The organism is Streptomyces sp. NPDC006602 (assembly GCF_042870385.1).
GTDB lineage: Bacteria > Actinomycetota > Actinomycetes > Streptomycetales > Streptomycetaceae > Streptomyces.
Map to the genome: position 1 here is coordinate 1 of NZ_JBIAHG010000018.1, position 55,940 is coordinate 55,940.

Genomic DNA, 55,940 nt, shown 5'->3' on the forward strand with positions numbered 1-55,940 from the left:
GCTGTTGAGTTCTCAAGGAACGGACGCTTCCTTCGTACTCACCCTCTCGGGCTTTCCTCCGGGCGCTTCCCTTCGGTCTTGCGTTTCCGACTCTATCAGATCCTTTTCCGATCCGATTTCCTCGGTGCTTTCCAGGTTTCCGCTCTCGCGTTTCCCTTTCCGGCGCTTCCGACTCTACCAGACCCTTTCGGGCCTGACTCCCAGTCAGAGGGGCTTGTCCTCGCGGCCACTGGGGCCGTTCCGACGAGTGAGACTTTAGCGGATTCCCTGCTCCCGACGCTAATCGGGGGTCGCGTCCATTCGAACGCGGATTCCTCATTTCACGAATACGCATGCCAATGACGCGACGCCAGAAGACTGTCGTCGAGCTGTTGGTTGGTACTTGCGGAATGGCTGTCCGGGGACCGACCGGAGTCGGCGCTCACGTCGGACAACTCGGAGAACACTACGTAGCGGGCCGGGGTGTGTCAACTCCGGTCCGGACGGTGCCCTTGAGACGTACTCTGGACCGCATGACTACGCATGCGTGCACCCAACTGTGGTGGGCCGCCTGACGGCGGCCGTGCTCACGTATGCACTCAACGGCCGCCGCCTCGGCGGCCGTTCTTGTTTCTCCCTCCAGAGCTCCTGAGGGTCGGCCGGCCGGGACGGCGGCCTCGACCAGGAGGTGGAGTACAGATGACGCGGGTCTTCAGTGGGATCAAGCCGACCGGACATCTGACGCTGGGGAACTACCTGGGCGCCATGCGGCGGTGGGCCGACGTCGATCAGCACCAGGCCGACGCGCTGTTCTGCATCGTCGATCTGCACGCGCTGACCGTGGACCACGATCCGGCGCGGGTGCGTCGGCTGAGCCGGCAGGCGGCGACGTTGCTGCTGGCGACGGGGCTGGATCCGGAGCTGTGCACCGTGTTCGTACAGAGTCATGTGGATGAGCACGCGCGGCTGTCGTATCTGCTGGAGTGCGTGGCCACGGACGGCGAGATGCGGCGGATGATCCAGTACAAGGAGAAGGCCGGGCGCGAGCGGGAGCGGGGCGGGAGTGTGCGGCTGTCGTTGCTGACGTATCCCGTGCTGATGGCGGCGGACATCCTGGCGTACGGGACCGACCAGGTGCCCGTCGGGGACGATCAGGTCCAGCATGTTGAGCTGACGCGGGACCTGGCGGTGCGGTTCAACCAGCGGTACGGGCACACCTTCGTGGTGCCTCGGGCGACGCGTCCGGCGGTGGCGGCGCGGGTGATGAATCTGCAGGAGCCGACGTCGAAGATGGGGAAGACCGACGACGTCGGGCCGGGGGTCGTCTATCTGCTGGACGAGCCGGACGCCGTGCGGAGGAAGGTGCTGCGGGCCGTGACCGACAGTGGGCGGGAGGTCGTGTACGACCGGGAGGCTCGGCCGGGGGTGGCCAATCTGCTGGAGATCCTCGCGGCCTGCACGGGTGGGAACCCATCGGACCTGAGCGGTGTATATGAGTCGTACGGCGCCTTGAAGAAGGACACCGCGGAGGCGGTGGTCGAGCTCCTCAGGCCCGTGCAGGAGAGGCATACAGAGTTGTGCGCGGATCCTGGCTTTGTGGAGGGGGTGTTGCGAGATGGGGCGGAGAGGGCTCGGGCAATGGCTCGGCCGACGGTCGATGCCGCGTATCGGGCGATCGGACTGTTGCCGGCAGTCGCGGCTGCTGCGGAGACCGTGACGGGCGTGGCTGCCGCGCGGTGACCGGTGGCGGGGGGGGGCGCCCCCCCGGGGGGGCCCCCCCCCCCGCCGGGGGGGGGGGGCGGGGGTGGGGGGGGGGGGGGGGGGGGGGGGGGGGGGGGGGGGGGGGGCCGCCCCCCGCGCCGGCCCCCCCACGGCGTCAGCTGTTGCCGGAGGCCAGTTCGCGGCTGCGGTCGCGGGCGGCCTCGAGGGCGGCGATGAGGGCGGCTCGTACGCCGTGGTTCTCGAGTTCGCGGATGGCGCTGATGGTCGTGCCCGCGGGGGAGGTGACGTTCTCGCGGAGCTTGACGGGGTGTTCGCCGCTGTCGCGGAGCATGGTGGCGGCGCCGATCGCGGACTGGACGATCAGGTCGTGGGCCTTGTCGCGGGGCAGGCCGAGGAGGATGCCGGCGTCCGTCATGGCTTCTACGAGGTAGAAGAAGTATGCCGGGCCGGAGCCGGAGAGGGCGGTGCAGGCGTCCTGCTGGGATTCGGGGACGCGGAGTGTCTTGCCGACGGCGCCGAAGATCTCCTCGGTGTGGGCGAGGTGGTCGGCGGTGGCGTGGGTGCCGGCGGAGATGACGGACATGGCCTCGTCAACGAGGGCGGGTGTGTTCGTCATGACGCGGACGACCGGGGTGCCGGGGGCCAGGCGGTCCTCGAAGAAGGAGGTGGGGATGCCTGCCGCGCCGCTGATGATCAGGCGGTCGGCGGGGACGTGCGGGGCGAGTTCGTCGAGGAGGGTGCCCATGTCCTGCGGTTTGACCGTGAGGATCAGGGTGTCGGCGGTCTTGGCGGCTTCCGGGTTGGTGACCGGCGTGACTCCGTAGCGGGTGCGGAGCTCTTCGGCTCGGTCGGGGCGGCGGGCGGTGACCAGGAGGTCGGCCGGGGCCCAGCCGGCGCGGATCATTCCGCTGAGCAGGGCTTCGCCGATCTTGCCGGTGCCGAGGACTGCGACTTTCTGGGTCATGGCTGGGGTGCCCTCCGGGGGTGCGTCGTCCGGGGTTCATCCTCGCACCGGGGGTGGGGGTGTGGCTCGGCTGTCCGGAAGGCGGACGCGCCGGCGGCCTCCCCTTCTTCCCAGGTGCCGGAGGCTCGGGTCTTTGTACGCCGGAGGCTCTGGGGCGGTCATGGGGTTCGGCGTCGCAGGGTCGCCGCGCCCAGGCCCAGGACCAGCAGTGCGCAGCCCGCCACGATCAGTGCGTCGCGGACGAAGTCGGCTGTCATGTCGGTGTGGTGGAGGACCTCCGTCATGCCGTCGACCGCGTAGGACATGGGCAGGACGTCGGAGATGGTCTTCAGGACGGGGTGCATGTTGTCGCGGGCTGTGAAGAGACCGCAGAGAAGGAGTTGGGGGAAGATCACCGCCGGCATGAACTGGACGGCCTGGAATTCGGTGGCGGCGAAGGCCGAGACGAAGAGGCCGAGGGCGGTGCCGAGCAGGGCGTCGAGCAGGGCCACGAGGAGGAGGAGCCAGGGGCTGCCGGTGACGTCCAGGTCGAGGAACCAGAGGGCGAGGCCGGTCGCGAGGGCGGACTGGATGATCGCGAGGGTGCCGAAGGCGAGGGCGTAGCCGGCGATGAGGTCGCCTTTGCCGAGGGGCATGGCGAGCAGGCGTTCGAGGGTGCCGGAGGTGCGCTCGCGCAGGGTGGCGATGGAGGTGACCAGGAACATCGTGATCAGCGGGAAGATCCCGAGGAGGGAGGCGCCGATGCTGTCGAAGGTGCGTGGGCTGCCGTCGAAGACGTAGCGCAGCAGGAACAGCATCACGCAGGGGATGAGGATCATCATCGCGATCGAGCGCCGGTCGTGGCGGAGCTGGCGCAGGACCCGGGCCGCGGTGGAGATGGTGCGGGAGGCGTTGAGGGCGCTGGTGGGTGCGGGGGCGTTCGGGTGCGTCGTGGTGGTCGTCGTACTCATCGGGTCGTCTCCTTCCGGCGGGCGGCTGCGGCGGCCTCGTCGACGAGGTGTAGGAAGGCGGCCTCGACCGTGTCGGAGTGGGTGCGGGAGCGGAGGGCGTCCGGGGTGTCGTCGGCGAGGATCTCGCCCTCACGCATCAGGAGGAGGCGGTGGCAGCGCTCAGCCTCGTCCATGACGTGGGAGGAGATCAGCAGCGTGGCGTCTCGCTGTGCCGTGATGTCGTGGAAGAGGTTCCACAGCTCGCGGCGGAGAACGGGGTCGAGGCCGACGGTGGGCTCGTCGAGGACAAGGAGTTCGGGGGTGCCGAGGAGGGCGACCGCGAGGGAGACGCGGCTTCGTTGGCCGCCGGAGAGGTTGCCCGCGAGGGTGTCGGCGTGGGTGGTGAGGTCGACGTCGTCGATCGCGCGGGTGACGTCCTGGTGGCGTCGGTCGGCTGATGCGCGGCCGGGGGCGAGGATCGCGGCGAAGTAGTCGAGGTTCTGGCGGACGGTCAGGTCGTCGTATACGGAGGGGGCTTGGGTGACGTAGCCGATGCGGGTGCGGAGGGTGGGGTGGCCGGCGGGGCTGCCGAGGACGTCGAGGGTGCCGGTGACCTTGGCCTGGGTACCGACGATCGCACGCATGAGCGTGGACTTGCCGCATCCCGAGGGGCCGAGCAGGCCGGTGATCTGGCCGCGCGGGACGGTGAAGTCGAGGCCGCGCAGGACGGTGCGAGGGCCGCGGACGACGGTGAGGTTTTCGGCATGGACGGCGGAGGTGGCGGGGGCGGCATTCCCGGAGGCCGCTCCCCCGTCGACGGAGCCGGAATTTATAATCATCATATGCTGAATATTCCTCCGGTCGGCGGACGCCGTCAAGCGGTGTGCGCTCTGTGGCGCAGGCGCGCGGCCCCGTCTGGCGCAGGCGCGCGGCCCCGCGTGGGACATCAGCCATGTGCGGCTGGAGACCGGGGAGGGGGGACGCGGGGATCCTCGTACGGGTGCCGGGGCAGGCGCCGTTGCTGCGGCTGCCGAAGCTGCTCGACGCGTTGGAGGCGCTGCCGCGGGGTCGGCGGGTGCGGCTGGAGTGGGGCGAGCTGCGGCACATGGACCACGCGTGCGCGGCGGCCCTGGAGGAGTGGGCCGCCGGGCCGGGGGGGGGAGGCGTGGATCGTGCGCGGCAAGGGGGCGTCGTAGGGGTTGTGGTGTGGTCCTGAGGCTGTCGGTTGTGCTGCCGCGTGTGGGTGTGCGGTCAGGCGGTGTTGGTGGCCACGAGCAGGATCACGTCGTAGACCTCCTCGACGATCCCGTCCGGGAAGGTCCTTGCCAGGTGGTCCCGTTCCTCGGCGAGGAAGGCTGCGGTGGCCTCCTCGCCGTGGACCAGGAGGATCGAGTGGCTGCCGATGTTGGCGAGGTGGGTGTCGATGGGGACGCGGCGGCTCCAGCGGACCTCGCGGCGGGCGAAGACCAGGCGGCCGCTGGGGTCGGCGACACGGGCGTTGGCGCCTCGCTTCTCGGCGGGGACGTTCACCCCGAAGTAGCGCCCGGTGCGGTCGGCGGCCTCGGCGATCCACGGCACGTCGAGGGCGTCGGTGTTCCACCACAGCGCGAGCGCGCCGCCCGGCCGCAGGACACGGACGGCCTCCGGGACGGCCTGGGCGGGGTCGGTCCAGTGCCAGGACTGGGCGTAGGTGAGGAAGTCGGCGGAGGAGCCGGCCAGGGGGAGGGTGTTGCCGTCGCCCCGGATGATCGGGATGCCGGGGCGGGTGCGGCGGAACTCGGCAGCCATGCCGTCGCCGGGCTCCACGGCGACCACGTCGGCACCCCGCGCGTGGAGGAGGGCGGTCGCGATGCCGGTGCCGGCGCCGACGTCCGCCACCGTGGCGCCGGAGAGGGGCCGGCCGGCCAGGTCCTCGATCGCGTCGAAGAGGGCGGGCGGGTAGGAGGGGCGGTTGGCGGCGTACTGGGCTGCGGCGGCGTTGAAGGACTGCGCTCGGATGGTGTGGGAGGAGGCCGTCATAGGGCCATGGTCCCCGGGGCCCGCCCGGAGCGCGGTGAGTTTTTGGTGAGAGGGGGCACCGCCTACGCGCGGCGGCGTTTCTTCGACGGGTTGCCGGTGCGGCGGTCGGTGCGCTTCGCGTGCCGTTCGAGGGCCCCCTCGTACTCCTCGCGGTGCAGTTTCTCGCCGGGAGCCTCGGTGAGGGAGCGGAAGAAGTAGGCGAGGAGGGAGCCGACGAAGCCGATGGCCAGGAGGCCGCGGAGGGAGGCCTGGCGGTCGGGGTCGGGGCGCTTGGCGAAGCCGTCCCAGGTGTGGCGGAAGGCGAGGGCGCTGCAGATGGCGAACATCGCGACGACGAGGACGGTCACGAAGCTGCCGGTGTCGGCGATCTGGATGCCTTCGTAGGCGAAGCGGAGGACCAGGCAGGAGACGACTGCGGCGGCCAGGGAGCCGACGGAGGCGGCGATGCGACGGAGGGTGTAGCCGTGGTCGTGGTTGACCCAGGTGGTGCCGAAGAGGCGGAGGGAGTCGGGGTGCGGGGTGCCTGGGGAGCCCGCGGACGGGGTGCCTTGTTCGTCGCTCACGCGTCGATTATGGCGCTGGGCGTCCGCGGGCTTCCTGGCGGCTCAGGAGCAGCGCGGGCGGATGTAGCCGTCGCTGCCGGTGTTCACGTACGCGTCCGAGACGTACTGGCCGTTGTCGATGTTGTCCCAGATGTTCGACGTGCCGTACGGGCCCGTGATCGTCGTACCCGGCGACTGGCAGAAGATCGGGACCTTGGCGCCCTCCGCCAGGATGCGGACGATGGCGTAGTTGGTGCCGGGGCCGTTGCGGACGTTCAGGCGGACGCCCGGCGCGACCGAGTAGTACTGCAGGGCTGTGGTCGCAGCCGCCGTTGTGACGGCTTCCGCACCGTCTTTGCCCTCTGCCACTTCGATGCCGTCAACAGACATGAAAGACCTCCCCCGTTCGACCCCATGACCGCCATGGGGTCCCGTTGATTCCCCTGAATCACGCCATGAAACACACGTACGCGACTCACACAGAGAAGCTAGCAAGTCGCCTCTGTCTCGCACGAGTCATCGACTAGGCTCCGTGCGTCGCGCGCGCGAACGAACAGCACGGGGGTGGTCGCATGGCGCCACAGCGCAACACTGGAGCGGGCGCGGAAGCGGAACTTCCCGAGTACGCCGGTCACTATCAGCTTGAGTCATGCCTGGGCTCCGGGGGCATGGGCGTCGTGCATCTCGCGCGGAGCACCTCGGGGATGAAGCTCGCGGTGAAGGTCGTCCATGCCGAGTTCGCCAAGGATGCCGAGTTCAGGGGGCGGTTCAGGCAGGAGGTGGCGGCCGCGCGGAAGGTCAGCGGGGCCTTCACCGCGTCCGTCGTCGACGCCGACTCGGAGGCCGAGCGGCCATGGATGGCCACCCTGTTCATCCCGGGGCCCACGCTGTCCGACCATGTGAAGCGGAACGGGGCCATGAGTCCTGCCGAGTTGCGCCGTCTGATGGCCGGGCTGGCCGAGGCGCTGCGCGACATCCATCGGGTCGGCGTGGTGCACCGGGATCTCAAGCCGAGCAACGTGCTGCTCGCCGAGGACGGTCCGAAGGTCATCGACTTCGGCATTTCTCGGCCAAAGGACAGCGAACTGCGGACCGAGACCGGGAAGTTGATCGGAACGCCGCCGTTCATGGCGCCCGAGCAGTTCCGGCGGCCGCGGGAGGTGGGGCCCGCCGCCGACATCTTCGCGCTGGGGTCCGTGATGGTGCACGCTGCCACGGGTCGGGGGCCGTTCGACTCCGACAGTCCGTATGTCGTCGCCTATCAGGTGGTTCATGACGAACCGGACCTGACCGGTGTACCGGAGAATCTCGCACCGCTGGTGCTGCGGTGTCTGGCCAAGGAGCCCGAGGACCGGCCCACGCCGGACGAGTTGATGCGGGAACTGCGGTCGGTGGCGGCCTCGTACGACACGCAGACGTTCATTCCGGCCCAGCGGACGGCGGGCACGCCCGGGCCGGAGCCGCGCGTCGAGAAATCCGAACCGCGGCCTGCGAAGCGCCGGGCCAGGTGGGCGGCGCTCGGAGCCGGGGCGCTGGGCCTCGCGGCGGTCGTAGCGCTGACCTCGGTTCAGCTGCTCGACGGCGGCAGCGCGGCACCGCGGAACAGCAGCCCTCCGCGCACCACGTCCGCGGGGTTCGGCCCGTGGGAGGCATCGGTGTCGCCCGGGAAGGGCACGCCCCAGTGCTCCTACGGAGAAGACAAGTTGCTCTGCGGGCAGAGCGGTCTGGTCTTCGCCCTCGATCCGTCCGACGGCCATCTGCTGTGGCGTCACGCCGTCGCAGGGGCACGTGCCGGGCAGCCGGTCCTGTCGGGTGGGCTGGTACGGCCCGCGCTGGATCTGAGCGGGCACCTGGAGGCGCTCGATCCCGCTTCGGGCAAGACACGTTGGCGGCAGACCATGCCCTCGTACAGCGGGCTGGTGCCCGCGGGCGGCATGCTTCTGCTCACCGGCGCCGACGGCACGGTCACGGGCCTCGACGGCGCTTCGGGCGACACGAAGTGGAGCCGCCGGATCCCCGGGCACAAGGTGCCGTTCTTCGTCTCCTTCGCCGGGGATCCGCTGGCGTACGCCACGAGCACGTCCGACGACGGGACAAGCACACGGGTCACCGCGGTGGACCCGGACACGGGTGACGTGCGGTGGGACAAGCGGCTGGAGGGGGCCCTCAAGCCCGTCGGCACCGCGGACGGGTCGGTTTTCTTCGTCGCCGCCGACGCGGTGTACGACGATACGAGAGCCGTGGTCCGCTACGACCCGGCCGACGGGACCTCACGGCGAGTGACACTCGCCTTGCCACAGGCCCAGGGCACCGTACGCGGAAACCTCGTGTACCTGATGGGGACGGGCGGCTCCTTGGTGGCCGTCGACCTGGCCGCCGGCAAGCAGCGGTGGAGCCTGGAAACAGGCGTGAGCCGAGGCTCCGCGCCGGTGGCCGACGGTCGGCATGTTTACTTCACCGCCCCCGATGGGCGGCTGCTCGCGGTGGATGCAGTGAGCGGCACGCTTCTCGGGCAGACGCCCCCGCGGCTCGACACGAACTCGGACCGGATCACTGGCGCGCTGCCCGTCCCTGTGCTCGCACACGACCACGTCTACGCCACCGCCCCCGACGGCACCGTCTTCGCCGTCCCGGCGAAGAACCCGTCCGCCTGGTAGAGCACGGCACAAAAAGGGGCCGCCCCCGAAGAGGCGGCCCCTTGCAGCGAACTCTCAGCCGCCCAGCATGCTCACGTCCCGCACCGCGCCCTTGTCCGCGCTCGTGGCCATGGCCGCGTACGCCCGCAGCGCGGCCGAGACCTTGCGCTCGCGGTTCTTCGGGGCGTAGACGCCGTTCAGGGCCTGCTCGCGGCGGGCCAGTTCGTTGTCGTCCACCAGGAGCTCGATCGTGCGGTTCGGGATGTCGATGCGGATGCGGTCGCCGTCCTCGACCAACGCGATGGTGCCGCCGGACGCCGCCTCCGGGGAGGCGTGGCCGATCGACAGACCCGAGGTGCCGCCGGAGAAGCGGCCGTCGGTGACCAGGGCGCAGGCTTTGCCGAGGCCGCGGCCCTTCAGGTACGAGGTCGGGTAGAGCATCTCCTGCATGCCGGGGCCGCCCTTGGGGCCCTCGTAGCGGATGACGACGACGTCGCCCTCCTTGACCTGCTGCGTGAGGATCTTCTGCACGGCTTCTTCCTGGGACTCGCAGACCACCGCCGGGCCCTCGAACGTCCAGATCGACTCGTCGACGCCGGCCGTCTTCACCACGCAGCCGTCCACGGCCAGGTTGCCCTTGAGGACCGCCAGTCCGCCGTCCTTGGAGTACGCGTGCTCGGCGCTGCGGATGCAGCCGCCCTCGGCGTCCTCGTCCAGCGCCTCCCAGCGCTCGGACTGGGAGAAGGCCTCGGCGGAACGGACGCAGCCGGGCGCCGCGTGCCACAGTTCCAGGGCCTCGGGGGACGGCGAGCCGCCGCGGACGTCCCACGTCTTCAGCCAGTCCGACAGGGACGGGCTGTGGACGGAGTGCACGTCCTCCCTCAGCAGGCCGGCGCGGTGCAGTTCGCCGAGGAGGGCGGGGATGCCGCCGGCGCGGTGCACGTCCTCCATGTAGTACGTGCGGTCCTTGGCGACGTTCGGAGCGACCTTGGCGAGGCAGGGGACGCGGCGCGAGACCTCGTTGATCTCCTCCAGGCCGAAGGGGACCTCCGCTTCCTGGGCCGCGGCCAGCAGGTGCAGGATAGTGTTCGTGGAGCCGCCCATGGCGATGTCCAGGGCCATCGCGTTCTCGAAGGCCGCGACGGTGGCGATGCTGCGGGGCAGGACCGTCTCGTCGTCCTGCTCGTAGTAGCGCCGGGTGATGTCCATGACCGTGCGCGCGGCATCGACGTACAACTGCTTGCGGGCCGTGTGGGTGGCCAGGACCGAGCCGTTGCCGGGCAGGGAGAGGCCGATGGCCTCGGTGAGGCAGTTCATCGAGTTGGCGGTGAACATGCCGGAACAGCTGCCGCAGGTCGGGCAGGCGTTCTCCTCGATACGGAGGATGTCCTCGTCCGAGATCTTTTCGTTCACGGCCTCGGACATCGCGTCGACCAGGTCGAGCGTGCGGACCGTGCCGTCGACCAGGGTCGCGCGGCCGGACTCCATCGGGCCGCCGGAGACGAAGACCGTCGGGATGTTGAGGCGGAGGGCCGCGTTCAGCATGCCCGGGGTGATCTTGTCGCAGTTGGAGATGCAGACCATGGCGTCGGCGCAGTGCGCCTCGACCATGTACTCCACGCTGTCCGCGATCAGGTCACGGGAGGGGAGGGAGTAGAGCATTCCGCCGTGTCCCATGGCGATGCCGTCGTCCACCGCGATCGTGTTGAACTCGCGCGGGATGCCGCCGGCCGCCGTGATGGCCTCGCTGACGATCCGGCCGACCGGCTGCAGGTGGGTGTGGCCCGGGACGAACTCCGTGAAGCTGTTCGCGACCGCGATGATCGGCTTGCGGCCGATGTCCGCACCGGGTACACCGGAGGCGCGCATAAGGGCGCGGGCGCCCGCCATGTTGCGTCCGTGGGTGACTGTGCGGGACCTCAGCTCGGGCATCGTCGCTCGCTCCTTCAGGGACTGCAGAGACTGCGATCAGAGACTTCTGACTGCTAACGAGCGTACGCCGGTCATCCAGAGGGCGGACAGGTTGTCCGGAATGCGGGATGCGCGTCTCACACTCACCGGTGTTCGCGCTACGGGTTCGTCAGGTGCCCCTGCACCACGGGTGCCAGGCGGGCGATGATCTCCTCCACGTCCGCCGACGCCAGCGGCTCCACCTTGATCACGTACCGGAGCATGGCGGTGCCGACCAGCTGCGCGGCCGCGAGGTCGGCGCGCAGTTCCGCGTCCGGGGCGTCGAGTTCGCCGGCGATGCGGTGCAGCAGCTGCGAGGAGACCAGGCGGCGGAAGACGGTGGCCGCGGTGTCGTTGTTCATCGCCGAGCGGACGATCGCGAGCAGCGGGGTACGGGTCACCGGGTTCTCCCAGAGACCGAAGATCATGCGGGTCAGACGCTCGCCGACGGTGTCCAGGGGTCCGTCGAGGACCACGTCGCGCCCCTTGAGGGCGGGGGCGATGGCAACCTCGATGGCCGCCTCGAAGACCTGTTCCTTGGTGCCGAAGTAGTGGTGGACCAGGGCCGAGTCGACGCCGGCCGCCTTGGCGATGCCGCGCACGGACGTCTGCTCGTAGCCCCGCTCGGAGAACTCCTCGCGGGCCACGGCCAGGATGCGGTCGCGGGTGTCGGCCGATTCCGTACGACGGCGGCGGCCCCGTCTGCGTGCGGTGACGTCGCTCATGGGCGGGGCACCTTCACCGCCGAGGCGAGGTGCAGGCGGGTGAAGGCCAGTGCCTCGGCGAGGTCGGCCTCCCGTTCGACGCCGGACATGGCCCGCCGGGTGTTGACCTCGATGACGACGTGGCCGTCGAAACCGCTCAGGGCGAGACGTTCCAGCACCTCGGCGCAGGGCTGGGTGCCGCGGCCCGGGACGAGGTGCTCGTCCTTCGCCGAACCCCGGCCGTCGGCGAGGTGGACATGGCCGAGCCGGTCGGACATTCGGTCGATCATCTGGATGGCGTCCGAACGGGCCGTGGCCGCATGGCTGAGATCGATCGTGAAGTGGCGGTAGTCCTCCTTCGTCACGTCCCAGTCGGGCGCGTAGGCGAGCATCTCGCGGTCGCGGTAGCGCCAGGGGTACATGTTCTCGACGGCGAACCGTACGTCCGTCTCGTTCGCCATACGCCAGATCCCCGTCACGAAGTCACGGGCGTACTGACGCTGCCAGCGGAAGGGCGGGTGCACGACGACGGTGCTCGCGCCGAGCTTCTCGGCGGCCGCCTGGGCGCGCTGGAGCTTGGTCCAGGGGTCGGTGGACCACACGCGCTGCGTGATGAGCAGGCAGGGGGCGTGCACCGCGAGGATCGGCATGCGGTGATAGTCGCTGAGTCTGCGCAGCGCCTCGATGTCCTGGCTGACGGGGTCGGTCCACACCATGACCTCGACGCCGTCGTACCCGAGGCGCGCGGCGATCTCGAAGGCGGTCGCCGTCGACTCCGGGTATACGGAGGCCGTGGACAGGGCGACCTTCGCATCCGGGATGCGTGCGACTGGCTCTGCCATGGGGGACAGATTACGGGGTGCGGTCGGGTGGGTGTGGGGGGCCTCTTCGCCGTTGTGGTGTTCGCCATACGGCGAGTGCGGTTTCGTCGCGGCTCGGCACGCCCACGCGACGGATCCGCACATCGATACAGCCCCACGCCCCTTCGGGGCGCTACACGGACCCCATGTGATCCAGCCGCCGCAGGATGACGCCCTCCCGCAGCGCCCACGGGCAGATCTCCACGCTCTCCACCCCGAACAGGTCCATCGCCCCCTCCGCCACCAACGCGCCCGCGAGCAGCTGGCTCGCGCGGCCCTCGGAGACTCCGGGGAGGTCGGCGCGCTCGGCGGTCGTCATGCCGGCGAGCCGGGGGACCCATGCCTCCAGGGACTCGCGCTTCAGTTCGCGCTGGACGTAGAGGCCCTCCGCGGAGCGGGCGGCGCCGGCCAGGCGGGCCAGTTGCTTGAAGGTCTTGGACGTGGCGACGACGTGGTCGGGGGCGCCGAGGCGGGTGAACTCGCCGACCGTGCGGGCGATCTGGGCGCGGACGTGGCGTCGTAGGGCCCTTATCGCCCCGGGGTCCGGGGGGTCGCCGGGGAGCCAGCCCGCGGTGAGGCGGCCCGCGCCGAGGGGCAGCGAGACGGCGGCGTCGGGCTCCTCGTCCATGCCGTAGGCGATCTCCAGGGAGCCGCCGCCGATGTCGAGGACGAGCAGCTTGCCCGCGGACCAGCCGAACCAGCGGCGGGCGGCGAGGAACGTGAGCCGGGCCTCGTCCGCGCCGGTGAGGACCTGGAGGTCGACGCCGGTTTCGGCCTGCACGCGCGCGAGGACGTCGTCGGCGTTGCTGGCCTCGCGCACGGCGGAGGTCGCGAACGGCAGCACGTCCTCGGCGCCCTTGTCCTCGGCGGCCTGGAGCGCCTCGCGGATGACCCCGATGAGTTTGTCGACCCCTTCGGGGCCGATCGCCCCGTCCCCATCGAGGAGTTCAGCCAGGCGCAGCTCTGCCTTGTGCGAGTGCGCGGGCAGCGGATGCGCGCCTGGGTGCGCGTCCACCACCAGCAGATGCACCGTGTTGGATCCCACGTCGAGGACACCGAGTCTCATGTACGGAACGCTACTGCCAACGGAGCCGTGCGCGGCCCCCGGAGCTGTCCTTCGAGCTGTCTCCGGGGCTGTGCTGCGGACCGGCCTCCGGGCTGTCCCTGGAGCGGCCTCGGGCGACTTACCCTGGACGCGTGCCAAAGACGAAAAAGGCGAAGAGCGACAAGACGGCCAAAACAGCCAAGGGTTCTTCGCAGGCGAAAGCACCGAAGAAGTCGAAGCAGGCCCCGGCAGGCGACGAGAAGGGGCTCGACTTCGCGCGCGCATGGGTGGAATTCCCTGATCCGGCGGACGACGAGCAGGTCTTCCGCTGCGATCTGACATGGCTGACCTCTCGGTGGAACTGCATCTTCGGCAGTGGCTGCCAGGGCATCCAGGCGGGCCGCGCGGACGACGGGTGCTGCACTTTGGGTGCCCACTTCTCCGACGAGGACGACGAGAAGCGGGTCGCCGGGCATGTGGCCAGGCTCACTCCGGACATCTGGCAACACCACGACGAGGGCGTGGCGCGCGGCTGGGTGTCTCAGGACGAGGACGGGGACCGGCAGACCCGCCCCTTCCAGGGCTCGTGCATCTTCCAGAACCGGCCCGGGTTCGCCGGCGGCGCGGGCTGCTCGCTGCACATCCTCGCCCTGAAGGAGGGCCGCGAGCCGCTGGAGACCAAGCCGGACGTCTGCTGGCAGCTGCCGGTGCGGCGGACGTACGAGTGGATCGACCGGCCCGACGACACACGGGTGCTCCAGGTGTCGATCGGTGAGTACGACCGCCGGGGCTGGGGTCCGGGCGGCCACGACCTGCACTGGTGGTGCACGTCGGCGACCTCGGCGCACGGCGCGGGCGACCCGGTGTACGTCTCCTACCGGCCGGAGCTGGTCGAGCTGATGGGCAAGGCGGGCTACGACCGTCTGGTCGAGCTGTGTGAGGAGCGGCTGGCCTCGCAGCTGCCTTTGCTGGCACCCCATCCGGCCGATCCGGTCGGCTAACCGCACGGCCGCACCCGAGGCCTCTGCGGCCTACGGCGTGGGCGAGCTCGGGTCGTCGCCGTCGTCGGTGGGCGGTGGCGTCGAGTCCCCGGGGTCGGGCGGGCTGGGGTCGGTGGGCGCGGGATCCGGGTCGGGCGACGAGGACGGGTCGCTCGACGCGGGGTCGGAGGGGCCCGGGGCCGACGGGGTGGGATCGGGGTCGGGGTCGGACGGGGGCGGGTCGCTGGGGTGGCCGGGACCTGGGTCGTGGCCGGGGTCCGGGTCGGAAGGGCGGGGCGCGGCGCCGTAGCCCTCGATGGAGACGAGGGCGCCGGCCGGTGAGACGGCCACGCGCGCGCTCCAGTACCCGGACGGCTCGCGCAGATGGTCGACGTACACCTTGATCGTCAACGATTCGCCCGCTTCGAGCGTTCCCGACGACTGGCTTAGGTAGAGCCAGGAGGCTCCCGTCGTCGCGGACCAGCGCACCGGCGCGGTGCCGGTCGCGGTGAGGGTGATCAGCGTGGTGTCGCCACTGTTGTCGGCGGACACCTCCAGGTGCCGGGCGCCCTTCTTGCCGACACCGGCGACGCTGATGACCGCCACGGACACATCGGGTTTGTCGCGCTTGGTGAAGCGGCCGCCGGGGCGGGTGCTGGCGTTGCCGGCGTTCTCATAGCCGCCGGTCGCCGACTCGCCGTCCAGGAAGTCGGAGCCGTGCGCCTCGCTGGCCCGGACGGCGCCGCCGTCCGGGCCGTCGCCGGTCGGGGTGCCCCGGTAGGCGGCCCAGAAGGCGAAAACGGGGGCGGCGACGACGGTGGCGACGACGGTCGTCGTGACGGCACGCGCGCGTAGGCGGTCCCTTCGGGCGGCCCGGTCCTTGGGATCCATCGGGAAGCCGCGCCGGTCGAAGCGCGGCGCGGCGGCGCCCCGCGCGCGCGGGAGGTGTGCCATGGCCGCATGCAGGGCCGCGCGGGGCGCCTCCAGGACGGGCAGCTCGGCGGGGGTGACGGCGGCGCCGGGCCAGCGGCCGGGGACCGCGCGCTCGGCCGTACGGCGGCAGCGCGGACAGTCGTCGACGTGCCGGACGAGTTCGCGGCGCACGGCGGCGCTGAGCACCAGCTGGTTGTCGCCGGTGAGGCGGGCCACTCCCGGGCAGCCGCCGGTCTCGACGACGGCGAGGGCCGCGCGCGTGCGCTCGACCTCGCAGGCGGCGGAGGCGAGCAGTTCGCGGGCGGCGGCCGGGTCCATGCCGAGGACGGCGGCGACCTCGTGGGCGGCGAGATGGTGGCGCACGGCGAGTTCGAGCGCCTCGCGCTGCTCCGGGGTGGTGCCGGCGGCCTCCGGCCAGGCGAGCAGGGCCAGTTCGCGCCGGCGCTGCTCCTGGGCCTCCTCGGAGACCGGTGGGGTGGCGGACTGGTGGCGCTCGGCGCCGACGCGACCCGCCGCGTGGGTGGCCTGACGTTTCTGCTTGGCCTCGGTCAGCTTGCGCAGGCAGGCCCAGCGGGCCAGCGCGTACAGCCAGGCCCTGCGGTCGTCGGCCGCGTCCGGGCCTCGGCGCTTGTCGGCGAGCGCGAGGACGTCGCCCAGGGCGGCGGTCGCGGTGTCGTGGTCGCACAGCACGGACAGGCAGTAGGTGAACAGGCCGTCCACATAGGGCTCGTAGCGCGCGGGCGGGCGCTGCGCCAGCGTGCCCGCCGCCGCGCGGTCGCGCCCCTCCCGGTGCGCCCGGTGTGCGCCGGTGGTGCGGGTCGAGGTCTCCGGACTGCTGCTCATCACCCGTGGACCGTAGGCGGCGGGAGTTGGGCCCTTCGGCCCACTTGAGCACATTTAATCCGTACGGGTGAAACGATCCCTCAATAGGGGACAGCAACGACTGATTCGGTGGCTCGTTCCCGACGGGGGTGGCCGGTTCCAGCAGGTACACGGTGGTGAGGGACGGGGCGTCCCGGGCGCCTGCGGCGGTCGCCGCCCGGGTTGTCAGTGGCGGCGGTTACGGTTCGTGCATGGCTGCCCGTACGAAGTCCGCCAAGGAGCGTCCGTCCTACCGCTGCACCGAGTGTGGCTGGCAGACGGCCAAGTGGCTCGGTCGCTGCCCCGAGTGCCAGGCCTGGGGGACGATCGAGGAGTACGGCGCGCCCGCGGTCCGTACGACGGCACCGGGCCGCGTCACCACCTCCGCCGTGCCCATCGGCCAGGTCGACGGCCGGCAGGCCACCGCCCGCTCCACCGGCGTGCCCGAGCTGGACCGGGTGCTCGGCGGCGGTCTGGTGCCCGGCGCGGTGGTCCTGGTCGCGGGCGAACCCGGCGTCGGCAAGTCGACACTGCTGCTGGACGTGGCGGCCAAGTCGGCGAGCGACGAGCACCGCACTCTCTATGTGACCGGCGAGGAGTCGGCGAGCCAGGTCCGGCTGCGCGCCGACCGCATCAAGGCCATCGACGACCATCTGTACCTCGCCGCCGAGACCGACCTGGCCGCCGTGCTCGGCCACTTGGACGCGGTGAAGCCGTCCCTGCTGATCCTCGACTCGGTGCAGACCATCGCCTCCCCGGAGATCGACGGCGCCCCCGGCGGCATGTCCCAGGTGCGCGAGGTGGCGGGCGCCCTGATCCGCGTCTCCAAGGAGCGTGGCATGGCCACGCTCCTTGTGGGCCATGTCACCAAGGACGGCGCCATCGCGGGCCCGCGCCTGCTGGAGCACCTCGTGGACGTCGTGCTGAGCTTCGAGGGCGACCGGCACGCGCGCCTGCGTCTCGTGCGAGGCGTCAAGAACCGCTACGGCACCACGGACGAGGTCGGCTGCTTCGAGCTGCACGACGAGGGGATCACGGGCCTCGCCGACCCGAGCGGCCTGTTCCTGACCCGCCGGGCCGAGCCGGTGCCCGGCACCTGCCTGACCGTCACCCTGGAGGGCCGCCGCCCGCTGGTCGCCGAGGTCCAGGCGCTCACCGTCGACTCCCAGATCCCCTCCCCCAGGCGGACCACGTCCGGCCTGGAGACCTCCCGCGTCTCGATGATGCTGGCCGTCCTGGAACAGCGCGGCCGGATCAGCGCTCTGGGCAAAAGGGACATCTACTCCGCGACGGTCGGCGGTGTGAAGTTGTCGGAGCCCGCCGCGGACCTCGCCATCGCCCTCGCCCTGGCTTCGGCGGCCAGCGACACCCCCCTCCCGAAGAACCTCGTCGCGATCGGCGAAGTCGGCCTCGCGGGCGAGGTCAGACGGGTCACGGGCGTCCAGCGCCGGCTCTTCGAGGCACACCGCCTGGGCTTCACGCACGCGCTCGTTCCGGGCGATCCCGGCAAGATCCCGTCCGGCATGAAGGTACTGGAGGTAGCGGACATAGGGGACGCCCTGAGAGTCCTTCCGCGCTCGCGTCGGCGAGAGGCCCCACGGGACGACGAGGACCGCCGGTAGACTTTGCCCAGGTCTCGCCCGTCCGTACGAACCACGTGTGCGAAACGGGAGCGCCCCAGAACCTGCGACCGGAGGAGTGCAGTGGCAGCCAACGACCGGGCGTCAGCTCCCGGAAAGGCCGGCGGTAGTTCCGGTGCCGATGGCCTCATGCGCGCCTCACTGAGCGCCGTGGCTCCCGGCACGGCGCTGCGCGACGGCCTTGAGCGGGTCCTGCGCGGCAACACCGGCGGCCTCATCCTGCTCGGCTCCGACAAGACCGTCGAATCGATGTGTACGGGCGGTTTCGTCCTGGATGTCGAGTTCACGGCGACGCGACTGCGGGAGCTGTGCAAGCTCGACGGCGGCATCGTGCTGTCCTCCGACCTGTCGAAGATCCTCCGGGCGGGCGTCCAACTGCTCCCGGACCCGACGATCCCGACGGAGGAGACGGGCACCCGGCACCGCACCGCGGACCGCGTGAGCAAGCAGGTCGGCTTCCCGGTCGTCTCGGTCTCCCAGTCGATGCGGCTGATCGCCCTGTACGTCGACGGCCAGCGCCGCGTCCTGGAGGACTCGGCGGCGATCCTCTCCCGCGCCAACCAGGCCCTCGCGACCCTGGAGCGCTACAAGCTCCGCCTCGACGAGGTCGCGGGCACGCTGTCCGCGCTGGAGATCGAGGACCTGGTGACCGTCCGGGACGTCTCGGCGGTCGCCCAGCGCCTCGAGATGGTCCGCCGCATCGCCACCGAGATCGCCGAGTACGTGGTCGAGCTCGGCACGGACGGGCGTCTCCTCGCCCTGCAGCTGGACGAGTTGATCGCCGGCGTGGAACCCGAGCGCGAGCTGGTCGTCCGCGACTACGTCCCCGAGCCCACCGCGAAACGCTCCCGCACGGTCGACGAGGCGCTGTACGAACTCGACGCCCTCAGCCATGCCGAGCTCCTCGAACTGACCACCGTGGCAAGGGCGTTGGGTTACACCGGTTCTCCGGAGGCGCTGGACTCCGCGGTGTCGCCGCGCGGCTTCCGACTGCTGGCCAAGGTGCCGAGGCTGCCGGGGGCGATCATCGACCGGCTGGTGGAGCACTTCGGCGGCCTGCAGAAGCTGCTCGCCGCGAGCGTGGACGACCTGCAGACGGTGGACGGGGTCGGCGAGGCGCGGGCGCGGAGCGTGCGGGAGGGGCTGTCGCGACTGGCGGAGTCTTCGATCCTGGAGCGGTACGTCTAGGTCGGCTCGCCCTCAGCCGGGCAGCCCTAGTCGTTCTCCAGCACGAACGACGCCTGCGCCGTCCCGAACCCCGGTGTCTTCGCCTCCACCAGATACGTCCCGGCCGCGGCCGACCCCGCAGGAGGCGTCGCACACTGCGGAGCACTCGGCTTGCGGTCCCACTTCACGGTGTACGTGATGCCGGCGCCGGCGGGCGCCCGGAAGACGAGGCTGCCGGAGACCTTGGGGCAGTCGGCGGAGGACCAGTACGCGTCCTCGCTGCCCGCCTGAGTGATCGTCAACACCGCGTTCTTCGGGCCGAGATCGACCTTGCAGTCGCCGGCGGAGGAGTTCGTGGCGGTCAGCAACAGGGTGGGCGTCTGACCGGGCTCGTACGCGTTGTGCAGGCTGTGCACGCTCAACTTCACGGCGCTCGCAGTGCAGTTGGGGAGCGCGGAGCTCGCCGGGAGCGCGTCGTCCTGGCCCACGCCGGTGCCCGCACCGCCACCGGTCGTACCGCCGACGGAGCCCTCCGACCCACCGCTGCCGGAGCCGGAACCAGCGCCCGCAGCCGACCCGGAACCGTCCCCCGAGCCGTCACCGGATCCGCCGTCCGACCCCGACCCGCCGGAGCCACCGCCGCTCGACTCGTCCCGCCCGCCCGGCGCCTGACTGATCGCGGGCCCGGAGCCGGACGGCCCCGGTGTGATCGTCGAGGGCGAGGGATTCTTGTCGTTGGGTCCGTCGGCACCGTTGTTGCCGCCTCCGCCGCCCGAGGAGACGATCCAGGCGATCAACAGCGCCAACAGGGCCATCACAGACAGCAGTACAACCCTCCGTCGCCAGTAGATGGAGGAGGGAAGCGGCCCGACCGGATTGCGCAGAGATCCCACGGCGCAAACTGTACGAGAGATCGGAGCCTGCGCTGGCCCCACCCGCCGCCCGGGGTCACAACTTTTCCGGATCATCATCCCGGAACCGGCTGCTCGCCCCTGTCCTTCGTCAGGTGCGGCTCCCGACGATCGCAAGCTGTGACGGTACCGGCCCGCCGCATACCGTCCGTGACCATGGGCTTCGAGGACACCGAGCCCTACCGCGACATCACCGACGCCGGGGTGAGGTGCTCAAGTCCGGCTTCGCGGAGGAGCGTCCGTGTCATGCGGTCACCGACACGGCCCCTCCCTCACCGCCTGTCCGCCGCCCGGCGACTGGTCCTTCCCCAAGGCCGTCGTTGACGTATCGGGCGACCTTGGGCGACAGGAACGCGCCGCCGCCCGCCACCGCCCGTACCCCCGCGATCAGTTGGTACGGGTCGCCGGACTTGAGCGCGAGGGCCGCCCACAGGAGGCAGGCCCGCACGACAAGAGGGCGTTCCATCCGCCCGACGCTACAAGGGACAGGCGGGGCGGCACTGCTGTCGATCGTCAGGTCCTGTCGCTCCCAGGGGTGGCGGTACGCCCGAGGCACCGCCTCCGCATGGCAGGATCGGTAGGCCATGACTGTTCCCACGAAGTCCCCGCACCCCGCGAACAGCCCCGTCGACGACGCCCTCGGCGAGCCGCTCCACGCCCCCGTCATCGACTGGTTCGACGAGCATGCCCGCGACCTGCCTTGGCGGCGGCCCGAAGCCGGTCCGTGGGGGGTGATGGTCAGCGAGTTCATGCTGCAGCAGACGCCGGTGAACCGCGTCCTGCCCGTCTACGAGCAGTGGCTGGCCCGCTGGCCGCGCCCCGCCGACCTGGCCGCGGACGCCCCGGGCGAGGCGGTGCGCGCCTGGGGCCGGCTCGGTTATCCACGCCGCGCCCTGCGGCTGCACGGAGCGGCGGTCGCCATAAAGGAACGACACGGCGGCGACGTACCGACGCAGCACGGACAGCTGCTCGCGCTGCCCGGCATCGGCGAGTACACGGCCGCGGCCGTCGCCTCGTTCGCGTACGGGCAGCGGCACGCGGTCCTGGACACCAATGTCCGCCGGGTCTTCGCGCGGGCCGTCACCGGTGTGCAGTACCCGCCGAACGCCACCACCGCCGCCGAACGCAAGCTGGCCCGCGCGCTGCTGCCCGAGGACGAGCGGACCGCCGCCCGCTGGGCCGCCGCCTCCATGGAGCTCGGCGCGCTGGTGTGCACGGCCAAGAACGAGACCTGTCACCGCTGCCCGATCACCGCGCAGTGCGCCTGGCGGCTCGCGGGCAAGCCGGAGCACGACGGCCCGCCGCGCCGCGGACAGACCTACGCCGGTACGGACCGCCAGGTGCGCGGCAAGCTGCTGGCCGTGCTGCGGGAGGCACACGCTCCCGTCCCTCAGGCGGCGCTCGACCGGGTGTGGCACGAGCCGGTGCAGCGCGCCCGGGCGCTCGACGGTCTGGTCGCGGACGGTCTGGTGGAGCCACTCCAGGGTGGTTTGTATCGGCTGCCGTTGACGTAACGGCGAGGGCAAGGCGGTGACAAATCGCCCTGCACCACCTCCTTTTGGTACAACACCCGGCGCTGCGCTCACTGTTGTTACACAACCGACGGACAGCCGAGCGCTAGCCGCAGGCTGCTTCGGACAGCCCCGTGACAACGCCTCCGTAGCTTCATTTCCGTGCCCGACAGGCACCACAGGCAATGAATCCGACGGCGAACAGGCCGGCCGGGAACGGGGAGCGGGAGGCGGTCACCATGGCGCAGGGCGAGGTGCTCGAGTTCGAGGAGTACGTACGCACCCGGCAGGACGCGCTGTTGCGCAGCGCCCGCCGACTGGTCCCGGACCCTCTCGACGCGCAGGACCTGCTCCAGACCGCGCTCGTGCGGACGTACGGCCGTTGGGAGGGCATAGCCGACAAGCGGCTCGCCGACGCGTACCTGCGCCGGGTGATGATCAACACGCGTACCGAGTGGTGGCGGGCCCGCAAGCTGGAGGAGGTGCCGACCGAGCAGCTCCCGGACGCCTCGGTCGACGACGCCACCGAGCAGCACGCGGACCGTGCGCTGCTGATGGACGTCATGAAGGTGCTCGCCCCCAAGCAGCGCAGCGTCGTCGTGCTGCGACACTGGGAGCAGATGTCCACGGAGGAGACGGCCGCCGCCCTCGGCATGTCGGCCGGAACGGTCAAGAGCACGCTGCACCGGGCGCTCGCCCGGCTCCGCGAGGAGCTGGAGAGCAGGGACAACGAAGAGCGCGCCGCACGCGCGCTGGAGCGTGAGGAGCGGGAGTGCTGCGCGGCCTAGGCGCGAGGGCCGGTGACATCGGGCGCCGGGCCGGTGGGGGTTCCGACGGCAGTGGACCCCCCCGGCCCGGATCCGTACCACCGGCGCGCGGGACCTTCCAGGCGGCGATCACGGCAGTGGCCGTGCTCGCCGCCCTCACCCTTTTCGTGTCCGCCTGCGGCACCGGAGGCACCGGCGCCCGTGACGAGGGCCCGGCCCGCACCGACTCGGTGGCGGGCGCGGCCTCCTCGCCCTCTCCCGCTTCCTCCGCGACGGCCGCGCGCGTGGACGCGGTGCGGCTCGTCAAGGACGATCCGCACGTGTCCGCGGACGTCAAGCGCGAGCTGAAGCCGTGCACGGGCGACGAGTACCCGGTCGACGTGTCGTACGGCGAGCTGACCTCAGGAGCGTCCGACGACATCGTCGTCAACGTGCTGACCTGCGGTGACGCGGTTGGAATCGGCTCGTACGTGTACCGCGAGGAGGGCAGGTCCTACCAGAATGTCTTCAAGGCCGAGGAGCCCCCGCTCTACGCGGAGATCGACCGTGGCGCCCTGGTGGTGACGAGGCAGGTGTACGCGAAGGGCGACCCGGTGTCGAGTCCGTCCGGCGAGGAGGTCAGTACGTACGTCTGGACCACGGACCGCTTCGTCCGGAAGTACAAGACGCGTACGGAGTACAGCAACGCCGTGGGCGGCGGCGAACCGACGCCGGTTCCGGACAGCTGACCCGCCTGCCCGCCTGTCGAAGACGGTGTGAACCGATCGGGGCACCTGAACCGATCACTTGGTAGCGACACGGCACGGGCAGTCAGTCACGACCGCACCAGCCACGACGGCACAAGTCACGACAGCACAAGTCACGACAGCACAAGTCACGACACAAGGACGAGAGCAGAGAGCGATCCGGATGGCAGACCAGACCCACGTTCTGTTCGTCGAGGACGACGACGTCATCCGCGAGGCCACCCAGCTCGCCCTGGAGCGGGACGGCTTCGCGGTCAGCGCCATGCCCGACGGGCTGTCGGGCCTGGAGGCGTTCCGCGCGGATCGCCCCGACATCGCCCTGCTGGACGTCATGGTCCCGGGCCTCGACGGGGTCTCGCTGTGCCGCCGGATCCGTGACGAGTCGACCGTCCCGGTGATCATGCTGTCCGCGCGCGCCGACTCGATCGATGTCGTGCTGGGCCTGGAGGCCGGCGCCGACGACTACGTGACCAAGCCCTTCGACGGCGCGGTCCTGGTCGCCCGGATCCGCGCGGTGCTGCGCCGCTTCGGACACGCGAGCGGCGGCGACCGTACGGACGACTCCGCCGCCCCGGCGGCCGGCGGCGGGCTGCTGACCTTCGGCGAACTGGAGATCGACACCGAGGGCATGGAGGTTCGCCGGGCCGGAGAGCCGGTGGGGCTCACCCCCACCGAGATGCGGCTCCTCCTCGAGTTCTCCTCCGCACCGGGCACGGTGCTCTCGCGCGACAAGCTTCTCGAGCGCGTGTGGGACTACGGCTGGGGCGGTGACACACGGGTCGTCGACGTCCATGTGCAGCGGCTGCGTACGAAGATCGGCCAGGACCGGATCGAGACGGTTCGCGGCTTCGGCTACAAGTTGAAGGCCTGAGCAGGGGTATGCGGGGGAAACTTCGGCGCCCGAGCAGCGCGATTCCGGGCATTCGTACGGGACTGAGATGGAAGCTGAGCGCGGCCATCGCGCTGGTCGGCGCGCTGGTGGCGATCACGCTCAGCCTCGTCGTGCACAACGCGGCCCGGGTCTCGATGCTGGACAACGCGCGCGACCTCGCCGACGAGCGCGTCCAGATCGCGCAGCGCAACTACGAGGTGGCCCAGCGGCCGAACTTCCCCAACATCAAGATCGACGACCCGGAACTGCCGATGGCACTGCGGGCGAAGGTCGAACACGGTCGCCGGGCCACCTACGTCTCCGACCGGCCGGACGGCGTGCCGGACATCTGGGCCGCCGTGCCGGTCAAGGGCGGGCACGTGCTGTCACTGCACACCGGGTTCACCGACCGCAGCACCGACATCCTCAACGACCTGGACCAGGCCCTGGTGATCGGCTCCATCGCGGTCGTTCTCGGTGGCAGCGCGCTCGGCGTGCTCATCGGCGGGCAGCTGTCGCGCCGGCTGCGCAAGGCCGCCGCCGCGGCGAACCAGGTCGCGGGGGGCGAGTCGAACGTGCGGGTGCGGGACGCCATCGGCGGGGTCGTACGGGACGAGACCGACGATCTGGCGAGCGCGGTGGACGCGATGGCGGACGCGTTGCAGCAGCGGCTGGAGGCGGAGCGCCGGGTCACCGCGGACATCGCGCATGAGCTGCGTACGCCGGTGACCGGGCTGCTTACGGCCGCCGAACTGCTGCCGCCCGGCCGGCCGACGGAGCTGGTCCTCGACCGGGCGAAGGCCATGCGCACGCTCGTCGAGGACGTGCTGGAGGTGGCCCGCCTCGACGGTGCCTCCGAGCGGGCCGAGCTGCAGGACATCATGCTGGGCGAGTTCGTCAGCCGGCGGGTCGCGGCGAAGGACCCCGCGATCGAGGTCCGCGTGGTCCACGAGTCCGAGGTGACGACCGACCCGCGACGCCTGGAGCGCGTGCTGTTCAACCTGCTCGCCAACGCCGCCCGGCACGGCAAGCCGCCGATCGAGGTCACCGTCGAGGGCCGGGTCATCCGGGTTCGCGACCACGGCCCCGGCTTCCCCGAGGACCTCCTGGCCGAGGGCCCGAGCCGCTTCCGCACCGGCAGCGCCGACCGGGCCGGCCACGGCCACGGCCTGGGCCTGACCATCGCGGCCGGGCAGGCCAGGGTGCTCGGCGCCCGGCTGACCTTCCGCAACGTACGGCTCGCGGGCGCGCCGGACGAGGTCCCGGCGGAGGGGGCCGTGGCGGTGCTGTGGCTGCCGGAGCACGCGCCGACTAACACGGGGAGCTATCCGATGATGCCGGGATCGGGGAGATGAGCTAGCAGGACCAGTCCTTCTCCGTGTCGAGGCCGCCCTCACGGGGCTGGGTGAAGGAGAACCAGTTGCCGGAGTCGTCCCGGAACAGAGCCTCCGTGCCGTAGGGACGCTCCTGCGGCTCCTGCAGGAACTCCACGCCGCGGTCCTTGAGCTTCTGGTAGTCGCCGTGGATGTCGTCGGTGGTCAACACGCCCGCGCCGAGCGCCCCCTTGGCCACCAGCTTCTTGATCATTTCGGCGGACTCCGGGTCCATCGCGCCCCCGCCCGGGACCATCAGCGTCAGTTCGACGTCGGGCTGGTTCGGGGAGCCGACGGTGAGCCAGCGCATGCCGCCCTCGCCCATCGTCATGTCCGTACGTACCTCGAGGCCCAGCTTCTCCGTGTAGAACTCCTTGGCCCGGTCCTGGTCGAGGACCCAGACGGTCGAGATGGCGAGACCCTTGATCATGATGTGCTCCTCGTGGCGGTGTCGGTGCCTTGTTGCCCGTGCCGGTGTCTTGTCCCTCACGGTAGGCACCGGCGCCCTCAGACCGCTTCTCCAGAATTGCGCTCTGCCCGGCCCGGGGCCGATCGGAATCCTCCGACCCAGAGCATGGCGTAACAGCCCGGTATGAGGGCGGCCCCGCGACCCACGTGCTTCCTGCGGTACTCAGTGGGTGTCAGCCCGGTCCACGCCTTGAAGCGGGCCGAGAACGTGCCGAGGCTGCTGAAGCCGACGAGGTGGCAGACCTCCGTGACCGTCAGGTTGGCGGTGCGCAGCAGGTCTTCGGCGCGGTCGATGCGGCGGTGCGTGAGGTACTGGCCCGGTGTCTCGCCGTACGCCTCCTTGAAGGAGCGTATGAAGTGGTAGCGCGAGTACCCGGCGTGCGCGGCCACCGCGTCCAGGTCGAGCTCCGGGTCCGCCCAGTCCCGGTCCATGGCATCCTTGGCCAGCCGCACCTGCCGCAACTTGTCCATGCGACCGATGGTGACACGTGGGTCCGACAACGGTCCCGGTCGTGCCCGGGCATGACGCCGGGGCCGTCTTGCCCAGACATACGGAAGCCCCCGGGGGCCGTCTTGCCCCCGGGGGTCGTCATTCCCGGATACGACGGAAGTCCCGGGGGGTCGTCGCGCCCGGACATGACGAAGGCCCCCCGGGGGCGGACACCGCCTGGAGGGCCTTCGGCTCACGCGGGGGGGTCAGAGGGCCTCGGCCATCGGCGCGGGCGCCGACGAACCGTCCGCTTCGTCCTCCGCCGCCTTCGGTCCCGCTCCCTTGAGCGGAACCTCCTTCACGAACCACGCCGCCACCATCGCGACCACCGCCACCGCCGCCCCCAGCAGGAACGCCGAGTGCGTGCCGGCCGACACCGCGTGCTTGTAGGCCTCCTGCGCCGCCTCCGGCAGCTTCGCCATGCTGGCCGCGTCGAGCTGCGCGGACTTCTCGGTCACCTTCGACCCCAGCGCACCGGCCCGCTCGGACATGACGTCCTGGACGCGGTTGTTGAACAGCGCGCCCATGATCGCGACGCCGAACGAGGAGCCGAGCGTACGGAAGAGGGTCGTGGACGAGGACGCGACGCCCATGTCCTTCATCTCCACGCTGTTCTGCGCGACAAGCATGGTGATCTGCATCAGACAGCCCATGCCGAGACCGACCACGGCCATGTACACGCCGGACGTGAACCTCGAGGTGTCCGTGTCCATCAGGGACAGCAGGTACAGCCCGACGGCCATGAGGACGCTGCCGACGATCGGGAAGACCTTGTACTTGCCGGTGTTCGTGGTGACCCGCCCCGCGACCATCGACGTGACGAGCATCGCGCCGAGCATCGGCAGGAGCAGCAGCCCGGAGTTGGTCGCGGAGGCGCCCTGCACCGACTGCTGGTACAGCGGCAGGAAGAGGGTGGCGCCGAACATCACGAAGCCGGTGATGAAGCCGATGACCGACATCAGCGAGAAGTTGCGGCTGCGGAAGATGTGCAGCGGTACGACCGGCTCGGCGGCCTTGGTCTGCCAGAACACGAACCCGATGAGCGAGGCGACACCGATCCCGATGAGCTCCATGATCCGCGCGGACGTCCAGGCGTACTGCGAACCGCCCCAGGTGGTGACGAGCACGATGGCGGTGATGCCCACGGTCAGCAGCCCGGCGCCCAGGTAGTCGATCCGCGCCTGCGCCCGCTTCTTGGGCAGGTGCAGTACGACGCTGATCGCGGCGAGCGCGACCACACCGAGCGGCAGGTTGATGTAGAAGGACCAGCGCCAGCCCCAGTTGTCGGTGATGGTGCCGCCGACCAGCGGACCGCCGATCATCGCGAGTGCCATGACGCCGGCCATCATTCCCTGGTACTTGCCGCGCTCCCGCGGCGGAATCAGGTCACCGATGATCGCCATGACGCCGACCATCAGACCGCCCGCGCCGAGACCCTGCACGGCGCGGAAGCCGATCAGCTGCCCCATGTCCTGGGCCATGCCGCTGAGCGCGGACCCGACCAGGAAGAGCACGATGGAGCTCATGAAGACGCCCTTGCGCCCGTACATGTCGCCGAGCTTGCCCCACAGCGGGGTGGAGGCGGCGGTCGCAAGCGTGTACGCGGTGACGACCCACGAGAGGTGTTCGAGTCCGCCGAGCTCGCCGACGATCGTCGGCATCGCGGTGCCCACGATCATGTTGTCGAGCATCGCGAGCATCATGGTGATCATGAGCGCGAGCAGGACGACCCGCACGCTCTTCGGTTGCTTCTCCGGCTCCGTCTCGACCGTCTGTGTGTCCGCCATCGTTTCCCACTCCCCTGGTACTGCTCCCGGCGGACTACTTACTTGCCGCCCGGCTAGTTGACTACACTCGGGAAAGTAGACCCGTAACTAGCCGGGCGTCAAGTAAGTTCTTGGAAAAGCGAGGAGTGCGACGATGGGCGGCACCATGGACGGCACCAGGCAGCGGCGCCGCGGGAACACCCGTCAGCGCATCCAGGACATCGCCCTCGAACTCTTCGCCGAGCAGGGCTACGAGAAGACCTCGCTGCGCGAGATCGCCGAGCGCCTGGACGTCACCAAGGCGGCGCTCTATTACCACTTCAAGACCAAGGAAGAGATCCTGGTCAGCATCTTCGAGGACCTGGCCAAGCCCATCGAGGACCTGATCGAGTGGGGCAAGGGCCAGCCGCACACCTTGGAGACGAAGCAGGAGATCGTACGGCGCTACAGCGACGCTCTGGTCGCCGCCGCGCCCCTGTTCCGCTTCATGCAGGAGAACCAGGCGACCGTACGCGAACTGCGCATCGGCGAGACGTTCAAGAACCGCATGCTCGGCATGCGGGACATCCTCATCGACCCGTCGGCGGACCTGGTCGACCAGGTCCGCTGCGTCAGCGCGATGTTCACGATGCACGCCGGGATGTTCGTCCTCCAGGACCTCGAGGGCGACCCCGAGGCCAAGCGCAGGGCGGTCCTGGAGGTCGCGACGGACCTGATCACACAGGCCCACCGCGGCACCGGCGGGTCCTCCGAGAGGTCTTAGAACTCCGCAGGCGGTCTCAGGACCCGTCAGGAGGTCTGGGACTCCGTCAGGAGGCTCAGACCTTCACACCCTTGGAGCGCAGGAAGGCGACCGGGTCGATGGCCGACCCGTAGTTGGCGGTCGTACGGATCTCGAAGTGCAGGTGCGGACCGCTGGAGTTGCCGGTGTTGCCGGACCGGGCGATGTGCTGACCGGTCTTGACGACCTGGCCGACCCTCACGTCGATCCGGGACAGGTGGGCGTACTGGGAGTACGTCCCGTTGCCGTGCTTGATGACGATGGCATTGCCGTACGCGGGACCGTCACCGGCGCCGTTGCCGCCGGCCTTGACGACGGTGCCGCCGTGCGCGGCCATGACGTTGGTGCCGCTCGCCACGGCGAAGTCCTGCCCGCTGTGGGTGGACTGCCACATGCCGCCGGCCTGGGCGAAGCTCGCGGACAGCGTGTACTTCTTCACCGGGTCCACCCAGGAGACGGCCTTCTTGCCCGTGGCGGTCCTGGTCGTGGTCTTGGCGACGGCGACGGTGGCCGCGCCCGTGTCGGCGGCTGCCGCGACCCCGGCCCCCAGGACGACCGACACTCCCAGGCCGGTGGCGAGCACGGCCGCACGGGTGCGGAGGACGGACGTACGGGAAGAACGGGACGAGACGCGCTGGGACATCGAAAACCTCATGGGGACGGGGACAGAGAAACCACCCGGCGCACAGACATCCGCCGGATGGGGCATCCCTTGGTAACCCGAAGCGCCATGGACTCCCAAAACGGTGATCTACGACGAAAGCTAGTACCTGACCCCAAAACTCCCTGCTTCTTGACAGAACCCCCATCGGAACTGAATCCGCCCAGAAGGGTAAATGTCGCGCGGGAGTTACGGGACGAAAGTTCTTTTTAGCCACCTTTCGCCCGTCTCATGATTTCCACTATTCCGCGTAGTAACGGACAAATCGCCTGTGCGGCATGTCACCGGGCCGCGAGATCCTCGATCTTTGAATTACCACGCCATGTGACGTACGTCTCTGGCCACTTACCGCCCAGTAACCCTACGGTTCCCCTCGCGCCACCCTCACCAACGAGCATGCACCCGACAACTGCAGAACGTCCGGACGTGAGAGGAACCCCCACATGACACGACGACGCCCCTGGGCGCGCCGCGCAGCCGTCACCGCCGTCTCCGCAGTCGCCCTCGCGGCGCTGGCCGTCCCCGCCGAGGCCGCGACGACGACCACAAGTACCGCCACGACCGCCACGGCCGCCGCCGCGGACGTCGACTACGCGACCTGGCAGAAGGACTGCCAGACCCTGATGGACCAGGCCCTGCCCTACCTGACGCAGCGCATCGCGAACATCAAGCCGGGCGAGAAGCAGGCCATCGTCTTCGACATCGACAACACCACCCTGGAGACGGACTTCGGCTTCAGCTACCCCCAGCCGGCCAACCGGCCGGTCCTGGACGTCGCCGAGTACGCCCAGGAGCACGGCGTCGCCCTGTTCTTCGTGACGGCACGGCCCGGCATCATCTACTCGGTGACCGACTACAACCTCGAGCACGTCGGCTACGAGGTCTCCGGTCTCTACGTCCGCAGCCTCGTCGACCTCTTCAAGGACGTCGCCGCCTACAAGACCGCCCAGCGCGTCGACATCGAGTCCAAGGGCTACACGATCATCGCGAACATCGGGAACAGCGCAACCGACCTCTCCGGCGGCCACGCCGAGAAGACCTACAAGCTGCCGGACTACGACGGCCAGCTCTCCTGATCCCCACGAACGCAAGCAGAAGGGGCCGGTGCTCGAAAGCACCGGCCCCTTCTGCTTGCCTCTGCGGACGTGAGGCTTACTTACACGTCCTTGCTCAGGTTGGGACCAGCCCCACCGGCCGCCTGCTCGATCGGCGGAACGTCCGGCAGTGCCGACTTCTCCTCACCCCGGAAGGTGAAGGTCTTGGCCTCGCCCTCGCCCTCGGTGTCCACGACCACGATGTGACCGGGACGCAGCTCGCCGAAGAGGATCTTCTCGGAGAGCGAGTCCTCGATCTCGCGCTGGATCGTCCGGCGCAGCGGCCGGGCGCCCAGGACGGGGTCGTAACCCTTCTGGGACAGCAGCTCCTTGGCGGACTGGGAGAGCTCGATGCCCATGTCCCGGTCCTTCAGGCGCTCGTCCACCTTGCCGACCATGAGGTCGACGATCCGCAGGATGTCGGCCTGGGTCAGCTGCGGGAAGACGACCACATCGTCGACGCGGTTGAGGAACTCGGGCCGGAAGTGCTGCTTGAGCTCGTCCGAGACCTTGTTCTTCATGCGCTCGTAGTTCGACTTCTTGTCGCCCGAGGCCGCGAAGCCCAGGTTGAAGCCCTTGGAGATGTCCCGGGTGCCGAGGTTGGTCGTCATGATGATGACCGTGTTCTTGAAGTCCACGACCCGGCCCTGGGAGTCGGTCAGGCGACCGTCCTCCAGGATCTGCAGCAGCGAGTTGAAGATGTCCGGGTGGGCCTTCTCGACCTCGTCGAAGAGGACGACGGAGAACGGCTTGCGGCGGACCTTCTCGGTCAGCTGGCCGCCCTCTTCGTAGCCCACGTATCCAGGGGGCGAACCGAAGAGACGCGACACCGTGTGCTTCTCGCTGAACTCCGACATGTCGAGGGAGATCAGCGCGTCCTCGTCGCCGAAGAGGAACTCGGCGAGCGCCTTGGACAGCTCGGTCTTACCGACACCGGACGGGCCGGCGAAGATGAACGAACCACCGGGACGCTTCGGGTCCTTGAGGCCCGCACGCGTACGACGGATCGCCTTCGACAGCGCCTTGACGGCGTCGACCTGGCCGATGACCCGCTTGTGGAGCTCGTCCTCCATCCGCAGCAGACGCGAGGACTCCTCCTCGGTCAGCTTGAAGACCGGGATGCCGGTGGCGGTCGCGAGGACCTCGGCGATCAGCTCGCCGTCGACCTCGGCCACGACGTCCATGTCGCCGGCCTTCCACTCCTTCTCCCGCTTGGCCTTCGCGGCGAGGAGCTGCTTCTCCTTGTCGCGCAGGGAGGCGGCCTTCTCGAAGTCCTGCGAGTCGATCGCGGACTCCTTGTCGCGGCGGACGCCGGCGATCTTCTCGTCGAACTCGCGCAGGTCCGGCGGCGCGGTCATCCGGCGGATGCGCATCCTCGAGCCGGCCTCGTCGATCAGGTCGATCGCCTTGTCCGGCAGGAAGCGGTCCGAGATGTACCGGTCGGCCAAAGTGGCGGCCTGGACCAGCGCCTCGTCCGTGATGGAGACCCGGTGGTGGGCCTCGTACCGGTCGCGCAGACCCTTGAGGATCTCGATGGTGTGCGGCAGGGACGGCTCCGCGACCTGGATGGGCTGGAAGCGGCGCTCGAGGGCCGCGTCCTTCTCCAGGTGCTTGCGGTACTCGTCCAGCGTGGTCGCACCGATGGTCTGCAGCTCACCGCGGGCCAGCATCGGCTTCAGGATCGAAGCGGCGTCGATGGCGCCCTCGGCGGCACCCGCACCGACCAGCGTGTGCAGCTCGTCGATGAACAGGATGATGTCGCCGCGGGTGCGGATCTCCTTGAGGACCTTCTTCAGGCGCTCCTCGAAGTCACCGCGGTAGCGGGAGCCGGCGACCAGCGCGCCGAGGTCCAGGGTGTAGAGGTGCTTGTCCTTGAGGGTCTCGGGCACCTCGCCCTTGACGATGGCCTGGGCGAGGCCCTCCACGACGGCGGTCTTGCCGACGCCGGGCTCACCGATCAGGACCGGGTTGTTCTTCGTACGGCGGGACAGCACCTGCATGACCCGCTCGATCTCCTTCTCGCGCCCGATGACCGGGTCGAGCTTGGACTCACGAGCGGCCTGGGTGAGGTTCCGGCCGAACTGGTCGAGGACCAGGGACGTCGAGGGGGTGCCCTCGGCAGGCCCGCCGGCGGCGGCGGTCTCCTTGCCCTGGTAACCGGAGAGCAGCTGGATGACCTGCTGCCGCACCCGGTTGAGATCTGCGCCCAGCTTGACCAGGACCTGGGCGGCGACACCCTCGCCCTCACGGATCAGGCCGAGCAGGATGTGCTCCGTGCCGATGTAGTTGTGGCCGAGCTGAAGGGCCTCGCGGAGCGACAGCTCCAGGACCTTCTTGGCACGGGGGGTGAAGGGAATGTGCCCGGACGGGGCCTGCTGGCCCTGGCCGATGATCTCCTCCACCTGCTGGCGGACCGCCTCGAGCGAAATCCCGAGGCTCTCAAGGGCCTTGGCGGCGACACCCTCACCCTCGTGGATCAGGCCCAGGAGGATGTGCTCGGTGCCGATGTAGTTGTGGTTGAGCATCCGGGCTTCTTCCTGAGCCAGGACGACAACCCGCCGCGCGCGGTCGGTGAACCTCTCGAACATCGTTAATCGCTCCTCAGAGCGGTCAGGCAGTGGGGGGAACTTCCCCTCCCTGTCCTTCCGCAGCTTAGTCCCGCAAGCGGGGACCGCTCATTCCAACTGCCGACACCGTCCTTGGCCTCCTGACCCCGAACGCCGACATCTGCTCCAACCTGATGGTGCGAGACGATGTTCCCGCAGGCCAAGCAGTTACCCCTACCATCAATACGCCGATGGCGAACGTGAGACGGCCCGTTCTGCGTGTCGACCCCTCCCACTAGGGATGTCTTACCCGCTGCGACCGACAGTCCATGCCAGGCGCCCCGGATCCCTCCGCTATGGGCGAACAACCTTGCGCCTCCCCACGCTCCCGAAGGCTCCCTCTTCGGGCACTCTGTGCATTCGACTGCACACCCAACGTAACTTCCGGCCTCTTCCGACGGTTGCGCTTGGCATGGTTGGCACCCTCCCCCCGGTCACCACCGAACTCACCACGGTTCCTCATCCTCGACGGCCGCTCGATCCGAGCGATCAGGTCCGCCGCTGGTACGAGAACGAACTGGGCTGGCCGACGGTGCCCACGAGCGCGGAAAACCCCGAATCTCCGGTACGGCTCCGCGTGGGCCCGCGCTTCGATGTCCTGGACGTGCCGGTGGAGGCGGGCCGGCCGGCGCTGAGGCACCTCGCGCCGGGCTCTCCGGTGGCCGTGCGGGGTGACCGGATGCGGCTGCTGGTGGCGGCGGGCAGCGCGGAGGAAGTGCCGGGGGTCCTGGACTGGCTGGAGTGGGGAGCGCTGACGCTCGACCTCACGGCGATCGGCGAGGGCGGCGTCATGGACGCGCCGCCACCCCCGGAGCCGGGCCGGGCCGGGGTACGTCCGCTGCTGCCGGGCCTGGGCTGCCCGGGAGCCGAGCAGGGGGCCGCCGTGTGGCTGCGGCCCCCCGTGCCCGGGTGCGAGGCCGAGGCCTCGCTGCCGACGTTGTCGGCCGTGGGGGGCGGTGGGGGCGCCCCCGATCTGGTGCGAGTTGTGGCCACGGTGGCAACGCAGTGCCACCGCCTGTGGCTGCGGCGCGCGTGCGCGCGGCAGCTCACCTGCCCGTAGCGGCAGCTCACCTGCCCGTAAGTGCCGTGAGCCGTGATCAGCCGTTGGCCTTCTCGTATGCCTCACGAATGGTCGCGGGAACACGGCCGCGGTCATTGACCTCGTAACCGTTCTCCTTGGCCCACGCGCGGATCTGCGCGGTGTCCTGGCTGCCACCGGAAGCGGCACGCGCCTTTCCGCGTCCACCCGAAGTACGGCCTCCGGTACGACGACCGCCCTTCACGTAAGGGTCAAGAAGGCCGCGCAGCTTGTCCGCATTGGCGGTCGTGAGATCGATCTCGTACGTCTTGCCGTCCAACGCGAACGTGACGGTCTCGTCCGCCTCGCCGCCGTCGAGGTCATCGACAAGAAGGACCTGAACCTTCTGTGCCACCGGATTTCCTTTCATCCCATACTTGAGGGCCGGGGGCCTGCGGCGTCCGCCGTTTCGCCGTCCCCTGATATATGCAGTACTGCAGTACGTCGGAAAGCAAACCGCTTTTGCCGGGAAAACACAAACCCCCGGCAGAGACTGCCGGGCCCGCTCCAGTCCGGAAACGTGCGCGTTTCGGACATAGGGCACCTGGGCAGGGTGAGCCCCGTCGGAATAGGCCTCGCTCGCGGGCCTTGTCATCCCTTCGCGCCTTGTCACCGCCGGGCGATCACAGATGCAGAAGCATCCGACTGTTGCCCAAGGTGTTCGGTTTCACTCGTTCGAGACCGAGGAACTCCGCCACGCCTTCGTCATAGGAACGCAGTAGCTCCGCGTAGACATCGGTGTCAACGGGCGTCTCACCGATCTCGACGAAGCCGTGCTTGCCGAAGAAGTCCACTTCGAAGGTCAGACAGAAAACTCGACGAACGCCGAGCCAGCGCGCGGTGTGCAGCAACTTCTCCAGCAACTGATGGCCGACACCGGCGCCCTTCAGTCCGGGCTTCACGGCGAGAGTGCGGACTTCCGCGAGGTCTTCCCACATCACATGCAGGGCACCACAGCCGACGACCTCGGCGTTGTCGTCCCGTTCGGCGACCCAGAACTCCTGGATGTCCTCGTAAAGGGTCACCGTCGCTTTGTCGAGCAGGATGCCGCCGCGGACGTACGCGTCAAGGAGTCGTCGTACGGCCGGGACATCGCCGGTGCGGGCCCTCCGGACGGTGATGGCTTTTGCGGTGACTTCGGGACTCTCCGCGGAGCCACTCTCCGCTGAGCTCTCTGCTGACATGTGCGGACGCTATCGCCCGCCGCCCTCCGCCGCCGAGCCGGGGTTCTCCTCAGCGGTATCAGAGGCGGCCGGCGGAGCGGCTTCGGGTGTTTCCGGGCCCTGCACCATCCGGACGGCGTCCCTCAGGGCGTGGCGCTGTTCCTCGCTCATCATGCCGAAGAAGGCGACGAGAGCGGCCGCTGGGTTGTCGCTCTGCGACCAGGCGTCGTTCATCAGGGCGGCGGCGTAGGCGGCCCGGGTCGAGACCGCCTCATATCGATAGGCCCGGCCTTCCGCCTCACGGCGCACCCAGCCCTTCTGGTGGAGATTGTCCAAAACGGTCATCACCGTGGTGTACGCGATGGACCGTTCCTGCTGAAGGTCTTCCAGGACTTCTCGAACGGTCACCGGGCGGTTCCACTTCCACACCCGCGTCATGACCGCGTCTTCGAGTTCTCCCAATGGGCGAGGCACAGCTCAGCACATTAGTGGGAGTTCCCGGCATTCGCTCGGTGGACGTGCGCTTTCGTCGACAAACAGCACAAAAAGGGCGTACGACTCGTGGATTTTTCGAGTCGTACGCCGGTGAGGTCGGCAGGCTCTCGGCCGGCCTCAGGCCTCGGTCTTGCCGGAGGCAGAGGCCTGACGAGCCCTCTCCGCGCGCGCGAGGGCGGCGTCCACGGCCGCGTCCTCCTTGGCCTTGTTGGCCCCACCCTGGGTCTTCACGATCACCCGGATCAGGCCGATGAAGAACACAGCCATGACGACCGGGGGCACGAGGGCGGAGACGTAGTCCATACGTCCAGAGTAGCCACGCACCGGACGCCGACCGGGCCGGGGTGGGGCGCAACGGGCCGCGCGCCGTCAGCCGGCGGCGAGCTGCTGAGGAGGCTCGGAAGGCGGTGGGGCGGCGGGCTTGCGGCGCGGGAACACCTCGCCGGGGGTGGGAATGGGCCGCGACGGCTTGGGAGTGTCGGGCACCGGGGACTTGGGCGCGGGCCGCTCGGCGGGCTTCTGCGCGGGCTTCTTGGCCGGGCCGGGGGCGGGATCCTTGGCGAGCCCGCCGGCAAGCTCCCCGACGGCCCATTTCTCCGCACGCCGCTCCTCCTCCGGTTCGGGGAGCTCCTCAGGTGACGCGGAGAGCCCTCCTGGCAGCGCCAGAAGGCGCGTACGGGAGGCGGGCACCGTCGGGGTGGGTCTCGGGGTGGGCGGGGCCGTGGCGCGAGCCCCACGGCGGGCCAGGCGGGCGCGTACGTCCTTCTCGGCCAGGCTCTGACAGCGGTGCAGGAGGGCGGCCGCGACCGGGTTTCCGCGCAGGGCGCGCAGAGCGGCGAGGTCGTCGGGGTCCGGGTGGTACCCGGCGCTCAGCGCCTCCTCGAGGAGCGTGAGGTAACCGGCGGCGGTACCGGGCAGGGCGGCGCGGTACCGGGCGAGGTCGGCCACCAGGAAGGCACGCAGCCGGGCGCCCTCGCGCATCGCCTCATCAAGGGACTCGGAGAGGCTGAGGCAGTCCTGGACATCCTCTGCCGAGGCGGGCGTGGGGTGCAGGGCGAGGGCGAGAGCGCGGCGGAGCACACGCAGCTCCTCCACACCGAACGCCATGCCGCCGCGGGATCCGTATGGCGTGGGCATGCGGCGACGATACGCGCTAATCAGACAAACTCGACATAACTCAGCCGGGTGTGGCGCCCGAAGCCACCCGGCCGGCCTCCTCCAGCCCGTCCGGCGCTTGAGAAGGAGGCCCTTCGTGCCTGCCGGCGAGGGGGCTCAGGCGCAGCCCCAGCGGGGGGGAGGCGCGTAGCCCCGGGAGGCGTGCAGGGAGGCACCTCCCGCCAGGGACCTGGCACCGAACCCCGCGAGCGGTGCAGGAGACGCAGTCCCCGGCAGGGTCCTGGGACGGAGCCGCGGGAAAGGTGCAGGGGCGCAGCCCAGCTCGGGTAGGGGGCGCAGCCGGGAGGGGTGCAGGGGACCCAGTCCCCGCCCGGGCAGAGGGGCGCAGCCCCTGGGGATGGGACGGGTAGGGGCGGCGGGGGCGAGAAACATGCGACGCACGCCGACCACCGCCCCGCCTCACATACGCGACATGTTCCGCTCGTACACCAAGCGCAGCCCGATCAGCGTCAGCCACGGCTCATGCTCATCGATCACGGACGACTCGCCCAGCACCATCGGCGCCAGTCCCCCCGTAGCGATCACGGTCACATCCTCCGGATCCTCCGCCAGCTCCCGGGCCATACGGTTCACCACCCCGTCCACCTGGCCCGCGAACCCGTAGATGATCCCCGACTGCATCGCCTCGACCGTGTTCTTCCCGATCACACTCCGCGGCCGGGCCACCTCGATCTTCCGGAGCTGCGCCCCCCTGACCCCCAACGCCTCGACGGAGATCTCGATACCGGGCGCGATGACACCACCGACGTACTCCCCGCGCGCGGACACCGCGTCGAACGTCGTGGCCGTACCGAAGTCGACGACGATCGCGGGCCCCCCATACAGCTCGACCGCGGCCACCGCGTTGATGATCCGGTCCGCGCCGACCTCCTTGGGGTTGTCGGTCAGGATCGGCACGCCCGTCTTGACGCCCGGCTCGACGAGCACGGCAGGCACGTCGCCGTAGTACCGCCGCGTCACCTCGCGCAGCTCGTGCAGCACCGACGGAACGGTCGCGCAGATCGCGATGCCGTCGATGCCGTCGCCCAGCTCGTCCCCGAGGAGCGGATGCATGCCCATCAGCCCCTGAAGGAGCACCGCCAGCTCGTCGGCCGTACGGCGTGCGTCCGTCGAGATCCGCCAGTGCTCGACGATGTCCTCGCCGTCGAACAGGCCCAGAACCGTGTGCGTGTTGCCTACGTCGATCGTGAGGAGCATCGCTACTACTCCGCCTCGCGCAGGTCCAGGCCGATGTCCAGGATCGGCGAGGAGTGGGTCAGGGCCCCCACGGCGAGGTAGTCGACACAGGTGTCCGCGTACGCCTTGGCGTTCTCGAGGGTGAGCCGCCCCGACGCCTCAAGGGCGGCACGGCCGTGGACGACGGCGACCGCCTCCTCGCACTCCCCCGGCGTGAAGTTGTCCAGCAGGATCAGGTCCGCACCGGCGTCCACGACCTCCCGCAGCTGGTGCAGGGTGTCGACCTCGACCTCGATCGGCACGTCCGGGAAGGCCTCCCGTACGGCCTTGAAGGCCTGCGCCACGCCACCCGCGGCGACCACGTGGTTGTCCTTGACCAGGGCCGCGTCGGACAGCGACATGCGGTGGTTGACGCCGCCGCCGCAGCGGACCGCGTACTTCTCCAGCGACCTGAGCCCCGGCGTCGTCTTGCGGGTGTCCCGCACGCGCGCCTTGGTGCCCTCCAAGGCGTCCGCCCACGCGCGCGTGGCGGTAGCGATGCCCGACATGCGGCACAGGAGGTTGAGCGCGCTGCGTTCGGCGGTGAGCAGGTCACGCGTGCGCGTGGTGACCGACAGGAGCTTCTGTCCGGCCTCCACGCGGTCGCCGTCCTCCACGTGTCGCTCGACCTCGAACTGGTCCGTGCAGACCACCGAGACGACCGCTTCGGCGACCCTCAGGCCCGCCACGACGCCCGCCTCGCGCGCGGTGAAGTCGGCGGTGGCCACGGCCTCTTCCGGGATGGTCGCGACGGTCGTCACGTCCACGCCGTGGTCGAGGTCCTCCTGGATGGCGACGTTGGCGATGTCCTCGACCTCCACGGGGTCGAGTCCTGCGTCGGCCAGGAGCTGCGCGAGCGCGGGGTCGAGCCCGCACTCCAGATACTCCTCGCCTGCGATGTCGGAGGCAGCGCCACAGGCACAGCCGTCGCCGCAGCCGCCGCTCCGGGCGAGGGGAAGGTCGGGGGTGCTCACTTCTGTCACTGCTCCTGGGGACGGTGGGGCTGCGGTTGCCTGGTCGGGGGGAAGTCTGGCGTGTCCGTGGTCTGCACGGCCAGCGTGCGGTCCGGGTTCAGCCGTACGACGATGTGGCGGCGCCAGGTCGTGTCGTCGCGCTCGGCGTGGTCCTCGCGCCAGTGGCAGCCGCGGGTCTCCTCGCGCAGCCTCGCGGCGGCGACCAGGACGCGGGCCACGCACAGGAGGTTGGTGGCCTCCCAGGTGTCGACGCCGGGCTCGGCGGTCTTGCCGTTCTCGTCGAGGGCGCCACGGGCGTCGGCGTGGAGCCGCTGGAGGGCGTCCGCGGCGCCGGCCAGGGACTCGGCGGAGCGCAGGACGCCCGCGCCCTGCGTCATGGTCCGCTGGATCGCGAACCGGGCCTCGGGCGCGAGCAGGGGGTGCGCGGGCTTCTCGGGGTGCTCGACGGGCACCGGCACGCGCGCGTGGAGGCCGTCGTCCGCCCGGCGGGCCGCGATGTCGGCGGCGATGCGCTCGGCGTAGACGAGGCCCTCCAGGAGGGAGTTCGAAGCGAGCCGGTTGGCGCCGTGCACGCCGGTGCAGGCGACCTCGCCGCACGCGTACAGGCCGGGGACGGTCGTACGGCCCCGGGAGTCGGTGCGGACGCCGCCGGAGGCGTAGTGGGCGGCCGGGGCGACCGGTATGGGCTCGTGGACCGGGTCGATGCCGTGGGCGCGGCAGGCGGCGAGGATCGTCGGGAAGCGGTGCTCCCACATGTCGGCGCCGAAGTGCCGGGCGTCGAGGAACATCTGCTCGGCGTCCTGCTCCTGCATGCGGCGCATGATGCCCTTGGCGACGATGTCCCGGGGCGCGAGTTCGGCGAGTTCGTGCTGGCCGACCATGAAGCGCACGCCGTCGGCGTCCACCAGGTGGGCGCCTTCACCGCGTACGGCCTCGGAGACCAGGGGCTGCTGGCCCTCCGCGTCCGAGCCCAGGAAGAGCACGGTCGGGTGGAACTGCACGAATTCGAGGTCGGAGACCTCCGCGCCGGCGCGCAGGGCGAGCGCCACGCCGTCGCCCGTCGACACGGACGGGTTGGTGGTGGCCGAGAAGACCTGGCCCATGCCGCCGGTCGCGAGGACTACCGCGGGTGCGTGCACGGCACCCACGCCGTCGTGCTGGCCCTCGCCCATGACATGCAGGGTCACACCGGCCGTGCGGCCGACGGCGTCTGTGAGGAGGTCCAGGACGAGCGCGTTCTCGATCGTGCGCAGACCACGAGCGCGTACCGCCTCGACAAGCGCCCGGGAGATCTCCGCGCCGGTCGCGTCGCCGCCCGCGTGCGCGATGCGGCGGCGGTGGTGACCGCCCTCGCGGGTGAGTTCCAGGCGGCCTTCCTCGGACTCGTCGAAGTGGGCGCCGGTCTCGATGAGCCGGCGTACGGCGTCGGGCCCCTCGGTGACGAGGATCCGTACGGCCTCCTCGTCGCACAGGCCCGCGCCCGCCACCAGCGTGTCGTCCAGGTGCTGTTCGGGCGTGTCGCCGTCGCCGAGGGCCGCGGCGATGCCGCCCTGCGCCCAACGGGTGGAGCCGTCGTCGAGGCGGGCCTTGGTGACGACGACCGTCCTCAGGCCCTCGGCCTCGCAGCGCAGGGCGGCGGTGAGGCCGGCGACGCCGGAGCCGACGACGACCACGTCCGCGTCGATGGACCAGCCCGGGGCGGGCGCGTGCAGTCGTATGCCTGTGCTGCTCACGAGGCGGCTCCGAAGGTGAGGGGGATGTTGTCGATCAGCCGGGTCGTCCCGACCCGGGCGGCGACGGCGAGGACGGCCTCGCCGATGTGGTCGTCCTCGATCTCCGTGAAGTCGGACGGGTCGACGAGGGCCAGATAGTCCAGCTCGAGCGGCGGGTGCAGGCGGGCGGCATCGTCGAGGACCAGCCGGGCGGCCGCGCGGACGGCCGCGGGACCGCCGGTGGAGGCGGGGCGACGCGAAGCGTCTGCGCCGGGGGCGGTGGTGGCCGGCGGGCGAGCCTTCGCGACGGCGTGTGTGTCGGCCGCCGCACGGGACTCGCCTATGGCGCTCAGGGCCTCTGCACGCGCGTGCGTGGCGGGTACCTCGCGCGCCCGCGCGCGCAGCGCCTCCTGCGCCGCGTGCCGGTCGCGGCCCGCGAACAGTGCGCGGGACAGCGCCAGAGCCGTACGCCGTTCCCCGGGCTTGAGGTAGCGGTTGCGGCTGGACAGCGCGAGGCCGTCCTCCTCGCGCACGGTCGGTACGCCGACGATCTCGACGCCGAAGTTCAGGTCCCGCGCCATGCGGCGGATCAGGGCGAGCTGCTGGGCGTCCTTCTGCCCGTACAGAGCGACGTCGGGGCGGGTGAGGTGCAGCAGCTTGGCGACGACGGTGAGCATGCCGTCGAAGTGGCCGGGGCGCGAGGCGCCCTCCAGGCGCTCCCCCATGGGCCCGGCGCTGATGCGGACCTGGGGCTCGCCGCCCGGGTAGACCTCCTCGACACCCGGCGCGAACACGGCGTCCGCGCCGGAGTCCTCGGCGATCTTGAGGTCGGCGTCCAGGGTGCGCGGGTAACGGTCGAGGTCCTCGCCCTTGCCGAACTGCAGCGGGTTCACGAAGACGGTGACCACGACCTCGCCGTCCGGTCCCGCGATCTCGCGGGCGGTGCGGATCAGGGTGGCGTGGCCCTCGTGCAGGGCGCCCATGGTCATCACGACGGCGCGGCGGCCCACGCGCACGCGTGCGTGCAGTTCGTCGGCGGTGCGCAGCAGGGCGGTGGTCATCGGGCGTCCCCTTCGATGCCGTTGGTGCCGTCGGTCCCGTCGGCGAGTACCCCGAGGAGGTCCTCCGCGAGTTCCGGCTTCAGCAGTCCGTGGGCGAGCGCCCGGTCCGCGGTCGCGCGCGCCATCGCCAGGTAGCCGGCGACGGTCTGCGGTGCGTGCTTGCGCAACTCGGTGACATGGGCGGCGACCGTGCCCGCGTCCCCGCGCGCGACAGGGCCGGTGAGGGCAGAGTCGCCGGAGCGCAGGGCGTTGTCGAGGGCGGCGCCGAGCAGCGGGCCGAGCATCCGGTCGGGGGCCTCGACGCCGGCCGTGCGCAGCAGCTCCATGGACTGGGCGACCAGTGTCACCAGGTGGTTGGCGCCCAGCGCGAGGGCCGCGTGGTAGAGCGGCCTGTTCTCCTCGGCGATCCACTCGGGTTCGCCGCCCATCTCGATGACGAGCGCCTCGGCGGCCAGCCGCAGCTCTTCGGGGGCGGTGACGCCGAAGGAGCAGCCGGCCAGGCGCTGGACGTCCACGGGGGTTCCGGTGAAGGTCATCGCCGGGTGCAGGGCCAGCGGCAGCCCGCCGACGCGTAGGACGGGGTCCAACACCTTCGAGCCGTACCGCCCGGAGGTGTGCACGAGCAGCTGGCCCGGGCGCACGGCCCCGGTCTCGGCGAGGCCCTCGACGAGCCCGGGCAGCGCATCGTCGGGGACGGTCAGCAGGACCAGGTCGGCGCGCCCCAGAACCTCGGCGGGCGGGACGATCGGCACGTCGGGCAGCAGCTGCGCGGCGCGCCTTCTGGAGGCGTCGGAGACCCCGGAGACGGCCACCGGGCGGTGTCCGGCGAGTTGCAGGGACGCGGCGAGTGCGGGGCCCACCCGGCCGGCGCCGACGACGCCGATGGTGAGCCGCGCGGGGCGGTCCTTGGGGTCTGGCTGGTGGACTGTACTCACGCGACGGCGGCCTTCCCGTTCCAGTCCGCTCTGGGTACCGGACGATTTCTCGTCATGTTAACGCGATCGGTTTCCGGGGGCGTCCGGTTGTCCACAGGCTGTGGGTTTCGCCGCACGCTCCTCGTACGCGGGCCTCCCTGACGGGGCGGCGGAAATGCGGGTGCCCGCGCGGACCGCCGCACGGCATGATCCGGAGCATGACGGACATGGCGGAACAGGGCGGGGAACAGTCGGCTCAGGAGCGGCTGCGGGAGCGGCGGGCGGCCGCCAACCGTGGGGCGGAGCGCGTCCTGTCGCGAGGGGGCTTCCTCGGCACCCTGCGCGACCGGCTCGCGTGGCTTCAGGAAGCGGCACCCCAGGTGTACGACCTCGACGAGGCCGGCGACCTCTACGGCAACCGGATCGTGGAGGCGCTGGAGAAGCGCGTCGCCGCGCTGCTGGGGACGGAGGATGCCGCGTTCTTCCCGACCGGCACGATGGCCCAGCAGATCGCCCTGCGCTGCTGGGCCGACCGGACCGGCAACGCCACGGTGGCACTGCACGCGCTGGCCCACCCCGAGGTGCACGAGCGAGGCGCGCTCGCCGAGGTCACCGGGCTGCGCTCGGTCCGCCTGACGAGCGAGCCCCGGCTGCCGACCGCCGAGGAGGTGCGCGAATTCGATGAGCCCTTCGGGGCGCTGATGCTGGAGCTGCCCCTCAGGGACGCCGGTTTCGTGCTGCCCTCCTGGGAGGAGCTGACGGAGGTCGTGGAGGCGGCGCGCGAGCGCGACGCGGTGGTGCACTTCGACGGCGCACGCCTGTGGGAGTCCACCTTCCATTTCGGCCGTCCCCTGGACGAGATCGCGGCCCTGGCGGACAGCGTCTACGTGTCGTTCTACAAGTCGCTCGACGGCTTCGGCGGCGCCGCCCTGGCCGGCCCCAGGACGCTGGTGGAGGAGGCGAAGACCTGGCGGCACCGCTACGGCGGCATGATCTTCCAACAGTTCCCCACGGTGCTGTCGGCGCTCGTCGGCCTGGAACGCGAGCTGCCCCGGCTGCCCGAGTACGTGTCCCACGCGCGCGTGGTCGCCGCCGCGCTGCGCGAGGGTTTCGCCGAGGCCGGCGTGCCGTGGGCGCGCGTCTTCCCCGAGGAGCCGCACGTCCACCAGTTCCAGGTCTGGCTGCCGTACGACCCGGAGGTCCTCGCCGAGGCGGCCGTACGCCAGGCCGAGGAGACGAAGACGCTGCTCTTCGGAGACTCCTGGGACCGGGGCGGACCCGGCCTCGGCATCACCGAGATCACCGTGCGCGCCGCCGGCCTGGAGTGGACGGCCGACGACGTGAAGGCGGCCGTGGGGGATTTCGTCGCGCGGGTGACCGAGGTGGCCGGCGAAGGCGTCAAGACGGTCGAGGCGGTCAGCAAGTAGACACGCGTCCGCAGAAGGCGCCCGGCGAGGTCGCGTCGATTGACTGCCGCCGTCAACCGAGGGCCGAGCTCGGCATGGCGCAGCAGGCGCTGTCCGAGCCGGGCCCACGGTGGTGGCCCGGCTGGGCAGCGACTTCCTGGAGGGGATACTCCGCTAGGCGGACAGGGCCCAGCGGCGCAGCCCGCTCAGCCGTGCCCGCCCGCCCGCACCAGCCCGGTCTCGTACGCCAGGACCACCACCTGCACCCGGTCCCGCAGCCCCAGCTTGGTCAGGATGCGGCCCACATGGGTCTTGACGGTCGCCTCGGACAGCACGAGCCGGGCCGCGATCTCGCCGTTGGACAGACCCTGGGCGACCAGCACCATGACCTCGCGCTCGCGGTCGGTGAGCCGCTCCAGCTCCTTGTACTGGGGCTCCTTGCCGGCGCTGGGCAGCATCGGCGCGAAGCGGTCGAGCAGGCGGCGCGTGGTCGAGGGCGCCACCACCGCGTCGCCGCTGTGCACCGCGCGGATGGCGGCCAGCAGCTCGCCGGGCGGCACGTCCTTGAGCATGAAGCCGGAGGCGCCTGCCTTCAGCCCGGAGAAGGCGTACTCGTCCAGGTCGAAGGTGGTGAGGATCAGCACCTTCGGCGGGTCGTCCTCCAGGCAGATACGGCGGGTGGTCTCGACCCCGTCCAGCTTGGGCATGCGCACGTCCATCAGCACTACGTCGACAGCGGTCGAGCGCAGTACCTGAAGGGCCTCGACGCCGTCGCCCGCTTCCGCGACGACCTCCATGTCCGGCTGGGCGGCAAGCACCATCCGGAACCCGGTGCGCAACAGCACCTGGTCGTCGACAAGCATCACGCGGATCGTCATCGGGGCCTCTCATTTCTGGCTTGCGTATGTGTGGGTCGGCTCTGGCCGCGCATGTGGGGGTCGGCTCTGGCCGTATGGGTGGGTCGCGGGGGTCGTTACAGGTGTCAACGAAGGACGTGCGTCGGCGTCAGTGCGCTGGTTTGAGCGGGAGCAGGGCACTGATACGGAATCCTCCGCCGGGGCGCGGGCCCGCGTCCAGGGTGCCGCCGACCATGCCGACCCGCTCACGCATGCCGATCAGGCCGTGGCCGGCGCCGTCGGCGCCGCCCTCCTCGTACAGCTCGTGCGGGGCGCCCTTGCCGTCGTCCTCGACGAGCAGGCCGAGCCCGTCGTCGAAGTAGACCAGGCGGACGCTGGCGCCCGTGTTCGGGCCACCGTGCTTGCGGGTGTTGGTGAGCGCCTCCTGCACGATGCGGTAGGCGGTCAGCTCGACGCCGCTGGGCAGGGGCCGCGGGGTGCCCTCGATCTTGAAGTCGACGGGGAGGCCGGAGCCCCGGCACTGCTCGACGAGGTCGTCGATCTGCTCGACGTCGGGCTGCGGGACGTACTCGCCGCCCTCCTGGTGTTCGCCGGTGCGCAGCACGCCCAGCAGGCGGCGCATCTCGGCGAGGGCCTGGCGGCCGGTGGAGGAGATCGTCTCCAGGGCCTTCTTGGCCTGGTCGGGGGCGGCGTCGAGCACGTAGGCGGCGCCGTCGGCCTGCACCACCATCACCGACACGTTGTGCGCGACCACGTCGTGCAGTTCGCGCGCGATCCGGGCGCGTTCGGCGGCGACCGCGACCTTCGCCTGCGCCTCGCGCTCCTTCTCCAGGCGCGCGGCCCGCTCCTCCAGCTGTGCGAAGTAGGCGCGGCGGGTGCGGATCGAGTCGCCGAGCACCCAGGCCAGCACGAACGGCACCGTCAGGAAGATCATTTGCGCGAGGTTGCCCAGCGTGCTGGTGTCCTCGTTCCACCAGCGCAGTTGCGCCAGGGGGGCCGCGCACAGGCCCACGGCCAGCGCGAGCCTGGAGGCCCAGCGGGCGCCCGTCGCGGCCACGGTGTAGGCGATCACCAGGAAGCCGAAGTCGGCGGCCGTCGTCTCCACGTTCAGCGCGAGCTGTGCCACGCCCAGCACGACGGCCAGCAGAAGCATCTTCTCCGGCATGCGCCGACGCAGCGCGATGACCAGGCCCAACAGAAGAAAGATCGGGACGACCACCGCCGGGGAGTCGGTGCCCCGGGCCTCCTGACGGGCGGTTTCGCCCACCACCGAGATCCCGAAAAGGAAGACGGCCCAGAAGCTGTCGACCCACGTCGGGTGCCTGCGGAGGAAGTCATAGAGGCGCTGCACGTAACCCAGCGTAGGGATACGGGATGCGTGCAGGGGTCAACCGGAGGGCCGATCCGTACCTCGCGCGCATACTCCGCAAGGTGGAGGCTCCGTGCCCCTGTGCGCCTAACCTGACGGCGTGACCGAGGAGACAGTGGGCGAGTGGGGCGGCTGGCGAGCGGCCTCGGAGGCCGCTCTGTACGGGCCGGACGGCTTCTATCGCAGGCCCGAGGGGCCGGCCGCACATTTCCGTACGTCCGTGCACGCGTCGCCGCTGTTCGCCCAGGCCGTGGCCCGGTTGCTGTGCCGGGTCGACGAGGCGCTGGGGCGGCCCGAGGTGCTCGACTTCGTGGACATGGCCGCGGGGCGGGGCGAGTTGGCAGCTGGGGTGCTGGCCGCGCTGCCCGCGGACGTGGCCTCCCGCGCGCGCGGGTACGCCGTCGAGGTCGCCGGCCGCCCCGAAGGTCTCGATCACCGGATCGAGTGGCTGGCCGAGCCCCCGAAGGGGATCACCGGGCTGCTGTTCGCCAACGAGTGGCTGGACAACGTGCCCGTGGAGATCGCCGAGGCGGACTCCGCGGGCATACCGCGGCTGGTGCTCGTCCGGCGGGACGGGCGCGAGCGACTCGGGGAGCCGGTCTCCGGCGCGGAGGCGGAGTGGCTCGCCCGCTGGTGGCCGCTGTCGGCCGAGGAGGGTACGCGGGCGGAGATCGGTCTGCCCCGGGACGAGGCGTGGGCGTCGGCGGTCGCGACCGTCGGCCGGGGGCTCGCGGTGGCGGTGGACTACGCCCACACGGCACACGCGCGGCCTCCGTTCGGGACGCTCACCGGCTTCCGGGAGGGGCGCGAGACGGCGCCCGTGCCGGACGGGTCGTGCGACATCACAGCGCACGTCGCCCTGGACGCGTGCGCGCTCCCAGGAGGGCGCGTTCTGACCCAGCGCGACGCCCTGCGCGCCCTGGACATCTCCGGCGCACGCCCCCCGCTCGCGCTCGCGTCCACCCAACCGGCGGCCTACGTGCGCGCCCTCGCGAGCGCCGGAGAGGCCGCCGAGCTCACCGCGTCGGGCGGACTCGGCGACTTCGGATGGCTGCTCCAGCCGGTCGGCATCCAGCCCGCACGGGCCGCGGAAGGGCCCCTCGGCGGGCTACTTGTCGATGTCCCCGACCACGAAGAACAGTGACCCCAGGATTGCCACCATGTCCGCGACCAGCGTGCCGGGCAGCAGCTCCACGAGGGCCTGGATGTTGTTGTACGAGGCGGAGCGCAGCTTCAGCCGGTACGGCGTCTTGTCGCCCTTGCTGACGAGGTAGTAGCCGTTGATGCCGAGCGGGTTCTCGGTCCACGCGTAGGTGTGGCCCTCGGGTGCCTTCAGGACCTTGGGGAGCCGCTGGTTGATCGGCCCGGGCGGCAGGTCGGCGAGCCGGTCGAGGCAGGCGTCCGCGAGGTCGAGGGCGTTGTGCGTCTGCTCCAGGAGGACCTCGAAGCGGGCGAGGCAGTCGCCCTCCTGCCGGGTCACCACCTTCAGGGTGTCCTGCAGCTCGCCGTAGGCCAGGTACGGCTCGTCGCGGCGCAGGTCGAAGTCGACGCCCGAGGCGCGCGCGATCGGCCCGCTCACGCCGTACGTGTGCACGGCCTCCGGCGCGAGGGTGCCGACGCCCCGCGTGCGCCCCCGGAAGATCTCGTTGCCGAGCACCAGGTCGTCGAACCGGTCCATGCGGGAGCGAACGGCGGCGACGGCCGCACGCGCGCGTGCGGCCCATCCGGCCGGCAGGTCCTCCTTGAGGCCGCCGACGCGGTTGAACATGTAGTGCATGCGGCCGCCGGAGACCTCCTCCATGACGTTCTGGAGCACCTCGCGCTCGCGGAACGCGTAGAAGACCGGGGTGATGCCGCCGAGCTCCAGCGGATAGGAGCCGAGGAACATCAGGTGGTTCAGCACCCGGTTCAGCTCCGCGAGGAGTGTGCGCGTCCACACCGCGCGCTCGGGGACCTCCATGCCGAGCATGCGCTCCACGCCGAGGACGACGCCCAGCTCGTTCGAGAAGGCCGACAGCCAGTCGTGGCGGTTGGCGAGCATGATGATCTGCCGGTAGTCGCGCGCCTCGAAGAGCTTCTCCGCGCCGCGGTGCATGTAGCCGATCACCGGGTCCGCGCGCGTGATGCGCTCGCCGTCCAGAACGAGCCTGAGGCGCAGCACACCGTGCGTGGACGGGTGCTGGGGCCCGATGTTGAGCACCATGTCGGTGCTCTCCGCGGCGCCGCCGATGCCGACCATGGTCTCCGTCGTAGGAGTCATGCACACAGTCTCTCCTACGTACGCTGGCCGCATGGAGACGGGGAGCACGGCCGACACGGGGACCACGGGGGACGAGCCGGTGTGGACCGGGCTGCCACCGGGGCTGCTGCGGATGCGGCGGCTGCTGCTGGTGGTGTGGCTGGGGCTGGTGGCCCTGGGGCTCGGGCTGCTGCTCGGCCTGCTCGTCGGACCGGTCTGGTCCGCCGCCGCGCTGCTGCCGCTGGCCCTGATGGCGTGGGGCTGGGTGATGCTGGGCCGCAACTGGCGTTCCTGGCGCTACGCCGAGCGCGCCGACGACCTGCTGATCAGCAAGGGTGTCCTGTGGCAGGAGGAGACCGTGGTGCCGTACGGACGCATGCAGCTGGTCGAGGTCACGTCCGGGCCCGTCGAACGCCACTTCGGGCTGGCCAGCGTGCAGCTGCACACGGCTGCCGCGGCGACCGACGCGACCATCCCCGGCCTCGACCCGGACGAGGCGGAACGGCTGCGCGACCGGCTCACCGAGCTCGGTGAAGCCCGATCGGCGGGCCTGTGACGGCACCGGGCGTGGACGACGCCGTACACGAGAAGCCACCCGTCATCGAACGGCGGCTGCACCCCGTGACGCCGCTGAGGCGGGCCTGGGCGCCGATCGCCGTGATCATCGGATGGGCGGTGCACGACCCCAACCAGGCGCAGGAACAGCTGACGAGGCTGACCACGACCACACTGCTCATCGGGTTCGCCGTGTTCGTCCCGGCCGCCGCCCTCTACGGCTTCCTGACCTGGTGGTTCACCCACTTCGCGGTGACGGACACCGAACTGCGCATCCGTACGGGCCTGCTGTTCCGGCGCGCCGCGCACATCCGGCTCGAACGCATCCAGGCCGTCGACGTCACCCAGCCACTGCTCGCGCGGGTCGCGGGAGTCGCCAAACTCAAACTCGACGTCGTGGGCGCGGACAAGAAGGACGAACTCGCCTTCCTGGGCGAGGACGAGGCGCGTGCGCTGCGCGCGGAACTCCTCGCGCGCGCCGCCGGTTTCGCGCCCGAGACGGCGCACGAGGTCGGCGAGGCACCCTCCCGCGAGCTGCTGCGCGTGCCTGCCGGTGTCCTCGCCGTCTCGCTGGTGCTGACCGGCGCGACCTGGGGAACGCTGGTCGCCGCCCTCGTCGTGCCGCCGGTGCTGTGGCTGGCCACCCACAGCGTGTGGACGGTGCTCGCGACGGCGCTGCCGCTGCTGGGCGCGGCGGGCGCGAGCAGCGTGGGGCGGTTCGTCGGCGAGTACGACTGGACGGTGGGCGAGTCTCCGGACGGGCTGCGGATCGACCACGGCCTGCTGGACCGTACGCACGAGACGGTGCCACCGGGACGCGTGCAGACCGTACGGATCGTGGAGCCGCTGCTGTGGCGGCGGCGCGACTGGGTGCGGGTGGAGCTGGACGTGGCCGGGTCGTCCAACTCCGTGCTGGTGCCGGTCGCTCCGCGGGAGGTCGCCGAGTCGGTCGTCGCGCGCGTGCTGCCCGGCGTGACCGTGCCGCCCCTGTCGGCGCTGTCGCGGCCGCCCCGGCGGGCCGCGCGATGTGTGCCGGTGTGGTGGCGGGGCTACGGACTCGCCGTCACCGACGCGGTGTTCGTGGCCCGGCACGGGCTGCTGCGGCGGAGCCTGTCGCTCGTCCCGCACGCGAAGGTGCAGAGCGTACGGCTCGCGCAAGGGCCCTGGGAGCGCGTGTGGCGCGTCGCCGACGTTCATGTGGACACCGGGGCCAACAAGACCGTCACAGCGCGACTGAGGGGCGCTCAGGAGGCTGCTGAGCTGCTGCGGGGGCAGGCGGAGCGATCACGGACGGGGCGTCGCGAGGCACGGCCGGACAGGTGGATGGCGTCCTAGCCGCGGGCTGAGCCGCGGGCTCCGGGCCGCGGGCTCCGGCCGGGGGCTTCTGGTCGCGGGCTCCGGCCGGGGGCTTCTGGTCGCGGGCCGGCGTTACGCGGCCTCGTTACGAAACCGCGCTCCGCAGTCCCTGCACGTCGATCTGCTCGGTCTCGTCGTGGGCCGTCAGGTCGATGACCTGGCCGACGCCACGGGAATCCTCGTCGGCCGGCTTGAACTCCGCCTCGGACTCAGCCTTGTGGAGGGCGAGGGCCTCCTGGCCGACGACGTCGGCGAGGTCCTCGTTCTGGACGGCCGCCAGCGCGGCCGGGGCCGCCCCCTTCTGCGCACCGAAGAAGTCGAAGCCGCCCTCGACCAGCGGACGCCGTGCGGGCGTCGTCGGTACGACCGCCACCGCCGTCGGCGCGACGAAGTGTCCGAAGGGCTGCCGGTCCGGCTGGGCGGCCTTGCCGGTGGTGGTGGCGGCCGCGCGCTGATGCCCGTCGACCGCCACGGGCTTCCCCTCCGCCTCGTCCTCCTGCGCGGCCTCCGCCTCGGTGCCGCCGGCGGCACCGGCAGCCGTCTCCTCGGCCGAACCGGCCTTCACCGGCCGGCGGTTCGCCGCGTCCTCGAGGTCGGCCTTCGTCACGTCCTTGGACCCGGTCTCGGAGTCGTTCTCGGACTTGTTCTTCGGCTCGGCCTTCACCGTTCCGTCGCCACCGCCACCGCCGCCACCGCCGTCGCCGTCGCCGTCGTCGCCGAAGCGCGCCAGCGCCCCCTTCGCCCGCAGGAACAGCTTGGAACCCTCCGGGGAGAAGACCGCCAGAGCCTCGGGTTCCTCTTCCGTCGCCGGTACGGCGTCGCCGGCCTCGACGGCCCCCTCGGCCTCCGGTACGGCCTCGTCGGCCTCCGGCTCGGCCGGAACTGCCACAGCCCCCGCCGCGTCCACGGAACCGGCCGGTGCCGGCAGCAGCGCGCGGGCGGCCGGACCAGACGTCTCTATCTCCAGCAGCCGGCGGCCCTCCAGGGCGCTCGCCCGCTCGGTCTCCGCCGTGGCGTACCGCCGCAGCAGCGCCGCGTGTTCGTTGCGCAGGCCCGCCAGTTCCGAGCGCTTGGCCCGCAGCCGCTGCTCCAGCTTGACGCGCAGCTCGCGCGACTCGTCGAGGTCGGTCTCCAGTTCGGCGACCCGCTCCTCGTAGCGCCACTCGTCGCTCGCACGCGCGCGCGTGAGGTCGGCGACCTGCTTGCCCGCCTGCGTGTCCCAGTGACGCATGACGACCGCGCCGACGACCGCCGTCACCGCGGCGGCCGCGGCCAGACCACGGAGCACCGTCTGTTCCGTGAACACCCACGGGCCGAGAGCGCAGACAAGAGAGACGCATGCGATCGCTGACGGGGGCAGCAGCCTGTGCAAGGGCGGGGAATGGCGGTGACGTCCACGTGGCATGGCCAGAAACTTACCGCGAGTAGGTGAATGATGGTGCCCCGGGCCGTAAAAAGACAGCCATCGCCGAGACTTCACACGACATCAGGAATCAGATGCGCGCCGAATTCGGCAGGATCGACAAGACGGAGAGGGCAGCAACGGCGAGAAGGCCGAGAACTGCAAGATCGTTTTCAGTGGTCGCCCAGTCGTCCGCTGATCCACTGCAGCGTCGGCGGTATCTCCCGCCGCCAGGTGTTGAAGTTGTGCCCGCCGCTTTCGAGGATGATCGACGAGATGCGCGTGCGCCCGGTGTTCTTCACCCTCTCGATGAACTTCAGCGTGTCCTTGTAGTTCGCCTCGCCGACCTTGCTGCTGGTGACGAGCAGTGAGGTGTCCGGCCCCGGCATGTGCTTGAGGTACCACAAGAGGTTGGCCCGGTCGCGCAGATCCTTGTCGCCGTGGAAGAGATCGCCCGTGGTCGGGTCGCTCGGCGCGTTGTAGTACGCGGACAACCCAGCGCCGGCGGCGTACACCTCGGGATGGTGCATGGCGAGCTTCAGGGCGCAGTAGCCGCCCGTGGAGTCGCCGATGATGCCCCAGCTACCCGGCTTTTCGCCCACCCTGTAGTGGGCGAGTACGGCGTCGGGCAGATCCCTCGCGAAGAACGACTCGGTCTGCGGGCCTCCCGGGATGTCCACGCACTCCGTGTCCCGCGGCGGCGCCACCGTAGGCCGCAGCATCACCAGGATCATCGGCTGCATACGGCCGCTCTCGGCGAGCTTCCAGGCCGTGCGCGGATAGCGGAGTTTGTCCACCAGCGCCTGAGCGGTGCCCGGATAACCGGTGAGGACGACGGCCGCGGGAAACGTACGCGTGCGGTACTCCGGCTGGAAGTACTCCGGCGGCAGATACACGTACGCGGGCGTAGCGATTCGTGTCGTACGGCCCACAATGGCGACCTTCTGGATCTGCCCGCCGAGCTGCGGCCTCAGGCCGCCCGTCTTGTTCACCCTCCGCGTTTCGACCACCTGGAGAGGGCCGCTGGAACCTCTGCCCTCGGTGTGGTCGACGACCAGGCCCTGGTCGGTCTCCTTTCCTAACAGGTCCGCCCAGGAGGCGTAGAAGCCGAAGGCCTGGTTGGCGACCAGTCCCACCGATACGAAGAGGGCCAACTGTGTGGCGAGCAGCAGGCCGACACGCCCGCCGACGGCCCGCCAGTCCCGCCGCGCCAGCCGTGGCCACAGCCACACCGTGCCGAGGAACAGCAGCACGGCGGAGAGCACCGCCAGCACCAGCGTCTTGTTGCTCGTGAGACCCATGGGTTCCTTCGCGAGGGCTTGCCCGGGACTTTCCCTGGGCTTTGAACCGGTTTTGAGAAGGTGAGTGAACCTCTCCCTCTGAGACACCGTCCTAGAGGGCGCAATGTCGCCGGATGCCCGAATCGGGCCCGGATCCAAGCTCACTCGCGGAACAACGGGATGCGATGTCTGTCAGGACAGATGAGGAAATGTCGGGCGGGGTTCCGACCCGATCACATCGGATGCGGCGCGTCCTCAGTGGTCCGCGCCCCGAGGCCGCCCCGGTCCTCGTCGGCAGAGCGTGTGCTCTCGTGGGCCTCCTGGACATCGCCGCGGGCGTCTTCCCGCGCTTCCGGCACAGCCGTATGCACACCATCGCCGAGGTGCTGCCCGGCGCGCTCGGTCCGTTCGCGGCCGCGCTCTCGCTCAGCGCCGGCATGCTGTTGCTGCTGCTAGCCCACGGCCTCAAGCGCGCCAAGCGCCGGGCCTGGCGTGCCGCCGTGGTGCTGCTCCCGGCCGGAGCGCTGGCACAGTTCACCTACCGGCACTCGCTCGTGGGAGTGCTGATCTCGCTCGCGCTGCTCGCGCCCCTGCTGCGTCACCGCGACCAGTTCTCCGCCCTCCCCGACCCGCGCAGCCGGTGGCGGGCACTCGCCAACTTCGTCCTCATGGGAGCCGGTTCCCTCGCCCTCGGGCTGGTCATCGTCAGCGTCCACCCCAACCGTCTGGTGGGCGACCCCAGCCTGGCCGACCGCATCACGCACGTCCTGTACGGCCTGTTCGGTTTCGAAGGCCCGGTCGACTACCAGGGCAACACCTCCTGGACGGTCGCCTTCTCCCTGGGCGCCCTGGGCCTGCTCACCGCCGTCACGACGATCTACCTGGCCTTCCGCCCCGAACACCCGGCCGCGCGCCTCACGGCCGAGGACGAGGCCCGTCTGCGGGCCCTCCTGGACAAGCACGGCGGCCGCGATTCCCTCGGCCACTTCGCGCTGCGCCGCGACAAGGCCGTGGTCTTCTCGCCCAGCGGCAAGGCGGCGGTGACCTACCGCGTCGTCTCCGGCGTGATGCTCGCCAGCGGCGACCCGATCGGCGACGTCGAGGCCTGGCCGGGCGCCATCGAGCGCTTCATGGACGAGGCCAGGGCCCACTCCTGGACCCCCGCCGTCATGGGCTGCTCCGAGACCGGCGGCGAGGTCTGGACCCGCGAGACCGGTCTCGACGCCCTCGAACTGGGCGACGAGGCGGTGGTGGACGTCGCGGATTTCTCCCTCGCCGGCCGCGCGATGCGCAATGTGCGCCAGATGGTCAAGCGCATCGAGCGCGCCGGTTACGAGACCCGGGTACGGCGCGTCCGTGACCTCGGCGACGCCGAGCTGGACCGCATCCGCCGCGCCGCCGAGGACTGGCGCGGCACCGACACCGAGCGCGGCTTCTCCATGGCGCTGGGCCGCATCGGCGACCCTGCCGACGGTGACTGCCTCATCGCCACCGCCCACAGAATCGAAGGGGCGGCGCGAAGCACCTCAGGCAGGGCGGCGGTGGGAGACGGGTGGGCGGACGACCGGCCCGGGCAGTACGGCGACCTGAAGGCGATCCTGCACTTCGTGCCGTGGGGCACGGACGGCGTCTCCCTGGACCTGATGCGACGGGACCGGTCGGCGGACCCGGGCATGAACGAGCTGCTGATCGTTGCGGCCCTGCAGGCGGCACCCCGCCTCGGCATCGCGCGCGTCTCGCTCAACTTCGCGATGTTCCGCTCGGCACTGGCGCGCGGCGAGAAGATCGGCGCGGGCCCGGTGCTGCGCGTCTGGCGCGGGCTGCTGGTCTTCATGTCCCGGTGGTTCCAGATCGAGTCCCTGTACAAGTTCAACGCGAAGTTCCGGCCGCGCTGGGAGCCCCGCTTCGTCGTCTACCGCGCCTCCGGCGACCTGCCCCGCATCGGCTTCGCCGCCATGCAGGCGGAGGGCTTCGTCAACCTGGCCCTCCCCGTGCCGCGCTTCCTGCGCCGCCGTACGGTCGCCTCGCGCGCGTGCGCCCACGCCGTCGCTGAACGGGACGTCCGCGCGGCGTGACGACGAAGGGCCGCGGTGACGACCGACCGCACGGACCGCGGCACCAGGAACAGGCCGCGGTCCCAGGACAAGGCCATGGCCCCGAAGACAGGCCGAGCTGAAACCCCACCTCCTCCTCCGGCCCGAAGGTTCCGCTCGGCCGCATGCGCCCGCCCGTGGCAACGGCCGGGCCCCGGGCCTTGCGGCCCCGCCCTGGGCCTACGCTGAACGTATGAGCAAGCAGAGCGGACGTGGACGCGTCGCGGGCCTTCCGGAATGGGGCCGCTGCGCGGTCATGGGAGTCGTGAACGTCACCCCCGATTCCTTCTCCGACGGCGGCCGCTTCTTCGACACGGCAGCGGCCGTCAAACACGGCCTCGACCTGGTCACCGAAGGCGCCGACCTGGTCGACGTCGGCGGCGAGTCCACCCGCCCCGGCGCCACCCGGGTCGACCAGGCCGAGGAGCTCAAGCGGGTGATCCCCGTCGTCCGCGGCCTCGCCTCCGAGGGCGTCACCGTCTCCGTCGACACCATGCGCGCCTCCGTCGCCGAACGGGCCCTCGCAGCCGGCGCCGCCCTCGTCAACGACGTCAGCGGCGGCCTCGCCGACCCCGCGATGATCCCGGCCGTGGCGTCCGCCGGCGCCCCCTTCGTCGTC

At 70.8% G+C, this 55,940-nt stretch carries 52 protein-coding genes and 1 pseudogene (1 of these 53 running past the window's edge); 20 read left to right on the forward strand and 33 right to left on the reverse strand.

Annotation, left to right across the window (positions count from 1 at the left end):
- Positions 1–678 precede the first annotated feature (678 nt).
- A complete protein-coding gene (gene trpS / locus ACFYO2_RS33075) occupies positions 679–1,719 on the forward strand; it encodes a tryptophan--tRNA ligase (protein WP_388356360.1) in 1,041 nt (346 codons plus the stop codon).
- 136 nt (positions 1,720–1,855) lie between these two features.
- Here the strand turns inward: trpS and proC are convergent, their stop codons facing one another.
- The 3 genes from proC to ACFYO2_RS33090 form a co-directional block, all read right to left on the reverse strand.
- Positions 1,856–2,665 carry a pyrroline-5-carboxylate reductase gene (gene proC, locus ACFYO2_RS33080; protein ID WP_388356363.1) on the reverse strand — a complete coding sequence of 270 codons (810 nt, stop codon included), beginning with the start codon at positions 2,663–2,665 and terminating at the stop codon, positions 1,856–1,858.
- Positions 2,666–2,823: 158 nt separating this feature from the next.
- Positions 2,824–3,615, reverse strand: a complete 792-nt coding sequence (locus ACFYO2_RS33085; protein WP_388356365.1) for an ABC transporter permease — start codon at positions 3,613–3,615, stop codon at positions 2,824–2,826.
- A complete protein-coding gene (locus ACFYO2_RS33090) occupies positions 3,612–4,436 on the reverse strand; it encodes an ABC transporter ATP-binding protein (protein WP_388356367.1) in 825 nt (274 codons plus the stop codon). Before ACFYO2_RS33090 ends, ACFYO2_RS33085 begins: the two co-directional genes overlap by 4 nt.
- Positions 4,437–4,594: 158 nt before the next feature.
- On the opposite strand from ACFYO2_RS33090, the gene ACFYO2_RS33095 reads away from it, so the two are divergent.
- A complete protein-coding gene (locus ACFYO2_RS33095) occupies positions 4,595–4,810 on the forward strand; it encodes a hypothetical protein (RefSeq protein WP_388356369.1) in 216 nt (71 codons plus the stop codon).
- Positions 4,811–4,845: 35 nt separating this feature from the next.
- On the opposite strand, the gene ACFYO2_RS33100 is transcribed toward ACFYO2_RS33095, so the two are convergent.
- The 3 genes from ACFYO2_RS33100 to ACFYO2_RS33110 form a co-directional block, all read right to left on the reverse strand.
- Positions 4,846–5,613 carry a class I SAM-dependent methyltransferase gene (locus tag ACFYO2_RS33100; protein ID WP_388356371.1) on the reverse strand — a complete coding sequence of 256 codons (768 nt, stop codon included), beginning with the start codon at positions 5,611–5,613 and terminating at the stop codon, positions 4,846–4,848.
- 62 nt (positions 5,614–5,675) lie between these two features.
- On the reverse strand, positions 5,676–6,176 hold the full coding sequence (locus ACFYO2_RS33105) for an EamA/RhaT family transporter (protein WP_388356373.1): 501 nt from the start codon (positions 6,174–6,176) through the stop codon (positions 5,676–5,678).
- 42 nt (positions 6,177–6,218) lie between these two features.
- Positions 6,219–6,545, reverse strand: coding sequence for an SH3 domain-containing protein (locus ACFYO2_RS33110; protein WP_388356376.1), 327 nt, complete (start codon positions 6,543–6,545; stop codon positions 6,219–6,221).
- A gap of 182 nt (positions 6,546–6,727) precedes the next feature.
- Between ACFYO2_RS33110 and ACFYO2_RS33115 the strand changes: the two genes are divergently transcribed.
- Positions 6,728–8,812 (forward strand): PQQ-binding-like beta-propeller repeat protein, encoded by a 2,085-nt coding sequence (locus ACFYO2_RS33115; RefSeq protein WP_388356379.1) that lies wholly within the window; start codon positions 6,728–6,730, stop codon positions 8,810–8,812.
- 54 nt (positions 8,813–8,866) lie between these two features.
- Here the strand turns inward: ACFYO2_RS33115 and ilvD are convergent, their stop codons facing one another.
- From ilvD to ACFYO2_RS33135, 4 genes are all read right to left on the reverse strand, one after another.
- Positions 8,867–10,723 (reverse strand): dihydroxy-acid dehydratase, encoded by a 1,857-nt coding sequence (gene ilvD, locus ACFYO2_RS33120; protein ID WP_388356381.1) that lies wholly within the window; start codon positions 10,721–10,723, stop codon positions 8,867–8,869.
- 137 nt (positions 10,724–10,860) lie between these two features.
- Positions 10,861–11,466 (reverse strand): TetR family transcriptional regulator, encoded by a 606-nt coding sequence (locus ACFYO2_RS33125; RefSeq protein ID WP_388356384.1) that lies wholly within the window; start codon positions 11,464–11,466, stop codon positions 10,861–10,863.
- The gene (locus tag ACFYO2_RS33130; RefSeq protein WP_388356387.1) at positions 11,463–12,287 is read right to left on the reverse strand and encodes a sugar phosphate isomerase/epimerase family protein; all 825 of its coding nucleotides are present in this window, start codon (positions 12,285–12,287) and stop codon (positions 11,463–11,465) included. Before ACFYO2_RS33130 ends, ACFYO2_RS33125 begins: the two co-directional genes overlap by 4 nt.
- 151 nt (positions 12,288–12,438) lie before the next feature.
- Positions 12,439–13,371: a Ppx/GppA family phosphatase gene (locus tag ACFYO2_RS33135; protein WP_388356390.1), complete on the reverse strand. Its 933-nt coding sequence runs from the start codon at positions 13,369–13,371 to the stop codon at positions 12,439–12,441.
- A 131-nt stretch (positions 13,372–13,502) separates the two neighbouring features.
- Here ACFYO2_RS33135 and ACFYO2_RS33140 point away from each other — a divergent pair, with 131 nt between their 5' ends.
- Complete coding sequence (locus ACFYO2_RS33140) at positions 13,503–14,351, forward strand: hypothetical protein (protein WP_388356392.1); 849 nt, start codon at positions 13,503–13,505, stop codon at positions 14,349–14,351.
- A 30-nt stretch (positions 14,352–14,381) separates the two neighbouring features.
- Here ACFYO2_RS33140 and ACFYO2_RS33145 read toward each other — a convergent pair whose 3' ends face one another.
- Positions 14,382–16,106, reverse strand: a complete 1,725-nt coding sequence (locus ACFYO2_RS33145) for a hypothetical protein (protein WP_388356395.1) — start codon at positions 16,104–16,106, stop codon at positions 14,382–14,384.
- A gap of 230 nt (positions 16,107–16,336) precedes the next feature.
- Here ACFYO2_RS33145 and radA point away from each other — a divergent pair, with 230 nt between their 5' ends.
- Both radA and disA read left to right on the forward strand, forming a co-directional pair.
- Positions 16,337–17,746 carry a DNA repair protein RadA gene (radA, locus tag ACFYO2_RS33150; RefSeq protein ID WP_388356398.1) on the forward strand — a complete coding sequence of 470 codons (1,410 nt, stop codon included), beginning with the start codon at positions 16,337–16,339 and terminating at the stop codon, positions 17,744–17,746.
- Between the two features lie 81 nt (positions 17,747–17,827).
- Positions 17,828–18,952, forward strand: coding sequence for a DNA integrity scanning diadenylate cyclase DisA (disA, locus tag ACFYO2_RS33155; protein WP_388356401.1), 1,125 nt, complete (start codon positions 17,828–17,830; stop codon positions 18,950–18,952).
- A 26-nt stretch (positions 18,953–18,978) separates the two neighbouring features.
- Here the strand turns inward: disA and ACFYO2_RS33160 are convergent, their stop codons facing one another.
- A complete protein-coding gene (locus ACFYO2_RS33160; RefSeq protein ID WP_388356404.1) occupies positions 18,979–19,824 on the reverse strand; it encodes a hypothetical protein in 846 nt (281 codons plus the stop codon).
- A gap of 298 nt (positions 19,825–20,122) precedes the next feature.
- Positions 20,123–20,269 (reverse strand): annotated as a pseudogene (locus ACFYO2_RS33165) (DNA-binding response regulator); the annotation flags it as partial.
- Positions 20,270–20,426: 157 nt separating this feature from the next.
- Between ACFYO2_RS33165 and ACFYO2_RS33170 the strand changes: the two are divergent.
- The 5 genes from ACFYO2_RS33170 to cseC all read left to right on the forward strand — a co-directional run bounded on the left by ACFYO2_RS33170 (position 20,427) and on the right by cseC (position 25,092).
- Complete coding sequence (locus ACFYO2_RS33170) at positions 20,427–21,356, forward strand: A/G-specific adenine glycosylase (RefSeq protein ID WP_388356407.1); 930 nt, start codon at positions 20,427–20,429, stop codon at positions 21,354–21,356.
- 236 nt (positions 21,357–21,592) lie between these two features.
- Entirely contained in the window at positions 21,593–22,141 is a 549-nt protein-coding gene (locus ACFYO2_RS33175) for a SigE family RNA polymerase sigma factor (RefSeq protein WP_388356726.1), read from the forward strand.
- Positions 22,129–22,848, forward strand: coding sequence for a hypothetical protein (locus tag ACFYO2_RS33180; RefSeq protein WP_388356729.1), 720 nt, complete (start codon positions 22,129–22,131; stop codon positions 22,846–22,848). Before ACFYO2_RS33175 ends, ACFYO2_RS33180 begins: the two co-directional genes overlap by 13 nt.
- Positions 22,849–23,029: 181 nt before the next feature.
- Positions 23,030–23,737 carry a two-component system response regulator CseB gene (gene cseB / locus ACFYO2_RS33185; RefSeq protein WP_388356409.1) on the forward strand — a complete coding sequence of 236 codons (708 nt, stop codon included), beginning with the start codon at positions 23,030–23,032 and terminating at the stop codon, positions 23,735–23,737.
- A gap of 8 nt (positions 23,738–23,745) precedes the next feature.
- Positions 23,746–25,092, forward strand: coding sequence for a two-component system sensor histidine kinase CseC (cseC, locus tag ACFYO2_RS33190; RefSeq protein ID WP_388356412.1), 1,347 nt, complete (start codon positions 23,746–23,748; stop codon positions 25,090–25,092).
- A 1-nt stretch (position 25,093) separates the two neighbouring features.
- Here the strand turns inward: cseC and ACFYO2_RS33195 are convergent, their stop codons facing one another.
- From ACFYO2_RS33195 to ACFYO2_RS33205, 3 genes are all read right to left on the reverse strand, one after another.
- On the reverse strand, positions 25,094–25,540 hold the full coding sequence (locus tag ACFYO2_RS33195; RefSeq protein ID WP_388356414.1) for a VOC family protein: 447 nt from the start codon (positions 25,538–25,540) through the stop codon (positions 25,094–25,096).
- A gap of 77 nt (positions 25,541–25,617) precedes the next feature.
- Positions 25,618–26,049: a helix-turn-helix transcriptional regulator gene (locus ACFYO2_RS33200; RefSeq protein WP_388356415.1), complete on the reverse strand. Its 432-nt coding sequence runs from the start codon at positions 26,047–26,049 to the stop codon at positions 25,618–25,620.
- 225 nt (positions 26,050–26,274) lie between these two features.
- A complete protein-coding gene (locus tag ACFYO2_RS33205; RefSeq protein ID WP_388356418.1) occupies positions 26,275–27,855 on the reverse strand; it encodes an MDR family MFS transporter in 1,581 nt (526 codons plus the stop codon).
- Positions 27,856–27,988: 133 nt separating this feature from the next.
- On the opposite strand from ACFYO2_RS33205, the gene ACFYO2_RS33210 reads away from it, so the two are divergent.
- Positions 27,989–28,597 carry a TetR/AcrR family transcriptional regulator gene (locus ACFYO2_RS33210; protein WP_388356421.1) on the forward strand — a complete coding sequence of 203 codons (609 nt, stop codon included), beginning with the start codon at positions 27,989–27,991 and terminating at the stop codon, positions 28,595–28,597.
- 55 nt (positions 28,598–28,652) lie between these two features.
- Here ACFYO2_RS33210 and ACFYO2_RS33215 read toward each other — a convergent pair whose 3' ends face one another.
- The gene (locus ACFYO2_RS33215; RefSeq protein WP_388356423.1) at positions 28,653–29,258 is read right to left on the reverse strand and encodes a M23 family metallopeptidase; all 606 of its coding nucleotides are present in this window, start codon (positions 29,256–29,258) and stop codon (positions 28,653–28,655) included.
- Between the two features lie 461 nt (positions 29,259–29,719).
- On the opposite strand from ACFYO2_RS33215, the gene ACFYO2_RS33220 reads away from it, so the two are divergent.
- Entirely contained in the window at positions 29,720–30,352 is a 633-nt protein-coding gene (locus tag ACFYO2_RS33220; protein WP_388356426.1) for an HAD family acid phosphatase, read from the forward strand.
- Between the two features lie 80 nt (positions 30,353–30,432).
- On the opposite strand, the gene ACFYO2_RS33225 is transcribed toward ACFYO2_RS33220, so the two are convergent.
- Positions 30,433–32,958: an ATP-dependent Clp protease ATP-binding subunit gene (locus ACFYO2_RS33225; protein ID WP_388356429.1), complete on the reverse strand. Its 2,526-nt coding sequence runs from the start codon at positions 32,956–32,958 to the stop codon at positions 30,433–30,435.
- A gap of 430 nt (positions 32,959–33,388) precedes the next feature.
- Here ACFYO2_RS33225 and ACFYO2_RS33230 point away from each other — a divergent pair, with 430 nt between their 5' ends.
- Positions 33,389–34,036, forward strand: coding sequence for an SCO3374 family protein (locus ACFYO2_RS33230; RefSeq protein ID WP_388356431.1), 648 nt, complete (start codon positions 33,389–33,391; stop codon positions 34,034–34,036).
- A 37-nt stretch (positions 34,037–34,073) separates the two neighbouring features.
- Here the strand turns inward: ACFYO2_RS33230 and ACFYO2_RS33235 are convergent, their stop codons facing one another.
- From ACFYO2_RS33235 to ACFYO2_RS33280, 10 genes are all read right to left on the reverse strand, one after another.
- A complete protein-coding gene (locus tag ACFYO2_RS33235) occupies positions 34,074–34,409 on the reverse strand; it encodes an Lsr2 family protein (RefSeq protein WP_388356433.1) in 336 nt (111 codons plus the stop codon).
- A gap of 268 nt (positions 34,410–34,677) precedes the next feature.
- Entirely contained in the window at positions 34,678–35,238 is a 561-nt protein-coding gene (locus ACFYO2_RS33240) for an amino-acid N-acetyltransferase (RefSeq protein WP_388356436.1), read from the reverse strand.
- 9 nt (positions 35,239–35,247) lie between these two features.
- Positions 35,248–35,679, reverse strand: coding sequence for a BlaI/MecI/CopY family transcriptional regulator (locus ACFYO2_RS33245; RefSeq protein ID WP_388356438.1), 432 nt, complete (start codon positions 35,677–35,679; stop codon positions 35,248–35,250).
- A 150-nt stretch (positions 35,680–35,829) separates the two neighbouring features.
- The gene (locus ACFYO2_RS33250) at positions 35,830–36,015 is read right to left on the reverse strand and encodes a hypothetical protein (protein ID WP_388356441.1); all 186 of its coding nucleotides are present in this window, start codon (positions 36,013–36,015) and stop codon (positions 35,830–35,832) included.
- Positions 36,016–36,081: 66 nt separating this feature from the next.
- The gene (locus ACFYO2_RS33255) at positions 36,082–36,819 is read right to left on the reverse strand and encodes a hypothetical protein (RefSeq protein WP_388356731.1); all 738 of its coding nucleotides are present in this window, start codon (positions 36,817–36,819) and stop codon (positions 36,082–36,084) included.
- A 468-nt stretch (positions 36,820–37,287) separates the two neighbouring features.
- Positions 37,288–38,085 carry a type III pantothenate kinase gene (locus tag ACFYO2_RS33260; protein WP_388356444.1) on the reverse strand — a complete coding sequence of 266 codons (798 nt, stop codon included), beginning with the start codon at positions 38,083–38,085 and terminating at the stop codon, positions 37,288–37,290.
- A gap of 5 nt (positions 38,086–38,090) precedes the next feature.
- Complete coding sequence (nadC, locus tag ACFYO2_RS33265) at positions 38,091–39,077, reverse strand: carboxylating nicotinate-nucleotide diphosphorylase (protein ID WP_388356446.1); 987 nt, start codon at positions 39,075–39,077, stop codon at positions 38,091–38,093.
- Positions 39,078–39,082: 5 nt separating this feature from the next.
- Entirely contained in the window at positions 39,083–40,810 is a 1,728-nt protein-coding gene (locus tag ACFYO2_RS33270) for an L-aspartate oxidase (RefSeq protein ID WP_388356448.1), read from the reverse strand.
- A complete protein-coding gene (gene panC, locus ACFYO2_RS33275) occupies positions 40,807–41,850 on the reverse strand; it encodes a pantoate--beta-alanine ligase (protein ID WP_388356450.1) in 1,044 nt (347 codons plus the stop codon). Before panC ends, ACFYO2_RS33270 begins: the two co-directional genes overlap by 4 nt.
- On the reverse strand, positions 41,847–42,785 hold the full coding sequence (locus tag ACFYO2_RS33280; RefSeq protein WP_388356453.1) for a Rossmann-like and DUF2520 domain-containing protein: 939 nt from the start codon (positions 42,783–42,785) through the stop codon (positions 41,847–41,849). The genes panC and ACFYO2_RS33280 overlap by 4 nt, the downstream gene beginning before the upstream one ends.
- Positions 42,786–42,982: 197 nt before the next feature.
- On the opposite strand from ACFYO2_RS33280, the gene ACFYO2_RS33285 reads away from it, so the two are divergent.
- Positions 42,983–44,191 carry a threonine aldolase family protein gene (locus ACFYO2_RS33285; RefSeq protein WP_388356456.1) on the forward strand — a complete coding sequence of 403 codons (1,209 nt, stop codon included), beginning with the start codon at positions 42,983–42,985 and terminating at the stop codon, positions 44,189–44,191.
- A 185-nt stretch (positions 44,192–44,376) separates the two neighbouring features.
- Here the strand turns inward: ACFYO2_RS33285 and ACFYO2_RS33290 are convergent, their stop codons facing one another.
- On the reverse strand, positions 44,377–45,048 hold the full coding sequence (locus tag ACFYO2_RS33290) for a response regulator (RefSeq protein ID WP_388356459.1): 672 nt from the start codon (positions 45,046–45,048) through the stop codon (positions 44,377–44,379).
- Between the two features lie 127 nt (positions 45,049–45,175).
- Positions 45,176–46,378, reverse strand: a complete 1,203-nt coding sequence (locus ACFYO2_RS33295) for a sensor histidine kinase (RefSeq protein WP_388356461.1) — start codon at positions 46,376–46,378, stop codon at positions 45,176–45,178.
- Between the two features lie 118 nt (positions 46,379–46,496).
- Between ACFYO2_RS33295 and ACFYO2_RS33300 the strand changes: the two genes are divergently transcribed.
- Positions 46,497–47,540: an SAM-dependent methyltransferase gene (locus tag ACFYO2_RS33300; RefSeq protein WP_388356464.1), complete on the forward strand. Its 1,044-nt coding sequence runs from the start codon at positions 46,497–46,499 to the stop codon at positions 47,538–47,540.
- Here the strand turns inward: ACFYO2_RS33300 and ACFYO2_RS33305 are convergent.
- Positions 47,505–48,656: an NADH-quinone oxidoreductase subunit D gene (locus ACFYO2_RS33305; RefSeq protein WP_388356467.1), complete on the reverse strand. Its 1,152-nt coding sequence runs from the start codon at positions 48,654–48,656 to the stop codon at positions 47,505–47,507. The genes ACFYO2_RS33300 and ACFYO2_RS33305 overlap by 36 nt on opposite strands.
- A gap of 31 nt (positions 48,657–48,687) precedes the next feature.
- Here ACFYO2_RS33305 and ACFYO2_RS33310 point away from each other — a divergent pair, with 31 nt between their 5' ends.
- A complete protein-coding gene (locus tag ACFYO2_RS33310) occupies positions 48,688–49,191 on the forward strand; it encodes a PH domain-containing protein (RefSeq protein ID WP_388356470.1) in 504 nt (167 codons plus the stop codon).
- Positions 49,188–50,525, forward strand: coding sequence for a PH domain-containing protein (locus ACFYO2_RS33315; protein WP_388356473.1), 1,338 nt, complete (start codon positions 49,188–49,190; stop codon positions 50,523–50,525). The genes ACFYO2_RS33310 and ACFYO2_RS33315 overlap by 4 nt, the downstream gene beginning before the upstream one ends.
- 106 nt (positions 50,526–50,631) lie before the next feature.
- Here the strand turns inward: ACFYO2_RS33315 and ACFYO2_RS33320 are convergent, their stop codons facing one another.
- Both ACFYO2_RS33320 and ACFYO2_RS33325 read right to left on the reverse strand, forming a co-directional pair.
- A complete protein-coding gene (locus ACFYO2_RS33320; RefSeq protein WP_388356475.1) occupies positions 50,632–51,951 on the reverse strand; it encodes a hypothetical protein in 1,320 nt (439 codons plus the stop codon).
- 170 nt (positions 51,952–52,121) lie between these two features.
- A complete protein-coding gene (locus ACFYO2_RS33325) occupies positions 52,122–53,249 on the reverse strand; it encodes an alpha/beta hydrolase (RefSeq protein ID WP_388356478.1) in 1,128 nt (375 codons plus the stop codon).
- A 188-nt stretch (positions 53,250–53,437) separates the two neighbouring features.
- Between ACFYO2_RS33325 and ACFYO2_RS33330 the strand changes: the two genes are divergently transcribed.
- Both ACFYO2_RS33330 and folP read left to right on the forward strand, forming a co-directional pair.
- The gene (locus ACFYO2_RS33330; RefSeq protein WP_388356479.1) at positions 53,438–55,303 is read left to right on the forward strand and encodes a phosphatidylglycerol lysyltransferase domain-containing protein; all 1,866 of its coding nucleotides are present in this window, start codon (positions 53,438–53,440) and stop codon (positions 55,301–55,303) included.
- Between the two features lie 211 nt (positions 55,304–55,514).
- A protein-coding gene (gene folP / locus ACFYO2_RS33335) for a dihydropteroate synthase (RefSeq protein WP_388356481.1) crosses the window boundary here: on the forward strand, positions 55,515–55,940 show its beginning. The gene runs 483 nt beyond the window's last position; only the first 426 of its 909 coding nucleotides appear in the window; its start codon is at positions 55,515–55,517; its stop codon lies beyond the right edge, outside the window.

Excerpts from the sequence above, each read along its gene's own strand:
- ACFYO2_RS33325 (WP_388356478.1), bottom strand. The coding sequence starts at position 53,249 with ATGGGTCTCACGAGCAACAAGACGCTGGTGCTGGCGGTGCTCTCCGCC.
- ACFYO2_RS33205 (WP_388356418.1), bottom strand. The coding sequence starts at position 27,855 with ATGGCGGACACACAGACGGTCGAGACGGAGCCGGAGAAGCAACCGAAG.
- ACFYO2_RS33290 (WP_388356459.1), bottom strand. The coding sequence starts at position 45,048 with ATGACGATCCGCGTGATGCTTGTCGACGACCAGGTGCTGTTGCGCACC.
- ACFYO2_RS33170 (WP_388356407.1), top strand. The coding sequence starts at position 20,427 with ATGACTGTTCCCACGAAGTCCCCGCACCCCGCGAACAGCCCCGTCGAC.
- ACFYO2_RS33130 (WP_388356387.1), bottom strand. The coding sequence starts at position 12,287 with ATGGCAGAGCCAGTCGCACGCATCCCGGATGCGAAGGTCGCCCTGTCC.
- ACFYO2_RS33330 (WP_388356479.1), top strand. The coding sequence starts at position 53,438 with ATGTCGGGCGGGGTTCCGACCCGATCACATCGGATGCGGCGCGTCCTC.
- ACFYO2_RS33090 (WP_388356367.1), bottom strand. The coding sequence starts at position 4,436 with ATGATGATTATAAATTCCGGCTCCGTCGACGGGGGAGCGGCCTCCGGG.
- ACFYO2_RS33250 (WP_388356441.1), bottom strand. The coding sequence starts at position 36,015 with ATGGACTACGTCTCCGCCCTCGTGCCCCCGGTCGTCATGGCTGTGTTC.
- ACFYO2_RS33085 (WP_388356365.1), bottom strand. The coding sequence starts at position 3,615 with ATGAGTACGACGACCACCACGACGCACCCGAACGCCCCCGCACCCACC.
- ACFYO2_RS33305 (WP_388356467.1), bottom strand. The coding sequence starts at position 48,656 with ATGACTCCTACGACGGAGACCATGGTCGGCATCGGCGGCGCCGCGGAG.
- ACFYO2_RS33225 (WP_388356429.1), bottom strand. The coding sequence starts at position 32,958 with ATGTTCGAGAGGTTCACCGACCGCGCGCGGCGGGTTGTCGTCCTGGCT.
- ACFYO2_RS33195 (WP_388356414.1), bottom strand. The coding sequence starts at position 25,540 with ATGATCAAGGGTCTCGCCATCTCGACCGTCTGGGTCCTCGACCAGGAC.
- ACFYO2_RS33125 (WP_388356384.1), bottom strand. The coding sequence starts at position 11,466 with ATGAGCGACGTCACCGCACGCAGACGGGGCCGCCGCCGTCGTACGGAA.
- trpS (WP_388356360.1), top strand. The coding sequence starts at position 679 with ATGACGCGGGTCTTCAGTGGGATCAAGCCGACCGGACATCTGACGCTG.
- ACFYO2_RS33310 (WP_388356470.1), top strand. The coding sequence starts at position 48,688 with ATGGAGACGGGGAGCACGGCCGACACGGGGACCACGGGGGACGAGCCG.
- ACFYO2_RS33215 (WP_388356423.1), bottom strand. The coding sequence starts at position 29,258 with ATGTCCCAGCGCGTCTCGTCCCGTTCTTCCCGTACGTCCGTCCTCCGC.
- panC (WP_388356450.1), bottom strand. The coding sequence starts at position 41,850 with ATGACCACCGCCCTGCTGCGCACCGCCGACGAACTGCACGCACGCGTG.
- ACFYO2_RS33135 (WP_388356390.1), bottom strand. The coding sequence starts at position 13,371 with ATGAGACTCGGTGTCCTCGACGTGGGATCCAACACGGTGCATCTGCTG.
- ACFYO2_RS33255 (WP_388356731.1), bottom strand. The coding sequence starts at position 36,819 with ATGGCGTTCGGTGTGGAGGAGCTGCGTGTGCTCCGCCGCGCTCTCGCC.
- ACFYO2_RS33110 (WP_388356376.1), bottom strand. The coding sequence starts at position 6,545 with ATGTCTGTTGACGGCATCGAAGTGGCAGAGGGCAAAGACGGTGCGGAA.
- ACFYO2_RS33200 (WP_388356415.1), bottom strand. The coding sequence starts at position 26,049 with ATGGACAAGTTGCGGCAGGTGCGGCTGGCCAAGGATGCCATGGACCGG.
- ACFYO2_RS33240 (WP_388356436.1), bottom strand. The coding sequence starts at position 35,238 with ATGTCAGCAGAGAGCTCAGCGGAGAGTGGCTCCGCGGAGAGTCCCGAA.
- ilvD (WP_388356381.1), bottom strand. The coding sequence starts at position 10,723 with ATGCCCGAGCTGAGGTCCCGCACAGTCACCCACGGACGCAACATGGCG.
- ACFYO2_RS33220 (WP_388356426.1), top strand. The coding sequence starts at position 29,720 with ATGACACGACGACGCCCCTGGGCGCGCCGCGCAGCCGTCACCGCCGTC.
- ACFYO2_RS33260 (WP_388356444.1), bottom strand. The coding sequence starts at position 38,085 with ATGCTCCTCACGATCGACGTAGGCAACACGCACACGGTTCTGGGCCTG.
- cseB (WP_388356409.1), top strand. The coding sequence starts at position 23,030 with ATGGCAGACCAGACCCACGTTCTGTTCGTCGAGGACGACGACGTCATC.
- proC (WP_388356363.1), bottom strand. The coding sequence starts at position 2,665 with ATGACCCAGAAAGTCGCAGTCCTCGGCACCGGCAAGATCGGCGAAGCC.
- ACFYO2_RS33230 (WP_388356431.1), top strand. The coding sequence starts at position 33,389 with ATGGTTGGCACCCTCCCCCCGGTCACCACCGAACTCACCACGGTTCCT.
- ACFYO2_RS33145 (WP_388356395.1), bottom strand. The coding sequence starts at position 16,106 with ATGAGCAGCAGTCCGGAGACCTCGACCCGCACCACCGGCGCACACCGG.
- ACFYO2_RS33320 (WP_388356475.1), bottom strand. The coding sequence starts at position 51,951 with ATGCCACGTGGACGTCACCGCCATTCCCCGCCCTTGCACAGGCTGCTG.
- cseC (WP_388356412.1), top strand. The coding sequence starts at position 23,746 with ATGCGGGGGAAACTTCGGCGCCCGAGCAGCGCGATTCCGGGCATTCGT.
- radA (WP_388356398.1), top strand. The coding sequence starts at position 16,337 with ATGGCTGCCCGTACGAAGTCCGCCAAGGAGCGTCCGTCCTACCGCTGC.
- ACFYO2_RS33115 (WP_388356379.1), top strand. The coding sequence starts at position 6,728 with ATGGCGCCACAGCGCAACACTGGAGCGGGCGCGGAAGCGGAACTTCCC.
- ACFYO2_RS33285 (WP_388356456.1), top strand. The coding sequence starts at position 42,983 with ATGACGGACATGGCGGAACAGGGCGGGGAACAGTCGGCTCAGGAGCGG.
- ACFYO2_RS33100 (WP_388356371.1), bottom strand. The coding sequence starts at position 5,613 with ATGACGGCCTCCTCCCACACCATCCGAGCGCAGTCCTTCAACGCCGCC.
- ACFYO2_RS33210 (WP_388356421.1), top strand. The coding sequence starts at position 27,989 with ATGGGCGGCACCATGGACGGCACCAGGCAGCGGCGCCGCGGGAACACC.
- ACFYO2_RS33175 (WP_388356726.1), top strand. The coding sequence starts at position 21,593 with ATGGCGCAGGGCGAGGTGCTCGAGTTCGAGGAGTACGTACGCACCCGG.